Genomic DNA, 53,752 nt, shown 5'->3' with positions numbered 1-53,752 from the left:
CCAGTTCGCCCGCCAGATCCGCCCCTCGCCCCGGGGCGAGTTGGAGATCACGGACCTGAACCGGATCTATCTCGAGGAAGGCTCGCTCCAGGTCGAAAGACTGGGCCGGGGCTGCGCGTGGCTCGATGCCGGAATCCCCGAGGCCCTGCTCCAGGCCGGGATGTTCGTGCAGACCATCCAGTCCCGGCAGGGCATGCTGGTCGGCTCGCCGGCCGAGGTGGCCTTCCGCATGGGCTTCATCGACGCCGCCCAGCTGCGCGAGATCGCACGGAGCGTCCTCAAGACCGACCTCGGCCGCCACCTGCACGATGTGGCCGAGACGGCCCAGCCCTCGGCCCCCGTGCCGATCCCGGCATAGGCCCGCGACCGATGGACATCCTGCCCCCTTCCCCCGATGTCCATTCCTCCTGGCCCAGCAGCCGACCGGAGGCGGCGCCGTCCTGGCAGGCAGCACCCAACCCCGCGCGCCGCGCGCCACGGGTCGCGATCCTGCTCTCGACCTTCAACGGCGCCCCCTGGCTCCCGGCCCAGCTGGATTCGATCCTGGCGCAGGACTGGATGCAATGGATCATCCTGTGGCGCGACGACGGATCGACGGACGGCTCCCCGGCCATCATGCACGCATTCCAGAGCGGCCCGGGTGCCGGTCGCTGCCGTGAAATCGATCCGGGCGGCCGGCACCTGGGCATTACCGCCTCCTACCAGAGGCTCCTGCGCGCGGCCCCGCCGGCATCGACCATAGCCTTCGCCGAGCAGGACGATGTCTGGCTGCCCGACAAGCTCGCACGCGGCCTGGCCAGCCTGGCCGACACGGGTACCGACGGCCCCGCGCTCTATTGCAGCCGGCAGATCCTGGTGGATTCGTCCCTGCGCCCCCTCGGCCTGTCCCCGGCCCAGGCCGAACGGCCCAGCCTGCTGGCAGCCCTCACGCAGAACACGGCCAACGGATGCACCGTGATGATGAACGACGCGGCCCGCGCCCTGGCCGCATCCCGCACCCCGCCGGCCGCGCCCGTCGCCCATGACTGGTGGGCCTGCCTGCTGGTCCTGGCCGCCGGCGGCACGGTGCGGGTCGACCCGCACCCGACGATCCTGCATCGCCGCCATCCCGGCACTGTCGAGGCCACGCTCCGCGGGCTGCATCGCGGCCCCGATCGCTTCATGAGGACCTTCCAGCAGAATGTCCGCCAGTTGCTGGCCCTTGACGGCGTCTTGTCCGCCACGGCCCGCAGCGACCTGGCCCGCATCGACGCGGCCCTGAACGGCCGCCGCCGCGACCGCCTGCGACTGCTCAGGACAATGAGCGGCCTCCAGCGCCACCGGCCGGCGGAAAACCTGCTCTTCCGCCTGCGGTTCGTGGCCGGCTAATCCCACCCCGCCTCAAGGAAAGGCTCACCCCAGAAATCTGATAACGAATGGGTTTCCAAAGGGCGTTGCCCTTTGGTGGGTCAAGGGCAACGCCCTTGGCAGACCTCCACCACACATCACCTTCCGGCAAACCGATATCCAAAGCGCCCTACGCCACCGGCCGATCCCGCATATCCGCGGGCCGGATCGACCCCCGCCAGCGGCGCGAGGCCTGCCGCGACACCCATGACCGAATGCGCTCCAGCAGCAGATAGACAACCGGCGTGGTGTACAGCGTCAGAAGCTGGCTCATCAGCAACCCCCCGACCACCGCAATGCCCAGCGGGCGGCGCAGCTCGATCCCGTACCCGCCGCTGAGGATCAGCGGTACCGCGCCGAAGGCAGCGGCCAGCGTCGTCATCAGGATCGGGCGGAAGCGCTTGGCGCAGGCCTCGCGGATCGCCTCCTCGGGCGACATGCTGCCGTCGCGTTCGGCATGCAGCGCGAAATCCACCATCAGGATCGCGTTCTTCTTCACGATGCCCACCAGCAGGATCACGCCGATCATCGCGATCAGCGAGAATTCCTCACCCGTGATCCACAGCGCCAGCACCGCCCCCACCGCCGCCGACGGCAGGGTGGAAAGAATGGTCAGCGGATGCACATAGCTTTCGTACAGGATGCCCAACGTGACATACATCGTCGCCAGCGCGGCCAGGAACACCAGCAATTCGTTGATCAGCGCCGTCTGGAACTGTTCCGCCTGCCCGGTAAAGCCGCCCTGGATCGAGCCCGGCACATGCACCCGCACCATCGCGGCCCGAATTTCCGCCGTGGCTTCGTCCAGCGACCGCCCCTTGGCCAGGTTGAAGGAAATGGCCCCCGAGACGAACCCGTCCCGATGCCCGACCGAAATCGAGGTCGGGCGCTCGGCAATCGCGGCCACCACCGGCAGCGGCACCATCGTCTCGACGCTGGACGACACGGCCGACCCGCTCGATGCCCCGGCACCGCCCGCCAGACGGTTGGCAATGGCATTGCGGAACGATTGCTGGCTCAGCGCCGTGGCCTGCGAGGCCCCGCCGGTATCGGGCGTGGGCACGCGCACGGTGTTGGAGGCCGTACCGCCCCCGGCGGTCCCGCCCGAGGTCGAAACCCGGAACGCCTCCATGATGTCGGGCGACTGCCGATAGGGCGGCGCGACTTCCATGACCACATGATAGGTGGCCAGCGGGGTGGAAATGTTCGAGGCACTGCGCTGGCCATAGGCATCGAACAGCGCCTGGCTGATCAGCTGCGGCGTCACCAGATAGCGCGCTGCGGTATCGCGGGCGATGTCGACATGCGTGGCGACCGCATGGTCGGTCAGGTTGGTGGTGATGTCGGTCATCACCTTGCTGCCCTTCAGGGCCTCGACGATACGCGGCGTCCATTCATAGATCAGCTCGGCATTGTCGCTGCGCAGCACATAGCGATAGGCCCCCTGCTGCTGGCGGCCGCCCCCACCATTGACATCCCCGGCCGAGAACAGCGACAGCCTGACCCCCGCCAGCCCCTTCAGCCGCTCGCGGACGCGGGCGATCATCTCGTCCGGCCCGTCGCCGCGCTCGTGCTTGCCGACCATCTGGGCAAAGGCCTGGCCCTCGACCCGCGTATCGCCCGAGAACGCGGCGACCGATTCCGTATCCTTGTCCGCCATCATCGCGGCACTGACGGCGCGGATCTTCTGGTCCATCTTCTGGAACGACCCGGATTCGTCGCCCCGGAAATAGCCGACGATCAGCGCGACATCCTCCTTGGGGATGATGTTCTTGGGCATCACGACGATAATGCCCACCGTCGCCACCAGGCTCAGCGGCAGGGTGGCCAGGATCAGCCACCGGTGACGCAGCGCCCGATCCAGCGAGCGGACATAGGCGTTCAGGACCCCTTCGAACACCGCCTCGATCCCGTCCGACAGCCGCCGCAGCCCCCGCCGTGCCGCCGAGGCACCGGGGGGCAGCGGCGCACCGTGCGCCACGTCCAGCAGCAGCCCGCACATCATCGGCGTCAGCGTCACCGACAGGAACAGCGAAACCGTGACGGCGGTGGCCAGCGTCATGGCGAATTCGAAGAAGATCTTGCCCGGCGTCCCCGGCATCAGCAGCAACGGCAGAAATACCGCGACCAGGGCGATGGTGATCGACAGCACGGTAAAGGCAATCTCGCCCGAGCCCAGCAGGGCGGCCTCGCGGCGCGACATCCCGTCTTCCATGTGGCGGGCGATGTTCTCCACCACCACGATCGCGTCATCGACCACGAACCCGGTCGCGATCGTCAGCGCCATCAGCGACAGCGTATCCAGCGAAAAGCCCAGCAGGTACATCACCGACAGCGTCCCGGCCAGCGAGATCGGCACCGTCACCGCCGGGATCAGGGTCGAGCGCGGCGCCCGCAGGAATACCAGCACCACCCCCACCACCAGCAGCACCGAAATCAGCAGCGTAAGCTGCGTATCGGCCAGCGAGGCGCGGATGGTAATCGACCGGTCCATGCCCGGCGTCAGCGTCACGCCAGAGGGCAGGGCCGCCTGCATGCTCGGGATCCGGGCCCGGATCTCATCCATCACATGGATGACATTGGCGCCGGGCTGCGGCCGGACCACGGCCATGACCGCCCGATGCCCGCTGAAATAGCCCGTCTGCCGCTCATCCTCCACCCCGTCGACGACCGAGGCGACATCGGCCAGCCGCACCGGCCGCCCCGACCGGTAGCCCACGATCAGGTCGCGATATTCCGCCGCATGCCGCGCCTGGTCGTTGGTCGCGATCGTGTAGCGCTGCGGCCCGACATCGACATAGCCCTTGGGCGTGTTGGCATTGGCCGAAGCCAGGGCCGAGCGGATATCCTCGAAGCCGATCCCGTATTTGAACAGCGGATAGGGGTTCATCTCCACCCGCACGGCGGGCGCCGAACTGCCGGCGATCTCGATCCAGCCCACGCCCTTGATCTGCGACAGCATGGGCTGCAGATGCGTCTTCATCACGTCGTACAGCTCGGCCATCGGCCGGCTGTCCGACGTCAGCGCCATGATCATGATCGGATTGTCGGCCGGATTGGCCTTCCAGTATTGCGGCACCATCTGCAGGGTGGTGGGCATGTCCTGCGTCGCCGCACGCAGCGCCGCCTGCACGTCATTGGCCGCACCGTCGATGTTGCGGCTGTCGTCGAAGGTCAGCAGGATGAAGGCGGTGCTGTCGGTCGAATCCGATTCGATCGAGCTGATGCCGGAAATCTGGCCCAGCCGCCGCTCCAGCGGCGTGGTGACCGAGGTCGCCATCTGCTGCGGCGAAGCCCCGGGCTGGGTGGCCACGACATAGATGACCGGGACCGAAATGTTCGGCAGGTCCCCGACCGGCAGCGCGCGGTAGGCGAACAGGCCCGCAAGCACCAGCGCGATCGCAATCAGCGTCGTCGTCACCGGGCGCAGAATAAAAGGACGGCAAGGGTTCATACGGGAATGCGCATAGCGGATGACAGCGGCCGGTGCATCAGCTTTCCATCCCGCGCGGGCGCGCCCCACCCCGGCCGTACCACAGCGCCGCGACGAAGAATCCGACATAATAGCCGATATCCGCGCCCCCCAGCCATCGGGCGACGGGTCCGGTATAGATCTGGCTGGTCGAGAAGAGCAAAATGGTCACCACCGAAACGATCATGAAGATCGTCGCCCCCCGCGTCCAGCCCGAAGGGACCGGATGCACCGTCCGGTCGCCGAAATACCAGTCCGCCAGCACGATGCCGATCCACGGCGCGATCCAGTACATCGTCACCACCAGATAGTCCGTGTACAGCGCCGCGTACCGCCCGGCGCCGGCCACCGCCAGCCCATAGCCCAGCAGCGCGGTCACGATCGCGGCCAGCACGCGGGGAATATGCACGCCGGCCGAAATCAGGCTGTAGCTGGCGGTATTGTCGTTGAAGGCATTGCCGGTGATCGACGACAGGGCAATGACGGCCAGCACCATCGGCCCCAGCGGCCCCGCCGCATGCTGCAGGCTCGCGATCACCGCCGTCGGCGACGGCTCGGCAATGCTGGCAGCCGTCAGCAGGCCCAGGATCTGGAACGGCACGGCCGACCCCAGCAGCCCGGCCAGAGCCAGCCACACCACCCGCCCCGGCGCGGTATCGGCCGGCAGGTAGCGCGTATAATCCGAGGAATAGGACGCCCAGGACAGGTTGAAACTGGCCAGGATCGCCACCGCCAGCAGCATGGTCGCCACCGAGGGCGCGTGCGCCACATGCGGCAGCGCCACCCCGTGCCGGACCGATTGCAGCCCGATGACCGCAAAGGCCGCCAGCAGCGCGGCACCCAGATATTTCTGCAATGCCTGCACCATGTCGTGGCCATAGATGCTGGCCACCATCTGCGCCGCGGCCAGCACCCCCAGCGCCAGCCAGAAGGGCGGCGCTCCCCCGGCGACGATCGACAGGAACGCGATCAGCGCGGTGGCGGCGGGCACGTTGTTCACCGCATCCCAGCCGACGCAATAGATCCAGTTGAGAAAGGCCGGCGGCCGCACACCCAGCCGCCCCAGCGCCCGACGCGAGGCCTCCATCTGCGTCAGCCCCGTGGGCGGCCCGATCGCGGCGGCCAGCGCCACCGGCAGCGCCCCCACCACATTGCCGATCACGATCGCCAGCAGCCCGAAGCGAAAATCCAGCCCCAGCGAGACCAGCAGCGCCCCCGTCACCCAGCCGCCGGGCCCCAGGTTGGGCGAAAAATGGCTCCAGAACACGCGGTCGATGGCCATGGTCTTGCGCTCGGCGGCAACCGGGCGCGACACGGCGGCGGCGCCAAGCTCCTCCATGGCAGGCGGACGCAGAAAGGACATCGGCAACAGCCCGGACCCCTGATCATGATGAAGCCGAAGCGATCGTGGCGTGAACCCACCCCGCTGGCAAGCCGTCCCGCAAGGGCCGTTTCAGGACGACATGCCGCCTGTCTCGGGCATCGATCCGGCACGGCCGGCCGGCTGCCGGTCGTAGTAGAGTTCGGCCCAGCGCGGGGGCAGCAGGTCCATCAGCCGCGACCCCGCCACCAGCCACCACGGAAAGACGATCCGCCGCCGCCCGGCCGCGACTCCGCGCAGGATCGCGGCGGCGGCGGCATCGACCTCGGTCAGCCCGGGCATGGGAAAATTATTGGCCGCCACCATCGGCGTGCGGACAAAGCCGCAGCAGACGCTGGACAGCAGAATGCCGTCCCGCGCCGTATTGCCCCCCGTCGCGACCATGAACCGGTCCACCGCCGCCTTCGACGCGCAATAGGACGGCGTGCCGGGAAACGCGACCAGCCCGGCGACCGAGGCAATGGCGCAGATCCGCCCCCGCACCCCCCGCCCGTCCCGCGCCTGCCCGCCCATCACGTCCAGAGCAGGCAGCACGGTGTTGACCACGCCCCCCAGGTTCACATCCAGCACCCGCCGCACCTGCCCCGCATCCTCCCGCGGCGCCCCGGCCTCACGGCACGCGGTCGAGGCCGTGATCCCGGCGCAGGCAAACACCAGGTCCAGCGGACCGGCCCCCCCGACCCAGGCCGCCATGCCTTCCGCGTCCCGCACGTCCTGGCGCCGGGTCGACACCCGCGCCCCCCGCGCGACACACGCTTGCGCCGAAGCCTCCAGCCGCGCCGGATCCCGGCCTCCCAGATGCAGTACGACCCCGGGGGCCGCCAGATGCAGGGCGATTGCCCGCCCGATGCCCGACGAAGCGCCGGTGATCAGAATCATGTCCCGTTTCATATTCGCCAGAATAGAGACTGCCTGATAAAAGACCGCAAATCCGTGCCGGGGCGGCGCGGAACGCTACGGGAACGGACCAGGATCGAGAGGGAAATGCCGACGATGACGCCCAGCAGGGAACGACATGGCCCGTCCGCCCGGCCGCAGGTGGCGCGACGCGGCGTCTGCCTGGTGATCTCGGCCCCCTCGGGCGCGGGAAAATCGACCATCGCCAACGCCCTGCGCGCGGCCGAGCCCCAGTTGCTGCACTCGGTATCGGTCACCACCCGCCAGCCCCGCCCGGGCGAGACCGACGGCGTGCATTACCATTTCCGCACCATGGAACAGTTCGAGCAGATGGCGGCGACCGGCGAGCTGCTGGAATGGGCCACCGTGTTCGGCCGGGGCTACGGCACCCCGCGCGGCCCGGTCGAGGCCGCCCTGGCCGAAGGGCGCGACATGGTCTTCGATATCGACTGGCAGGGCCATCGCCAGATCCGCACGGCGCTGCCCCACGACGTGATCAGCCTGTTCGTCCTCCCCCCCTCGCTGGCGGAACTGGAACGCCGCCTGCGCGGCCGCGCATCCGACCATGCCGAGGAAATCGCCCGCCGCATGACGGCGGCCCGCGACGAAATCGCCCACTGGCAGGAATTCGACCACGTCATCGTCAATTCCGACCTGGACCAGGCGATTGCCGAGGCCCGGTCGATTCTGGTGGCGGCCCGCCTCCAGACGGCCCGCCAGAAGGGCCTGCCCGGCTTCATCGCCGGATTCGACGCCTGATCCCGGCCGGACACGCGCACCGATCGCGATCCGGCGCGCGTTTCCAGCCCGGCCCTGCCATGCGTCGCGGGCATCACGGCACCGACTGGCCCCTGTGTCGTTGCCCCACGGTCTGCTAGGATGAGACGGTGAACCAGATCGATACACCCCAGGCCGATTCCCAGACCAGGGACGGCTCCCTGCTGGGCCTGACCCAGCGCCAGCCCCCCGCCAACATGCAGGCGGAACAGGCCCTGCTGGGCGCGCTGCTGACCAATAACCGCGCCTACGAACGGGTATCGGACTTCCTGACCGGCGCGCATTTCGCCGACGCGGTAAACGGCCGGATCTACGACGCCATCGCCCGGCGGATCGAGGCCGGGCAACTGGCCGACCCGGTCACCCTGCGCGGCGAGTTCGAACATTCCGGCGTGCTGGAGCCGGTCGGCGGCATGGCCTACCTGGCCCGCCTGCTCACGGCGATGGTCGGCATCATCAATGCCGGCGATTACGGCCGGGTGATCCACGATGCCTGGGTGCGCCGCCAGCTGATCGAAATCGGCGAGGACGTGGTCAACAACGCCTTCGGCGCCCGTCCGGAACTGGACGGCGTCGACCAGATCGCGGCGGGCGAAGAGGCCCTGTTCCGCCTGGCCACCGACAAGGGGCAGGATGGCGGCTTCACCAGCTTCGACCGCGCCCTGGCCGACGCGCTGGACGTGGCGGAGAAAGCCTTCCACCGCACCGGCGACGTGGTGGGCCTGACGACCGGCTTGCGCGACCTGGACAAGAAGACCGGCGGCCTCCACCCGTCCGACCTGCTGATCCTGGCCGGCCGCCCCGCCATGGGCAAGACGGCCCTGGCCACCAAGATCGCCTTCAGCGCCGCCCGCGCCCTGATGCGCGAGGCCCTGGACGCCCCCCCGGGTACCCAGGCCAAGGGGTCGGTGGCGATCTTCTCGCTGGAAATGTCGGCCGAGCAGCTGGCCACCCGTATCCTGTCGGAACAGGCCAGCGTGTCGGGCGAACGCATCCGCCGGGGCGAGATCGGGCAGAGGGAATTCGACCGCTTCGTCCAGGTCACGCGCGAACTGGCGCAGTTGCCGCTGCATATCGACGACACGCCCGCCATCTCGCTGTCGGCAATGCGCACGCGCTGCCGCCGGCTGGCCCGCACCAAGGGGCTGAGCCTGGTGGTGGTCGACTACCTGCAACTGATGCGCCCGTCGGTGGGCACGCGGCCCGAAAGCCGGGTGCTGGAAATTTCCATGATCACCCAGGGACTGAAGGCGATCGCCAAGGAACTGAGCGTGCCGGTCATCGCCCTGTCCCAGCTCTCGCGCCAAGTCGAAAGCCGCGAGGACAAGCGGCCGATGCTGTCGGACCTGCGAGAATCCGGCTCGATCGAACAGGACGCCGACGCGGTGATGTTCGTCTATCGCGACCAGTATTACCTGCAACAGCGCCAGCCCAAGGAAACCGCTTACGATTCGACCGAGAAATACCAGACGGCGCTGGAAGACTGGCAGCGCAAGATGGACCTCGCGCACAACCGGGCCGAACTGATCCTGGAAAAGCAGCGTCACGGCCCCACCGGCACCGTGCACCTGTTCTTCGAGGGCGAATTCACCCGCTTCGGCGACCTGGACCTGGTCCACGAGGGCGGATACCCGCCTTCGTAACCATCAGGTTCCACACCCCAATATTCGCAAGCCAAAACCCACCGGAACCCTCGTGCGAACCGTCACCATGCCCCTGGCATGGTTTTCGCTGCCGGTCGCGCTGACGGTTCCGTTCCGCCACATTCTCTCGCGCCCTGCCGTCATCGGCAGGCTCGACCGCCTGAGCGGCGGCATCTTCATGGGCTTCGGCCTCACGCTCGCCTTGGCCGACAGGCACTGAAGGCGCAAGAACCCCACTATTCCTTGCCGCCCCCGGGACGCATCACGGCCCCCAGAGCAGCGACAACGCCAGCCATCGTATAGGGTTTCGCAAGCACCGGCACATCTGGAAACGCCGAAATCGCCGACGATGCCGATCCATAGCCGGTGGCGAACAGGAATGGAATGCCGCGTCCGGACAGCGCCCGCGCGACGGGCAGGGAACTCTCTCCCGCGATATTGACGTCGAGGATGGCCACATCAACCGAGTGAGCCTCCAGAATATCGAACGCGGCCTGAAGCGTGGACGCGATATGGACGCGGGCGCCATGTTCCATGCCCAGCACGTCTTCAAGTTCCATCGCGATGATGAACTCGTCTTCCAGGACAAGGATGGTTCGGTCTTTCAAGATCGCGGGCCCCGCTTCTTCGTTCTGCTGCTCGGCAGAAGAAAGACCGTCGGCGTGCAGATGTTCCACGATGGCGGCGAACGGAAAGCAAATATCCAGCCTCATCCCATCCGGGTCGAAATGACGGGCGGCGGTTCCCTTGAGGTCATGAACAACGGCCCGGTCGATCAGCAGGCTGCCGAACCCCGATCGTCCGGGCGGCCGGACAGGCGGCCCGCCCCGTTCCTGCCAGCGGATCGCACAGGTGTCGGAAAACCGGTCATGCTGCCATGTCACGGCCACGCAACCGTCCGCAACCGACAGGGCACCGTATTTGACGGCATTGGTGGCAAGTTCGTGAAACAGGAGCGCCAGGAAGGTCAGCGCCCGCCCGCTCAACCGAATATCGGGACCGACGAGCGAAACCCGGTTCGTGCCCGTGCGATAGGGGGCGAGTTCGATGGCCAGCAGATCGTGCAGCAGGATTCCGGCCTTGCCGCTGACGGCAAGATCATGCGCATTGGCAAAGGCATGAATCCGCTTCCCGATCATGTCGCGATAGCTCGCTGCGGTGTCATGCGCATCCGGCGGGCGCGAGGTCAGGGAACGGATGACCGCCAGAATATTCCTGACACGATGGTTCAGTTCGTCGTTCAGCATGCGCTGCATGGCTTCCGCCTGCGTGCGTTCCAGCAACTTCTGCTGGCTGGCACGGGCGACGATTTCCATCAGCGCGGACCGGTACTGGCCCGCAAGTTCCAGGTCGTCCGTCGTCCACCGGGCAGAACGGCCGCGCACCTCTTCCGTCCCGATCTCCAGGCCGCCGCGTGCGGCCCCCCAGTGAATGGCCTGGACGCTCTCCCGACGAAACAGGATCAGGCAATCGTCATGCCCCGGCCACACGGGGATGATCAGCGCGCCGCACAGATCGGGCACCGACGGGACAAAGCCCGCACAGTCGCCGGTCAGGCAATCGGTAGACCAGATCTGCTGCGTCACGGTCGCCCCGGTATGGTCCAGCAGCAGCCGGACATCGGATTCCGGCAGGGCCAGCCCCGACGCGTGCCATTTCTGCTCCGTCCACAGCCCGCCGCCGTCACAGGACACAAGCTCCAGCAGTTCCGGCAGGCGGCCATGGATGTAATGGCCCAGTCCCGCGGTGCCCGAGGCATCCCTGATAACGCGCGAAAAGAACAGATGCGCATCGCGGGCAAGGCGCAGCCTGCGCGACCGGTTAAGACCCATGATCTGCAAGGCTATGAATTCACCAAGAATTTTCGCAGCAATCCGCTCCGCCATGAACAGAAGGCGCGGACTGTAATGATGGAACGCAATCAGCCCCCACAGGGCTCCATCGACGATCAGCGAAATGGACATGGAGGCACAGACCCCCATCCTGGCCAGATATTCGCCATGGAGAGGCGAGACGGCACGCAGATGCATGAACGACAGGTTCAGCGGCGCCAGCCCGGGCCCATCGATCAGCGGCACCCGCCGCGAGGGGGTCTCGCCGACGACACGGATCAGCAGGCGCCGATAGAGCGTCCGCGCCTGGACGGGAATGTGGCTGGGGGAGAAAAACTGCCCCAGCAGGCTCTCCAGCCCCTCCTTCCGGTCGTCGGCGACAATCTGCCCCGACCAGTCGGGCGCGAAGCGGTAGATCATGACGCGGTCATAGCCGAACGCCTGGCGAAGCGCCGAGGCCGCGCTCGCCAGCAGGGTTCCGGCATCCACGGGGTCGCGCAGCCATTCGAGGACCATGCGCTGCTGCGCGGCCAGATGCGCATGCAGCCGCGCCGGCGTCGGCGCTTCGAACTCGATGACGATTTCGTCTCCCGTGCGGTGCACGGTCACATCCCTGCGCAGTCCCCCGATCAGCGCGACATCGAAGCAGATGCCCGGCCGGCCGGCATGCTCGCGCAGAGGCAGGCCAAGAATCGTGGCCGCCGCCCCGCCGACGCACTCCCCGATGGGCATGCCGATCCGCAGCAGGGGCAGGTTCAGGCTGACGGCCGCGTTTTCAGAGAACCGGGTCAGGCAATGTCCAGGCTCCGAAAACGCCAGCAGACACCCGTTGGGCTGAATGCCGGCGGGAACAGGCACGGGCGCGCGATCACCCCGCGCCACGCCGCCGTCAACCGTTGCCATGAAACACGTACGACGTCCCCCCGGCAGATGGGCAGGACGGAATCGACGACCCGGGTCGCGGTTCGCCCTCCCCCCGCTCGGGCGCCCTGTCACCCTTCATATGGACACCGCCCTCCCCGTCGCCACCACCCCGGCACCCCCCTGATACCTCCCTCATGGCACCCCTTACAGACCCACGCCCATCCGCCCGGCAAACCACACGGTCAGCCCGTAGAGCAGCACCGTCACCCCGCATCCAAGGGCCAATGCACCATAGAAAGGGACACCGTGCCGCATCACCCACGGGATCAGCAGAAACATCGGCAAGGACGGGATGACATACCAGAAGGTGGCACCGACATGGGCTTCCATGCGCACCGGGTCCCGGGTCTCCTGCCAAAGCCAGAGCATGCCCAATATCGAAATCAGTGGAAGGGACGCGATCAGGGCACCGAAGCCCGGATAACGGCGCGCCACCGTGGAAACCACGGCAATGATGATGCCCGACAGCGCCGCCTTGAACACGAAGAACATGGGACCAGCCTCTTCCACAGCCTCACGCACGCCGCGCCCGTTTCAGGGCACAAGCCTGTCATGAGACCGGCAAGATCCACAAGCATCCATCCCTCGGAAACCGAGAGTCAGACATCCTGATTTTCTGGAAAAATGGCGCACCCGAAAGGACTCGAACCTCTAACCCCCAGATTCGTAGTCTGGTGCTCTATCCAATTGAGCTACGGGTGCGTCGTGGGGCGCTGTTTAACCGAGAGATCGGGAAACGACAACCCCCTTCAGGCGATTTTTTTCATCTCCATGACAACAGGCCGGCGTGCCAGAGTGACCCTCATCTCCGATGCCGGGGATTACGCAACGACGAGGGGGAAGCATGGCCGATCGGGTACGGAAAAACGGCATGCGCGCGGGCATAGGCATGGTCGGAGCGGCGTCGTTGCTGCTGGGGCTTCTGGCCCTGCCGCAGAAAGCCGGCGCATGGGGTGTCGAAGGCCATCAGGTGGTCGCGGCCCTGGCCTGGGATTACCTGACACCCGCCAGCCGGCACGCGCTCGATGCGATCCTGGCCAGCGACCATGACACGACCACAAGGCCGGACCTGATGTCCCGCGCGGTGTGGGCGGATGTCTGGCGCCGCACGCACCCCGAGACCGGGGAGTGGCATTTCGTCGATATCGAAATCGACCATCCCGACCTGCCATCGGCCTGCCATGGCTTTCCCGCCTCATCGGTGCCCGCCAGCGCGGGGCCGGCACAAGATTGCGTCATCGACCGCCTGGACGCCTTCGCGCATGAACTCGCCGACCCGGCGACCAGCCCGGACGAACGCGCGCTGGCGCTGAAATATGTCGTCCATTTCGTGGCGGACATGCACCAGCCGCTGCACGCCGCCGATCATCACGACAAAGGCGGCAACTGCGTGCGCCTGGCACTGGGCGGCCCGCGCACCGTCAACCTGCACAGCTACTGGGACACGGTGGCGGTATCCGAAGTCGATCCCGACGCACAACACCTGGCCACGCGGCTGTTCCATGAAATCACCGTCGACCAGAAACAGGAATGGGAACAGGGGGACCCGACGGCGTGGGTCCAGCAGAGTTTTGAACTGGCCCGCGCGGATGCGTACAGCATCGGCTCGCCCCCGGGATGCCGGCAGGATGCCGCGCCCATGGCCCTGCCCCCGGGATATGACGCAATGGCGCGCGGTGTGGTCACCGAACAGCTGAAAAAGGCGGGCGTCCGCCTGGCCCTGCTGCTCAATCGCGCACTGGACCCTTCCACGGTCCCTGTCGCCCATTAAAGCGGAAACGTGAGCCGCCCTTTCCCAGCCACACGATGCGTCACAGAAGGGCGCGCAGGGCCGCACCCATGGAATTTTCGCTGTCACGGGCCGGCGGGGTGCGATGATAGACGGCACTGGCCCGTGCGGCCGGAATGCCGTCTACCGTCACCAGCCCCTGCGTGAAAACCAGGCTGCGGGTGATGCGGAGCGTATCCGCCTGCAAATCGGCCCAGGCGCCCAATGCCACCGGCGCCATGAAATCCATCGTCAACGATACGGTGGGCAGGAAATCGTCGCGCAGATCTTCGCGATAGACGGCCGCCAGCGCCAGGAAGACATCGCACACGGTCGCCAGCTTGCCGCCATGGCAGAAACCCGCCCGATTGCAGCACGCGGCGGTCACGCGAAAACCGCCGATCAGCGCGCCCGCTTCCTGCGCGACGAGAAAGCCGCCGCTGGCAAGATTGAAACCGCTGACGAGGGATTCCGGCAGGGGAACGAAGCCGGGCGGAGGCGGCAGGGAAGCCATCGGACATTCTCCGTCGAAAAAGAGGGGATATGAGGTCGGGACATCGGCCGTCAGGGCGCCTGGAGGGCGCGGGCGGCTTCGGTCGCGACATCGTGACGCAGGCGCACGATGCTGTGACCGCCCGACGGATGCACCCTGTTGGTCAGGATCAGCACGAAACTGTCGCTGTCCTGGTCCATCCATAGCGAAGTGCCTGTAAAACCTGTGTGACCGAACGAGCCCACGGGAAATATATCGCCGCGAGGCGAGGAATAATGGGTGCGGATATCCCAGCCGAGCCCCCGCAGATCGTCCTTGCCCAGGGGCTGCTGGGGGGTGGTCATCAGGAGAAGGGTCTCGGGTTTCAGGGGAAAGGCGCTGGGGCGGCCGGCGCGGCGGTCCAGCAGGGCCTGGGCGTAGATCGTCATGTCGGCGGCGTTGGAAAACAGCCCGGCATGACCCGCCACGCCGCCCATGCGGCGGGCCGTGGGGTCATGGACGATACCGCGCAGCATCACCCCATGCTCGTCGAACTGGGTGGGGGCAATGGTGGGGTACCAGGAGGTGGGCGGGAGGAAGCGCGAGTGGTCCATGCCCAGCGGAGAGAGGATGTTGGTGTGCGCGTACTGGGCGAGGCTCTGGTGCGACAGGTGCTCGACCAGCAGCCCCAGCGTGATGAAATTGATGTCGCTGTAGACGAAGCGCTCGCCGGCCGGATGGTCGGGGCGGGTGTCCATGACGCGGCGCACCGCTTCCGGCTTGCCCTGCCACGGCGTGGACAGGTCCAGGTCGGGCGGCAGGCCCGAATAATGGGTCAGCAGGTGGCGGATGGTGATGGCTGCCTTGCCGGCATGCGCGAAATCCGGAAGGTAGCGGCAGACCGGATCGTCCAGCCTGAAGGCTCCGGCCTCGAAGAACTGCATGACGGCGACGCTGGTCACTACCGGCTTGGTCAGCGATGCCATGTCGAAGAGAGTCGCCTCGTCCAGCGGTTCGGCCTGCGGGACCAGGGCGCGTTGCCCATAGGCGCGATGATGCACGACCATTCCGCGATGGGCGACCACCACCACGGCGCCGGGGGTCTGGCCCGCCGCGATCGCGCGGTCCACCAGTCGGTCGACCGCGGCGAAGCGCCTGGGTGGCGGGCTGGCGCACCCCGCGGCCAGCCCTGCCCCGCCGGCGGCCAGCATGGTCCGCAGGATCGTCCGTCGTCCGGAATGTCTCATCGTCTCGGCATGCTCCCATCCGCCAGCAGGTTAGCGGGCCGGAGAGCGGTCGGGAACTCTCGGCCGTCATCGGGGTTTCTTGAGTAATATCAATCCGTGAAGGAGGCTTCCATGGACCAGGCACATTTTCCCGCATCCGGCGTGTCCCGCGCCGTGCTGCTGACCGTCGCGATGCTGGGCCTGTCGGCCGGACTGTCGGCCTGCAACACGGTGCGCGGCGCCGGGCAGGATGTCAGTTCGGTCGGGCATGACGTGTCACGGGGGGCCAATGCGTCGCAGAATGCCATCACCCGCTCGACCAACGCATCGCCGCGATAACCGGCCCGCACCTGTGGCCGGTGGGGTGCCTCTTGCATTCCCGCCGGCCCTTGCCCAATATTGCTGATATGCCGGCTGCTGTAGCCGGCTGAACTGACGTTCTCGGGGCGGGGTGAAAATCCCCACCGGCGGTAATTGCGCCCGGCCAGCGTGCCGGCCGCGCATAAGCCCGCGAGCGCCCACTTGGCCTTGTGTCGGGTGGGGTCAGCAGACCCGGTGTGATTCCGGGGCCGACGGTCATAGTCCGGATGAGAGAGAACGATGTCCGCAAGGCGCGCCATTTCGTGGCGCGTCGTCGGGCTGACGCGCCCCGGGTCCGTCCATTGGGATGGGACCATTGGTTTTGGCTATGTCTGCGGTCAATGCGGAATCCGGCGGAACGGGGCATGCCCCGACCAGTGGAACCGCGTCCGTGGCCCTTCCCTGGCCCCTGGTCGCGCGGGCCTTTCGCGCCGCCGTCGACGAGGCCGCGCGCTTCGTGGGGGCGACCGCCCCCAACCCCCCTGTCGGCTGCGCCATCCTGGACCGGCATGGCGACATCCTGACCGTTGCCGCCCATCATCGTGCCGGGACCGCGCATGCCGAGGCCCGGGCGCTGCGCCAATGCGCCGACCTGGGACTGATGGCGCGCGCCGCCGTCGCGGTCGTGACGCTGGAACCCTGCAACCATACCGGCCGCACCGGCCCGTGCTCGGAAGCCATCCTGGCCTCGCCGATCCGTACCGTGTGGGTGGGGGTGGCCGACCCCAATCCGCGCGTCGCCGGCGGCGGCATCGACCGCCTGCGCGCCGCGGGCTGTGCCGTGCATGTGCTGGGCCCGGATGGGGAAGCGGCCGCCGCGTGCCGGGCACTGATTACGCCGTTTGCCCACTGGTCGCGGACCGGACGGGCGTGGCTGACGGTCAAGCAGGCGGTGGATGGCGCCGGCTCCATGATCCCGCCCGCCGGGCGGACCACCTTTACCTCGGATGCCGCGCTGACGCTGGCGCACCGGCTGCGCCGGGCGACCGACGCGATCGTGACCGGCAGCGGCACGGTGCTGGCCGACCGGCCGGGGCTGGATGTGCGCCGGGTCGCCGATCATGCGGGCCGCGCGCCCCGGCTGCTGGCCGTCTGCGACCGCCGGGGCCGGGTGCCGGCGGACTGGCGCGCGGATGCGGTCGCACGCGGGTTCGACGTACGCACCTGCGACGATATTGCCCGCCTGCCCGCGCTGCTGGGCGCGGCCGGCGTGCTGTGGGCCCTGGTCGAGGCCGGGCCCGGCCTGCTGGCGGCGCTGCGCGCGGCGGGGCTGTGGGATGACTGGCTGACCATCGGGGTCGGCCCGGATGGGACCGAACGGCTGGATGTGGCCGTTCGCACGGGGACGGATACGCCGCTGCGCCTGTTCCCGGAACTGGGGGCGTCGCTGACGGCGCCTGAAGGGGAAGCATGTTTTCCGGCATCATAGAGCATCTGGGCACCGTCACGCAGGCCCGGCGCGGCGACCGCGCGCTGCATGTCGCGATTGCCACCGGTATCGGCGACCTGTCGATGGGCGAGAGCATCGCCGTCAACGGCGTGTGCCTGACCGTTACCGAATTCGACGCGGCGGGCAACGCGTCCTTCTTCATCAGCATCGAGACGCTGGACCGGACCAGCCTGGGCCGCTTGGCCGAAGGCGGACGGGTGAACCTGGAGCGCGCCGTGACCCCGGCCACCCGGCTGTCGGGCCATATCGTGCAGGGGCATGTGGACGGTACCGGGCGCCTGCTGGCGGTCGAACCGGCCGGCGAGGCGCGGCGGGTGGTCTTTGCCATTCCCGCCGCGCTGCGCCGCTACCTGGTCGAAAAGGGATCGATCACCCTGGACGGCATCAGCCTGACGCTGAACGAGATTGGCGCGCCCGGCACGGCGGGCGCCGGGCCGGACGAATTCCCCGTGGCCCTGATGATCATCCCGCACACCTGGACCCATACCAGCCTGGGCACGCTTGCCCCCGGCGACGCGGTGAATGTCGAGGTGGATGTGATTGCGAAATATGTGGAGACACTATGTCAGTACCGGTAATGGGCCCGCGCCTGCGGACCGCGATCGAGGCGATCCGCGCGGGCGGCATGGTGATCCTGGTCGATGACGAGGATCGGGAAAACGAGGGCGACCTGGTGATGGCCGCCGACCTGGTCACGCCCGCCGCGATCAATTTCATGGTCACGCATGCGCGCGGCCTGGTCTGCCTGCCGCTGGAGGCCGGACTGGTCGAACGGCTGGGTCTGCCGATGATGACGCGGGTGAATACCTGCCCGCGCGAGACTGCCTTCACGGTCTCGATCGAGGCGCGCGAGGGCGTGGATACCGGCATTTCCGCCGCCGACCGCGCCCGTACCATCCAGGTGGCGGTGGCGCCGGATGCCGGGCCGGCCGACCTGGTCTCGCCCGGCCATATCTTTCCGCTGCGCGCGGTGCCCGGCGGGGTGCTGGCCCGCAACGGCCACACCGAGGCCTCGATCGAGCTGGCACGCCTGGCGGGAAGGACACCCGCCGCCGTGATCTGCGAGATCATGAACGAAGACGGGTCGATGGCGCGGATGGCGGAGCTGCGCCCCTACGCCGAGCGCCACAAGCTGCCGATCCTGTCGATCGCGGAACTGGTGGCGTGGCTGCGGGACCGCGATGCCGTTGCCGCCGCCACGCCCGAGCCGCGGATCGAGAAGATCGCCCAGGCCGCGCTGCCCAGCATCTATGGCGGCGAGGATCTGGTGATCCATGCCTTTCGGGCCGCCGACGGGACCGAGCATGTCGCCCTGGTGAAGGGCGACCCCGCCCGGCAGGGCGCGGTGCCGCTGGTGCGGCTGCATTCGGAATGCGTTACCGGCGATGCGCTGGGGTCGATGCGCTGCGATTGCGGCGCCCAGCTTCAGGGCGCGCTGGCGCGGATCGGGGCGGCCGAGAGCGGGGTGCTGCTGTACCTGCGCGGGCATGAGGGACGGGGGATCGGACTGGCCAACAAGATCCGCGCCTATGCCTTGCAGGATCGCGGGCTGGACACGGTGGACGCCAACCATCGGCTGGGATTCGAGACCGACGCGCGCGACTGGACGGCGGCCGGGGCGATCCTGCGCTCGCTGGGCGTGCGGACGCTGGACCTGATGACCAACAATCCGGCCAAGGTCGCGGCGATGGAGCAGCATGGCTTTGCCGTGCGCGAGCGCGTGCCGCTGGAAATCGCGCCCAATCCCTTCAACCGCGCCTATCTGGATGCCAAGCGCACCCGCATGGGGCACCAGCTGTTTGCCGCGATCGACGCCGCGGCGGAGTGAAATACGGACCATGAGCACCAACAAGCCCTCGACCTCGCCCGACCTCAGCTTCGCCCGGCCGCCGCGCCTGGCGATCGTGGTCAGCCGCTTCAACGAGACCGTGACCCACGGCCTGCGCAACGGCGCCCTGGAATGGCTGGGCGAGCACGGCATCACCGTTGCGGACGAGGACCTGCTGTACGCCCCCGGCGCCTACGAACTGCCGCTGCTGGCCCAGACCCTGGCCCGTACCGGCCGCTACGAGGGCGTGATCTGCCTGGGCTGCGTGGTGAAGGGCGATACCGCCCATTTCGAATTCATCAGCCTGGGCGCGGCGGTGGGGCTGATGCAGGCGTCGCTGGCGACCGAGGTACCGGTGGCCTTCGGCGTGCTGACCACCTACACCGACGAGCAGGCTTTTCTGCGCTCGCGCGACGACGAACATAACAAGGGACGCGAGGCCGCGGCGGCCTGTGTGGAAAGTCTGGCCTTGATACGCAAAATCAAGGGCTGATACGCTGCCCCCGCATGCCGGCGAATGCCGGCGCTGGGTCTGGCTGGGCCGGAACGCGGGGGCATGGAATGAAGCTGGTGACTTTGGCCGCCGGATTGTTCGGCATGGCGCTCACGCTCTGGTTGCTGTCCCGCTTCGGCGTGCATGCCATTCTGCATCTGGTCATGGTCGGGGGCTGGGGAATCCTGGCCGCGATCCTGTTCCATGCCATCCAGGTCCTGCTTTCCGCCCGGTCGTGGCAGATCATCGCCGGACGCGCCGAACCGGAACTGAAGCTGCGGGACTATGTGTCACTGCGCTGCGTGCGCGAGGGCGTGAACAACCTGCTGCCGGTGGCCCAGGTGGGGGGCGAAGTGATCTCGGCCCGGTTGCTGGCCCGGCGCGGGCCCGGCCTGCGGCGGGCGGCGGCGGCGACGATCTGCGACCTGACGATCGAGTTGCTGAGCCAGGTGATCTTTACCCTGCTGGGGCTGGCGCTGCTGCTGTGCCTGGTCAAGCGGTCGTCGGTGACCGACGAGCTGGTGGAAAGCGCGGGCCTGGCGCTGCTGCTGGGGGCGGTGTTCCTGGGCAGCCAGTGCCTGGGCGCGGTCTCGGTCGTCGAGCGGCTGCTGGTGCGCATCGCCGCCCATCTGGGCTGGACGGGGGTGGAGAGCATCCGTGGCCTGCATGGCGAGATCATGGGGCTGTACACCGCGCCGGGCCATGCGCTGCGGGCGGGGTTCTGCCAGCTGCTCGCCTGGTCGCTGGGGGCGGTCGAGGTGTGCCTGATCCTGCATTTCATGGGCCATGACCGGTCGCTTGCCCATGGTTTCGTGATCGAAAGCGTGGGACAGGCGGCCAAGTCGGTCGGGTTTGCCGTACCGGGCGCGCTGGGTGTGTCCGAAGGAGGGTTCATCCTGATCGGCAGCCTGTGCGGCCTGCCGCCGGCGGTTTCCATCGGGTTGTCGCTGATCAAGCGGCTGCGCGAGATCGCCTGGGGACTGCCGGCACTGGCCGGCTGGCAGTGGATGGAAACGCACTGGCAAGGGCCCAGCCGCAAGCTGGATCACGGTGTCGGCCTGCCGGGCCATTGATGGGTCCATGGGATATGTCCCTGGAATGTGCTCCTGACGGGGACGGCGGGCCATATTGCGGCTTAACCTGCTGTTTTTCTTCTGCCCGGCGGCCCTGGCGTATCGCGCAACGATGTCTGCCACGTTGACAGGCAAGGCAGCATGCCGAACATGCGCCTTGCATCCGGTTATCATCATGGGTCAAACGATCCCCCATCGCGTGGCATCGCCTTCGTTGCAGCCGCGCCGTCCGTACCTCAAGGGCTGAATTACGAATCATGCCGTCCATTCCGATCGGTCGCCTTGTGGCGGTCTGTGCCCGCCATGCCGTGCTCACACTGGTGCTGTTTGCGCTGTTGGTCGGAGGGGCCGTCTTTTCCAGCATGGAACGGCTGGGGGTCACGACCGACACCGGGACGATGTTCTCGTCCACCCTGCCGTGGAAGCAGCGGTCGGACGAGCTGGCGCGCCTGTTCCCGCAGAACCAGGATCAGATGGTGGCCGTCATCGATGCCGACCTGCCCGAAGAGGCCCTGGTCACGGCGCGCGAGCTGGCCGAGCGGCTGCGCCATGACACCACCCATTTCCTGTCGGTGACCATTCCGCAGGACGACCCATACCTGGTGCATAACGGGCTGCTGTTCCTGGACCAGAAGAGCCTGGCGTCGGTGCTGGATACGACCGTGACGGCGCAGCCCTTCCTGGGCGGGCTGGCGGCCGACCCGTCGGGGCGCGGCCTGTTCGACGCGCTGTCGCTGATCGCGCTGGGCGTGTCGCAGGGGCAGGCGGACCTGAAGACTTTCCAGCCGGCGTTGAATGCCTTTGCCAACACGCTGGAACAGGCGGCCGACGGCACCCCCCAGCCTTTGTCGTGGGAGCGGATGTTGGCCGGCAGCCTGGCCGACCTGGCCGGCAAATATGTCTTCGTCGTGACCCGGCCGCGCCTGGATTACGGGTCGTTCCAGCCGGGGGGCGAGGCCAGCGACGCGATGCACAAGGCGATCGCCGGGCTGGAATTCGTGCGCTCGGGCCATGCGCGGGTCAACCTGACCGGCGACGTGCAGATCAGCGACGAGGAATTCGCCACCGTTGCCCAGGGCATGGTGGCGGGGCTGGTGGGATCGCTGGTGCTGGTCACGCTGTGGCTGTTCCTGGCGGTGCGCAGCTGGCGGATCATCGTGCCCATCGTCGTGACGCTGGTGGTGGGGCTGGTGCTGACGACGGGGTTCGCCGCCCTGGCGGTCGGGACGCTGAACCTGATTTCGGTCGCCTTCGCCGTGCTGTTCGTGGGGATCGCGGTCGATTTCGCGATCCAGTTCTCGGTGCGCTTTCGCGCCCAGCGCCTGCCCTCGGGGCAGATTCCGCCGATCCGGACGGCGCTGGAGCATACGGGTGAGGAAACCGGCCACCAGATCCTGGTTGCGGCCATGGCGACGATGGCCGGCTTCCTGGCCTTTACGCCCACCGCCTTTGTCGGCGTGGCGCAATTGGGGCTGATCGCCGGCTTCGGCATGCTGATCGCCTTTATCTGCACCGTCACGCTGCTGCCGGCATTGCTGCTGCTGTTTCATCCGCCGCTCGACCAGCAGGTGGCGGGCTTTGCCTTCGCCCGGCCGGCGGACCGCGCGGTGCGCGTCTATCGCACCCAGATCCTGAGCGTCTTCACCTTTCTGGCGGTGCTGGGGGCGGCGCTGATTCCGGTGCTGACCTTCGATGCCGATCCGCTGCATACCAAGGACCCGCATTCGGAAGGGATGCGCACGCTGAAGCTGCTGATGAAGGACCCGCAATCCTCGCCCTATGGCGCGGAGATTCTGGTCCCCGACCTGAAGCAGGCGCAGGACCTGGCCGACCGCCTGTCGCACCTGCCGATGGTGGACGATGCGATGTGGCTGGGCACGCTGGTGCCCGCAGACCAGACGCCCAAGCTGGCGATGATCCAGGATGCGGCATCGATCCTGCTGTCGACGCTGGTGGTGCCCAACCCGCGCCCGGCGCCGGATGCCGCCGCGCTGCGTGCCTCGGCCGCCAAGTCGGCGCATGATCTGGGCGCCGTGCTGGACCGGCTGGACCCGCACGACCCGCTGCGCCGGATCCAGGCCGCGCTGGACCGGCTGTCGCACGCGCCGGACGAGCGGCTGATGGCGGCGAATACCGCGCTGGTGCGCTTCCTGCCCGGGCAGCTGGACCAGTTGCGCCAGATGCTGGGGGCGCATGCCGTGACCCAGGATGACGTGCCGCCGTCGATCCGGCGCGATTATCTGCTGCCCGATGGCCGTGCCATCGTCTCGGTCCATCCCAAGGCAGGGATGGACAGCAATGCCGAGCTGCGCCGCTACGTCACCGAGATTACCAGCGTGGCGCCCGATGCCGGCGGGCCGGCGATCGAGGTGGTGGAAAGTGCGGCCACCATGGTCCGCGCCTTCGTCTTCGCCGCGCTGTCGGCCATCGGCATGATTGCGGTGATCCTGCTGGTGGCACTGCGCCGCGTGCTGGACATGGCCCTGGTGCTGGCGCCGCTGCTGCTTTCGGCGCTGATGACGGTGATCCTGATCATCATGGTGCCGGAACAGCTGAACTTCGCGAACATCATCGCCCTGCCGCTGCTGCTGGGCGTGGGGGTGTCGTTCAACATCTATTTCGTCATGAACTGGCGGGCGGGGGTGCGGGCGCCGCTGTCCAGCCCCACGGCGCGGGCGGTGCTGTTCTCGGCCCTGACGACGAGCACCGCCTTCGGCTCGCTGGCGGCATCGCACCATCCCGGGACCGCCAGCATGGGCCGGCTGCTGCTGCTGTCGCTGGCCTGCACCCTGCTGGCCACGCTGATCTTCGTGCCCGCGCTGCTGCCCAAGCGGGCGATCGACGAGCGGTAAAAGGCGGCCCCTGCGGGGCCCGGCTGGCCCGGGGAAAACGCGCGCCGGATCACCACCGGCGCGCGTTTTTCGTCAGGCTCAGGCGCCCTGGACGGGCTTGTGCGGCAGGTGCACGTCGCGGCCGGTCAGCATCATGTTCCAGTAAAGCTGCGGGAACACCTTGGTCTTGAGGATCCAGGCGAAGCGGCTGGGCTTGCGCTGGTCGTAATGGAAGCTGGGGGCCGGCACGCCGCCATAGAGGAATTCGGCCAGCACCACCCGCCCGTAGGACACGGTCAGCGGACAGGCGCCATAGCCGTCATACGCGCCGGCCAGGGGACGGCCGTCGAGCGATGCCAGCAGGTTTTCGACCACCACCGGCGCCTGCGCGCGGGCGGCGGCGGCCGTCTTGGCATTGCTGGTGCCGATGACGTCGCCCAGGCCGAACACGGTGTCGAAGCGCACATGGCGCAGGGTCGTGGCATCGACATCCAGCCAGCCGGCGGCGTTGACCAGCGGACTGGACTTGATGAAATCGGGCGCGCTCTGGGGCGGGGTGACATGCAGCATGTCGAAGCCGCGCGTGACCATGCTGCTGCTGCCGTCGGGCGCGGTGACGGCGAAGGTGGCCTGGCGCTTCGGCCCGTCGACCGCGACCAGATTATGCTTGAGATGCAGGTCGATGCCGTAATAATCGATCGCGTCCTGAAGCGGGGGCACGAAATATTTCACGCCGAACAGCGCATCGCCCGCCACGTCGAATTCGACCTTCATGCGGCTGAGCACGCCCTCGCGCCGCCAGTGATCGGAGGCGAGATAGGCGATCTTCTGCGGGGCGCCGGCGCATTTGATGGGCATCGGCGGCTGGGTGAACAGCGCCGTGCCGCCCTTGAGCGACTGGATGCAGGCCCAGGTATATTCGACCGTGTCGCGCGAATAATTGCTGCATACGCCGTTGCGGCCCAGCGTGTCCGCCAGGCCGTCGATCTTGCCCCAGTCCAGTTGCAGACCGGGGCAGACCACGAGGCGGCGATAGGAGATGCGCCGGCCGTCGGCCAGGGTGACGGCATTTTCTTCCGGCGTGAAGGACGCGACAGCGGCGCGCAGCCAGCGCACGCCCTTGGGGATCAGCCCGCCTTCCTGCCGCAGCGTGTCCTTGAGGGCCATGACGCCGGCCCCCACCAGCGTCCACCCCGGCTGGTAGGCATGGGTGGTGGCGGGGTCGATGACCGCGATCGACAGGTTGGGCCGCGCGCGCCGCAGGCGTGCGGCGACCGTCAGGCCCGCCGCCCCGCCGCCGACAATGACGACGGTGAAGCGGTCACTGTCGGGAATATCCGTCTGGGTCGGGGCCATGGGTGTCTCCTTACGCTTGTATCCGTACGGAGGCCGATCCTAGTCCCCTGACTGCGAAATTCGTAGGCGAATTTCGGAGGTCTGCCGGGCGGTGGGGGTTACTCGGCGTCCTTGAACCAGACCTCGACCGGGCCCTGGAGCTTGATCGTCATCGGGTTGCCGCGCCGGTCCGTCGTCCGGCCAACGGCCAGCCGCACCCAGCCCTCGCTGATGCAATATTCCTCGACATTCGTCTTCTCGACGCCCTTGAAGCGCACGCCGATCCCGCGTTCCAGCAGGGCGGCATTGTGGAACGGGCTTTCGGCGTTGGCGCACAGGCGATCGGGGGGCGTGTCACTCATCGGATGGACCTTTGCTGGGACGTTCAGGAAGCGCTGAGACAGCGGGTGGTGACATAGCGGGTCCCGGCCGCCAATCCAACTGCCCGGCATGGCGGACAGGAGGGCGCCCCCGGTGCGGCCACCGAAGCCGCGCCCTCCTGCCCCGCGCAGTCCGATCGTTCATAAAACAAAATCTCTGATGTGAAAAAATTAAATGTTAATATTTTTAATTCATCAAGTATATATTATTTAAAACTGGACTGTTTCAATTAAAGAATAGGACAATTACCGTGTTTTCACTACGCGATCGCGTCTTCATGCGCGTCCCGCCTCTTTCATCGTCGTGGTGAGATTCAGCACATGCGCCTTCATGGTGGAAATGAGATGGCCCGATATCGCAGGGCCTGGGCTTCTTCGGACATGCTGCTCTGGAGAACCACATGCTATGCCGCTGTGCTGGTGCTTGCGGCCGGCGAGGCACGCGGGGCCGACGCGCCCCACCATGGCAGCCGCACGCCGCGGCACGCGGCGGCCGCCCGGCCGGCGGCGGCGCAGGCACCCGCACGCAAGACGGGAGCCGCCCCCCGCCATGCGCCCGCAGGTGTGCAGGCACGCCCGCAGGATGGAGAGAGCCTTTCGGTGCAAGGCCTGTCGCGCAATGCGCGGCGCGCGGCGGAATTGCAGAAGACCCCGGCCTCGGCCAGCCTGCTGACGGCGGAGCGCCTGGAACGGCTGGGGGTGCAGAACACCCGACAGATCGGGCGGCTGACGCCGAACCTGTATATCCCCAACAACATGCCCGGCTATGCGGTGACGAATTACTTCATTCGCGGGATCGGCGAGATCGATCCGCAGGGCGAGCCTTCGGTCGGCACCTATATCGATGGCGTGTACCTGCCGCGCAACATGGGCAACATGCAGGAACTGATGGATATTTCGGACATGGAGATCGATCGGGGGCCGGTCGTCTTCTCGGGCCACCAGTCCGAAGGCGGGGCGGTGCGCATCAATACCGTCGTGCCGACGAACCAGCGGCGTTTCGTGGCGCAGACCGGCTACGGCACCTACAACGAATATCAGCTGGGCCTTGCGGCCAGCGGCGCGCTGGTGCGCGACAAGGTCTATGCCAGCCTGGCCTTCGGCCGCCATGCCAGAGGCGGGATCGACCATAATTATACGGTCGGCAAGGACACGAACAACATCGACTACACTCAGGCCCGGGGCAAGCTGCGCTTTACCCCGACCGACGACCTGGACATTTCGCTGGCGTTCGACGGGACCGTGGACGGCAGCACCAACAAGGGCGTGGGCAACCTGCTCAACCCCTATATCTATGGCAACTACAACCGGCTTTACCCCAAGAACAATTACAGCGAGGCCGGTTTTACCGGAAATATCCGCTATACCCTGTCGCCGCACCTGACCCTGCTTTCGATCAGCGGCATTCGCGGTTACGACGACAAGGGAGTGTACGATAACAGCGGCGATTATTATTCCCGCACATCGCAGCCGCTCTATTACAAGGAACGCATGTACTCGCAGGAGATTCGCCTGCATGGCGATTACGGGCGGGTGGACTTCAATGTCGGAGCATATTTTCTGTACGAGGACTGGTTTACGCAGCGCTGGGCCAATAACAGCGCGGGCACCGCGACGAACAACCCCGCGCTGATCCGGACGATGCCTGTCTTTGCCGTCATCGACCAGTTGAACCGCAACTGGGCGGTCTATGGCGACGCATCGTATCACATCACGCCCAAGCTGGTGTTTACCGCCGGGCTGCGCTTCAACTGGGAGAACCATTCGAACGCCGAATCCCTCTCCTACCTCGCCCCTGGGCCGTCGCATCTGTCGACCCCCGCGAACAACCTGCAATATATTCTCTGGGGTGCGCCGACCGACTTGGCCTGGCAGGTTTCGGCCCGCCAGAGCTGGGTGCAGCTTCTGCCCAAGGGGTCACTGAGCTGGCAGGCGCTGCCGAACCTGATGGGGTATGTGAGTGTCTCGCAGGGCGGCAAATCGGCCGGCTACGATTTCCGCGCCCAGACCCCGACCGCGAGCGGCAGCCAGCAGGCCTCGATCGCCTACAACCCCGAGATCGTGACGACGTACGAGATCGGGGTGAAGAGCGACCCGTTGCCGGGACGCGTCCACTTCAACGGCGCGCTGTTCTGGAACCAGTTCGACGATATCCAGCTGACCACCACCGATCCGACCAACGGCCTTTCTCACCGGTTCAATGCCGGTCGGGGGCATTCGGTGGGGGCGGAGATCGAGACTTCCGCCAAGCTGACGCGGGATCTCGACCTTCATTACACCGCGTCCTATCTCTATGCGGTGCTCGACAAATTCTCGGGAACCGTCAGCCGCACGGTGCTGGCCAGCGGGCAGGTGTACAACAACACGCCCTATGTCGGCGCGCCCCTGTCCTATGCCCCCCGTTTCCAGACCATGGGATCGCTGACCTATCGTGTGCCCGTGCGCGTGCCGGGGTCGTTCCAGGTCGGGGTGGATGTGTCGTTCCAGTCGACGCTTTATACCAGTTCGGCCGCCAATCCGCAGACGCGGCTGCCGCCCCAGACCTATGTCAACGCGATGGCGAGCTGGACCAGCCCGGACCGGCGCGTGGTGGTGCAGGCGACGGCGCGGAACCTGCTGGATCGCCGCTACCTGCAAAGCGAGACCTTTGTGCAGGGCGGCGGGGTCCCGATCTATGAATCGGCCCAGTTCGCGGACCCCCGTACCATTTTCGTCTCCGCGAAATTCACGCTCTGACCGGCAAGGGGGCACGGGCGGTCGCGGGGCAGCCATGTGCCCCCGCGACGCCACGCCTGCCGAATGCAATGGACATGCGACGCGGAAACCGTGACATACGATGCCCCCTGTCATTCGGGTTCACGGCGCGATTCCATGTCGTCTTCCAGTTCCACCTCCACGCTCGCCTATCGTCATCGCATTCCCGTGGGTTCGCTGCCCGCGTGGCTGGTGATTCTGCTGGGGCTGGTGACGGCGATCGGGCCGCTGGCGACCGACATGTACCTGCCGGCCTTTCCGGCGGTGGACCGCGAGCTGGGCGGCGGGCCCGGATCGGCGCAGATCACGCTGGCCGCATGGTTTGCCGGACTGGCGATCGGGCAGTTCTCGCAGGGGCCGCTGTCGGACCGGCTGGGGCGGCGGGTGCCGCTGCTGGGCGGGCTGTCGCTGTTCAGCATCGCCTCGGCCGGCTGCGCGCTGTCGGCCGATTATCACATGTTCTGCGTCTGGCGCTTTCTGGCGGCGCTGGGCGGGTCGGCCAGCGTCGTGGTGCCGCGCGCCATCGTGCGCGATATCGCGACCGGCGCCCAGGGGGCGCGGATCATGGCGCAGCTGACCCTGGTGTTCGGCCTGATGCCGATCCTGGCCCCCAGCCTGGGCAGCCTGGTCCTGTCGGTGGGGCATTGGCGCTGGATCTTCTGGTTTGCCACGCTCTACGGCGTGCTGGGGGTGGTGGCGATTGCCTGGACCCTGCCGGACACGCTGCCGCGCGAGCGGCGCATCGCGCTGTCGGTCTCTACCGTGCTGTGGCGCTATGTCGGCATCGCACGGGAGCCGATGTTCCTGTCCGCGGCCCTGCTGCTGGGATTTTCGGCCTTTGTGATGTTCGCGTATCTGGGCAGTGCGCCGACCCTGTTCGAGCAGATCCTGTCCTTTACGCCGCAGCAGTTCGGGCTGTTCTTCGGCATGAATGCCGCGCTGTTCATCGCCGGGGCGCAGATCAACGGCCGGCTGGTCCATCGGATCGCGCCGCATGTGCTGATGCAGCGCGGGGTGGTGGCGATCACGCTGTCGGCCGGGCTGTTCCTGATCCTGTCCACCGCCGGCATTGCCGGGCCGGCCCACCCGCTGCTGGTCTGCGCCATGATCGGTCTGATCACCGGGTCGCTGGGCTTCGTCAACCCGAATGCCACCGTGCTGGCCTTTACCCGGCACGGACACCATGCCGGCAGTGCCTCGGCCCTGCTGGGAACCCTGCAATTCACCATCGGATCGCTCAGCGGCGTGCTGCTGGGCTATCTGCCGCTGGAGAGCGCCGTACCGGTGGCGGCCACGATGGCGGGCGGGATCGCCGGCATGCTGGCCTGCATGCTGTGGCACCGGCGGCATGCCGCCGCCGAGTGACCGGCTGGTTCGAAGCCGGCGAGGGCTGTTGCCACGGGGCCGGCAAGGTAGTGGATTGCGACGATATATTGCATCGCACAATTTCCTTGACTCGGGCCGCCCTCACGATCATGAGATAGAGTCGAAGCAGCACCGATACGCGCTTCATGGACGTTTCCTCCCTAAACTACGGCGGCGCGCTTCGGTGCGCCGTTTTTTTTGGCGCCCCCTGCCTTTCCCTTCCTTTGACGCGCCGGCCATGCCGCGCTACGGCAGAAGGCATGATGGATCGATCCGCCGATATTGTCCGGCCACGCAGCCGGTTGCGCCACGCGTGAACGCCGTGCTCGATTTCATCGCCGCGCTGGGGCGCGCCGCCTTGAATCTGGTCCGGACCGCCGGCGCCCTGACCATGTTCGCCCTGACCGCCCTGTCGCATCTGGTGCGGCCGCCCTTCTACTGGCGGATCTTCTTCGGCGCGCTGATCGAGATCGGCTTCTTCTCGCTGCCGGTGGTGGCGCTGACGGCCCTGTTCTCGGGCGGGGTGATCGCGCTGCAATCCTATACCGGCTTTGCCCAGTATCATGCCCAGGGAGCGATTGCCGGCATCGTGGTGCTGGCCGTGACCCGTGAACTGGGGCCGGTGCTGGCCGGGCTGATGGTGGCCGGGCGGGTGGGGGCCGCGATGGCCGCCGAAATCGGCACCATGCGCGTGACCGACCAGATCGACGCCCTGACCACCCTGTCGACCAACCCGATGAAATATCTGGTCACGCCCCGCCTGCTGGCCGGCACGATCGCCCTGCCCTGCCTAGTGCTGGTGGCCGACATCCTGGGCGTGCTGGGCGGTTTTGTGGTGTCGGTCGTGAAGCTCGATTTCTCGGCGCCGGCCTATATCGCCGCGACCTTTTCGGCGGTGAAGACGATCGACGTGACCGTCGGGCTGGCCAAGGCGGCGGTGTTCGGCTTCCTGATCACGCTCATGGGCTGCTACCATGGCTATACCAGCCGTGGGGGCGCCCAGGGCGTGGGATCGGCCACCACGGCGGCCGTGGTGGCGGCGTCGATCCTGCTGCTGGCGTCCGATTATCTCCTGACCGATGTGTTCTTCTCGCAATGACCCAGACCGTGCCCAAGATCCGCATTCGCGGCCTGTGCAAGGCGTTCGGGCCCAAGGTCGTGCTGGACGGGATCGACCTCGACGTGATGCCCGGGACCTCGATGGTCATCATCGGCGGGTCGGGCAGCGGCAAGTCTGTCCTGCTGCGCTGCATCCTGGGGCTGATCCCGGCCGATGCCGGCACGATCGAGATCGATGGTGTCGATGTGCTGTCGCTGCCCACGCGGCGGCGGGAGGAAGTGATCGAGACGATCGGCATGCTGTTCCAGAACGGGGCGCTGTTCGACAGTCTCAGCGTCTGGGAAAATGTCGCCTTCGGCCTGCTGGCCGCCGGGCGGCGGCGCGGCAAGCGCCCCAGCCGGGCCGAGGCCCGCGCCACGGCCGGCCGGGTGCTGGAGCAGGTGGGGCTGGACCCGTCGGTCGGCGCGCTGTCGCCATCGGAACTGTCGGGCGGCATGCAGAAGCGCGTGGGACTGGCCCGGGCCATTGCCGGCCAGCCCGATATCCTGTTCTTCGACGAGCCCACCACCGGGCTGGACCCGATCATGGGGGCGGTGATCGACGGGCTGATCGTCGATTGCGTGCGCAAGCTGGGATCGACCGCGATCGCGATCACGCACGACATGGCCTCTGCCCAGCGCATCGGCGACCAGGCGGCCATGCTGTACAAGGGCAAGCTGATCTGGCAGGGGGCGGCATCGTCGCTGCTGGATAGCGGTAACCCCATGGTCGACCAGTTTACGCATGGGCGGCGCGAGGGGCCGATCAGCATGGAGTTGCGGCGGTGAAGGGTTCTTCTTTTTCTGAAGAAAAAGAAGCAAAAAGACTTTTATTCGTTTTGGGTCCTCGCATATCCCCAGCATAAGGCTCCTGAACGAATCAGGGTTTTTTGGTTCTTTTTTTGCAAAAAAGAACAACTGCCTTCCTTTCCGGAGTCTCCCCTCGTGGCCCGCCGTCCCTCCGCCCATTATGTCTGCCAGTCCTGCGGCGCCGTCTTTCCCAAATGGGCCGGGCGGTGCGAAAGCTGCGGCGCGTGGAACAGCATTGTCGAGGAAGCGGTGGAGCCCACCGCCACCGGAGGCGCCGCGCCGCGCCGCGCCCGGGGGGCCAAAGTCGCGTTCGTCAGCCTGGCGGGCACGGCCGAGCCGCCGCCGCGCATCGGCACGCGGATGGCCGAGCTGGACCGCGTGCTGGGCGGGGGGCTGGTGCCGGCGTCGGTGGTGCTGGTAGGCGGTGATCCGGGCATCGGCAAATCGACCCTGCTGTTGCAGGCCGCCTGCGCGCTGGCGGCTGCCGGGCGGCGGGTGAAATATATCTCGGGCGAAGAGGCGGTGGACCAGATCCGCCTGCGCGCGCGCCGGCTGGGGCTGGATGCGCCGGGGCTGGAGATTGCCGCCGCGATCAACGTGACCGACATTGCCGGCACGCTGGAGAACGAGCCCGATGTGGCGCTGGTCGTCATCGACTCGATCCAGACCATGTGGCTGGAATCTGTGGAAAGCGCGCCCGGTACCGTCAGCCAGGTGCGCGCGACCGCCTTCGAACTGATCCGGCTGGCCAAGCAGCGGGGGTTCAGTCTGATCCTGGTCGGGCATGTGACCAAGGAAGGCGCACTGGCCGGTCCGCGCGTGCTGGAGCACATGGTCGACGCCGTGATGTATTTCGAGGGGGATCGCGGGCATCAGTTCCGCATCCTGCGGGCCGCCAAGAACCGGTTCGGCGCGACCGACGAAATCGGTGTCTTTGCCATGACCGACCAAGGGCTGGTCGAGGTGCCGAACCCCTCCGCGCTGTTCCTGGCCGAGCGGCGGGGGAATATCGCCGGCTCGGCGGTGTTTGCGGGGATCGAGGGCACGCGGCCGGTGCTGCTGGAGGTGCAGGCGCTGCTGTCGCCCAAATCGGGCGATTCCGCGCCGCGCCGGGCCGTGGTGGGCTGGGACACGTCGCGCCTGAACATGCTGCTGGCGGTGCTGGAAGCACGGTGCGGGCTGAAGCTGCACGGCATGGACGTGCACCTGAACATCGCGGGTGGGCTGCGCGTGCTGGAGCCGGCGGCGGACCTGGCGGTGGCCGCGGCGCTGGTTTCGGCCGCCACCGGCAAGCCGACCCATGCCGGTGCCGTCTATTTCGGCGAGATCGGCCTGTCCGGCGAGATCCGGCAGGTGGCGCAGGTCGATGCCCGGTTGAAGGAGGCCCAGAAACTGGGTTTCGATGCCGCCTTCCTGCCCCGGCGCATTGCGCGCGGCACCACCAGACTGGTGGCGCCCGAGGGGCTACACCTGAATGAGATCGGCCATCTGGGCGACCTGGTAGCGTTGTTCGGCGGTACGGACGGCGAGGAAGCATGAGCGCCGACGGCCTGGTGATGCTGGCCGAACCCGCCCGACTGGAACGGGACGTGCGCAAGAGCGTGTTCCTGGCGCAGGCCGCGCCGGTGACGACGCCGGCCGAAGCCCTGGCCTTTGTCCGCGCCGTGTCGGACCTGGATGCCACCCATAATTGCTGGGCCTATCGCATCGGGCAGGATTATCGCAGCGACGATGACGGCGAGCCCGGCGGCACGGCCGGCCGGCCGATCCTGCAGGTGATCGACGGGCAGGGTTTCGACAATATCGTGGTGGTGGTCACCCGCTGGTTCGGCGGCATCAAGCTGGGTGCGGGCGGGCTGGTGCGTGCCTATGGCGGCACGGCGGCGGAATGCCTGCGCCTGGCGCCGCGCGTGCCGATCGTGCGCCGGACGCGCCTGGTCTTTCATTGCGGTTTCAGTGATCTCGCCCTTTTGCAGGCGCGCCTGCCGTCGCTGGATGCGGTGGTGGAGGATGAGGCGTTCGACGCGGCGGGGGCGCGGCTGGTGATTGCGGTGCCCGAAGGCGATGTGGATGACGTGGTGGGGCGGATTGCCGATTTGACGCGGGGGCAGTCGGTGCCGCGCTTGGTAGAGTGAAGGGCTCTTCTTTTTCTGAAGAAAAAGAAGCAAAAAGACTTTTGTTCGTTCAGGGACATCGCATGTCCCCGGCACAAAGCTTCTGAACGAATCAGGGTTTTTTGGTTCTTTTTTGCAAAAAAGGACGAATGCTGTCCCACCGGGCAAAGGTGACGAGATTGCCCAGCAGCACCAGCCCGACCCCCAGCGTCATGCCCGACGTCCACTGCGTGCCCTCGAACAGGATCGAGATCAGCAAAGCCACGACCGGGGACAGGATGGTGGTATAGGCCGCGCGGTCGGCACCGATGCGGTGCACCAGATGCAGATAGGCCAGGAAGGCGACCACCGATCCGGGCAATGCGAGATAGAGCAGGGCGGCAATCCAGGCCGGGTCGGCCGAGCCCGCCAGCGATTGGCCGTGGGCCGTCTGCCAGACCCCCAGCACCGCGCAGCCCCACAGCATGCCGCGAAAGACCGCGTTGGGCAGGTCCACCCCCGCCATCGCCACCCGGCGCGACAGGATATTGCCGCAGGAGAACAGGAAAGTGCCCGTCAGCGCCAGGGCCACGCCGATATGCGAAATGCCGCCCACGCCGCCCAGCCCGGTCAGGCATGCCACGCCTCCGATGGCGATACAGCCGCCGGCGATGCTGCGCATGCTGGGGCGCAGGCGGAAGAACAGCCACTGGTTGAGCGTGTTGAACAGGGTCGCCACGCTGAAGATCACCGAGACGGTGCCGCTGGCCAGCGTGGCCTCGGACCCGTAGATCGCCAGGAAATTGCACGAGAACATGCATGCCCCCATCGGGGCCAGCCACAGATGCGTCCGCCACGCGACCGGGCGCAGCCGGCGGGACAGGCAGAGCCATGCGCCCATCGCCGCCGACGCGATCATGAACCGCCAGAAGATCGCCGTGCCCGGCACGGTAATGCCGACCTGCACGTGGATGGCGAACCATGTGGTGCCCCAGATCAGCACGACACACAAAAACAGCAGGCCCAGCATGCGGTTCCCTCTCCGAAAGACCGCCATCCTATCGGGCCACCACCATTGCCGCGCGGGGGCGGCTGTCAGAATCCTGCGCTTTCCTGCATCGCGGCGTGGCGCGCGGCCCTCGGTCGCGGTCTATAGTCGGGAGGGCGGCCTTGGCCGTCCGATTCACGCCCCCTTCGCCACCTGCCCTGCCCGATCCATCATGACCGCCCTGGCCGACCTGACGATTGTCCGCACCCTGCACGCGACCGGCGCCACCCTGCGTTCGGCGGCCGATGTCGGCCAGGGACTGGCCGTGGCGGTATGGGATCGCGACGAGATCGCCCAGACCCGATACGACACGCCCAACCACCATACGCTGAGCCTGTATCTGGAACATGGCGAAGGGTTTCGCAAACGTCTGGGCAATAGCTGGAAATGCAGCAACGGCGCGGGCGATCTGTGCCTGATGCCCGCCCGGTCGACCAGCGACTGGGATGTGTCCGGACCGATCCGGATGTTCCATCTCTATATCGCCCCGCAGGCCTTCGATCGTGCGACGGTCGAGCTGTTCGGCATGGACCCCGCCCGCCTCACGCTGCGGGAGGACGCCTATTTCCGCGATCCCCGGATCGAGGCGCGGGTGCGCGCCACGATCCTGCCGCGACACTGGACCCAGCCGGCCGACAGGGTGGCCGTCACGGAGGCCGGGGCGGAGCTGATGGCCTATCTGCTGGCGCACATGACCGATCGCAGGCCCGACATGCCCCGCCGGGGCGGGTTGTCGCAGGCGGCGTCCCGCCGGGTCCGGGCCCTGATCGATGCGCATATGGACCTGCCGCTGTGCCTGGACGATCTGGCAGGCGCGGCGGGGCTCAGCAGCTTTCACTTCGCGCGGGCTTTCCGCCAGACGCATGGGGAAACGCCGCACCATTTCCTGACCCGCCTGCGTATCGAACGCGCCCGGCAATTGCTGCGCCAGGGCACACCGCCGGCGCGGCTTGCCGCCTTGTGCGGATTCAGCAGCCACAGCCACCTGACATCCCGTTTCCGCGCGCTGACCGGGCTGACGCCCAGCGATTACCTGCGCCATTGCGGGCTGCGGCCGGAACCCGCCGGAGATTCCGCGGGGTGAGCGTGCGGGAGCGCGCCGGGAAAGGCGCGCGGCGGGCAATCAGTGCAGTGGGCCGGGTGGCTTGGGCTGGTTGAATTTTTCGAGGAACGGCCCGATGTCCTCGGCCGGACAGGGGCGGCTGATCAGGAAACCCTGGATTTCAGAACAATTGACGCCCTTGAGGTAATCGAACTGTTCCTGTGTCTCCACGCCCTCGGCAGTGGCGACGACATTCAGGCTGCCGCACAGGCTGGTGATCGCCCGGACGATCGCAGCCCCGTCGCCGTCGCCTGCATGCAGGTCGTTGACGAAGCTGCGGTCGATCTTGATCCGCGTAAACGGCAGGCTGTGCAGGAAGCTGAGTGACGAATAGCCGGTTCCGAAATCGTCGAGCGCGATCTGTACCCCCTGCGCGCGCAGGCGCTTGAGGACGCAGGCAGCCCGCGGCACATCGTCGATCATCGCGGTTTCGGTGATTTCCAGTTCCAGGCGCGTGGGTGGGCAGCCCGCGCGTTGCAGGGCCGTTTCCACATTGTCGACCAGCCCGTCGTGACGGAACTGCGCCGCCGAGACATTGACCGAAACCATGATGGTGTCCGGCCAGTCCATCGCCTGCCGGCACGCCGTCTCCAGCGTCCAGGCGCCGATTTCGTGCATCAGGCCCATCCGTTCGGCCACCGGTATGAATTCGCCGGGGGGGATCAGGCCCTGCTGCGGATGCCGCCAGCGGATCAGGGCTTCGACACCCACGATGCGGCCGCTGCTGACATTCAGGAACGGCTGGTAGAACAGGGTGAATTCTTCCCTGGCCAGCGCATGATGCAGGTCGCGTTCCAGGTCCATGCGCCGCTGGCGCAGGGTGTCGAGTTCGGGGTCGTAGAAGCAGATCCCGTCATCGCTGCCGCCCTTGGCGCAGTGGAGCGCGACGTCGGCTTTTGCCATCAGCGTGTCGCGATCGTCGCCATCGGTCGTGAAGCGTACGACCCCGATTGCGACGCCCACCGTCACTTCATGCTTGAGGACCGACATCGGCCGGGACAGGACGCCACGCAGCATCCGCGCAAACCGGCGGATCGCCTGGTCCCCCTGTTCCGAACGCAGGATCAGCGCGAACTTGTTGCCCCGGATATGGGCGGCGATATCCCCCATCCCGACCGCACGCCGCACCCGCAACGCGGCGATCCGCAGCAATTCGTCACCCGCCGCGTGGCCCATCGAATCATTGACCCGCTTGAAGCCGAACAGGTCGAAATAGAGCATCGCAAACGGCTCCGATGTCCGTTCGCACAGGGTGCCCAGTTGCAGGCGCAGCCCCTGGAGATTGGCCAGGCCGGTCAGATCGTCATGCTGTTCGAGAAAGCGCGCGCGATTTTCCAGGCGCCGCAGGTCGGTGATATCGCGGCACAGCAGCAGGAACCGGCCGTCTTCCAGGCCGATCCAGGAGAGGGCCAGCGTGCGACCCAACCGCAGGATTTCGCTCGACCAGCCATCGGGCACGACGAGCCGCGCAGCCTCCCCCATGGTCCATTCCCCGCGGGTCAGCGCGGCCAGAATCGTTCGGGCGGCCCCGCCCTGCTTCAGGATATCGTCTGCCAGGCCGGCCAACGCGTCGAAGCGCGCATTCTGATGCAACAGGCCCTGGTCGGCGTCGAACAGGGCGATCCCGTCCGGCAGCGAATCCAGTGCCCCGCGCAATTCCGGCCCCACCTGCGTTACCGCATCCGGCTCGTCCCGCGAGATCGCGACCGTCACGGGCATATCGGCATTGGTCCCTGTGCCGGACAGGGCATGGCGGCGGACGCGCACACACAGATGCAGGCCGTCCTGACGGACAAACACGCCCGCATGCCCGCCGGGCGCATGCAGGCCCGCGACCGCAGCGGGGGGGGAAACAAGGAACAGATCGGCGAAGGGGCTGCCGATCACGTCGTTGGCGGCACGACCGGTCAGCTGCTCGGCCTCCCGGCTCCAGGCCGTGACGCGTTCTGCCGGGTCGAGAAGGCACATGAAATGGTCAGACACGCGGGCGCACCCCTAGGCCTGGGGCCGCGCGGTCACCGCGGCTCACCCGATTCAGATCTCTGTCGAAAAACAATTATAAAACCCAGATCTTATGTGCATGTCCCAATGCCTTCCGCACTCTGCCACGGCAATCGAACCCCGGAAACAACACCAAAAAAGTATTAACAAAACATACCCGTCACCCCGCGACCCGTGGTGGAAACACGATCAATCCCCAAAGACGACCGTCTTGTTGCCATTCAGGATCACCCGGTCGTCGAGGTGGCAGCGCACGGCGCGGGAGAGGACGCGCCGTTCGATATCCCGCCCCTTGCGCACGAGGTCATCGGGGGTGTCGCTGTGGCTGACACGTTCCACATCCTGCTCGATGATCGGACCTTCATCGAGGTCCGCCGTGACATAATGCGCGGTCGCCCCGATCAGTTTCACCCCCCGCGCATGGGCCTGATGATAGGGGCGTGCGCCCTTGAAGCCCGGCAGGAAGGAATGGTGGATATTGATGCATTGCCCCGACAGCCGCGCGGACAGCGAATCCGACAGCACCTGCATGTAGCGGGCCAGCACGACCAGTTCCGAATTGGTCTGCTGCACCAGGCCCCATAATTGCTCTTCCTGTTCCGCCTTGTTGTCGCGCGTGACCGGCAGATAGTGGAAGGGAATATCCCCCATGTCGATATGGGCGTAGGTCTCGCGCGGGTGGTTCGCGACGATCGCGGTCGGATTCATCGGCAGTTCGCCGATCCGCCAGCGATAGAGCAGGTCGACAAGGCAATGATCGAATTTCGAGACCATCAGCAGGACCCGGCGGCGGACGGCGCGGTCATGCAGCGTCCAGTTCATGCGGAATCGCGATGCCACCGCATCGAGCCGGGCCCGCAGCCATTCGGTGCGTTCGGCATCGGCGCGGCCGGTGAAGACGACACGCATGAAGAACACGCCGCTTTCGGTATCGTCGAACTGCTGGGCCTCGATGATATTGCCGTCGGCCTCGTACAATGTGGTGGCGATCGCCGCCACGATGCCCGGACGGTTGGGGCAGGACAGGGTCAATGTCCAGGTTGCCGGGCCCCGTTCCCCATGATCCGTCATGCCCGACAATCCACGAACAACCGCTCCGAAAACCCTTGCGGCGGATACAATAGGCGCCGCCTGTGGGAACTCAAGCCCCCCGGCTGGGGTCCGCCGGAGGGCGCACCGCCTTCCATGCGGCTTCGAGCGCGTCGACCATCGTGTCGAAGGGCGGGCTCCATCGCCCGGCCGGGCAGTCCGCGGCGCCCGCATCGCCGATCGCAGCCCGCCAGCGGGGGGTGCCCGGGGCGCCGGCCACGCGCTCGAGGCGCACGATCCGGTCCTCGGGAATGCGCGCCAGCAGGCGGGCCAGGCGCCGTTCCGGCGTCATGGGCGTTGCGTAATTATGCGACATCGGCCTTTTCTCCTGTCATGAAGGCTTGCCCGTCCCGAAGCCCGGGGCAAGCGGTTTCGGTTGCATCCGGCACCCTGACCGGTTTCAACACGCATGATTCCCGACCATCCGTACCGCAGCAGAACAAGGAGCGTCCGTGTCCCCCTTCCCCGGTATCCTGCCCGACGAACCGATCGACAGTGTCGCCCATCTGATCCAGACCGCGCTGACGCCGATCTTCATGCTGTCGGGGATCGGAACGCTGCTGAACCTGTTCAATACCCGGCTGGCCCGGGTGTCGGACCATATCGAAAAGGCCAACGAGGCGCTGGAGGGGACGAAGGCGCCGACCGGGCGCCGCCATCTGCGCCAGCATATCCGGCATCTGCACCGGCGCACCCTGCTTCTGGATGCATCGATCCTGCTGGGGGCCGTCGGCGGTGCCGCGACCTGCGGCGCTGCCTTCGTGCTGTTTCTGGGCAGCCTGCGGGATTCCTCGGTGGCATCGTGGCTGGTGGTGATGTTCGGCATGGCGCTTGTCTGTACCGTCGGGGCGCTGGCTTCCTTCCTGTGCGACAGCCTGCTGGCGTGGCATGGCCTGCGCATGACCACATCCTGGGCACGATCGGTCCGTCCCAAGGACTAAGCGAGGGGACCGAAAGCGCCCTGTTCCCTCATTAAAAATACGATAGGCTACAAAATGGGCAATATGCCTATTTTGTAGCCCTATTGGTCGGGCGCTACAACCGCCGCGCTGTGCTCAGCACAAAATTTCACCAAAATGACCCACTTCGGTTTTCTGGCGCCCTGAAATAAACAGTGCGCTGTTTACGGAGTGAACAGAATATTAATGCCGCAGTTACTATGCGTTTTTTGACCATCTGGTCTCATGTTCTTTTGTATTGCGAGAGACCGAATTTAGGTGTTGGTTCCGCTCCCAACACCAACCCATAGGATTTCGGATAATGTTTATTCAGGAAATTGGTAACCTTGTTGCCAGCTCGATGGACGTCGCGTCGTTCCTTCCGCTCGTCGCGTTTCTGCCCGTCGTTGCCACGCTGATGGTTGCCACCGCCGTCGCCGACCGCATCGCTTGATGCGGCGGCCACGCGGCCGGTCCTTGCGACCTGCATCGTGGCCCGCATGCCTGCCTGATGGCGGGCATATGATCCGGCCTGCGTCGGATCAGGATGGTCGTCTGTCCATCCTGCGCCCCTCTTGGGCGCCGAACCACGCCCAGCCCTGGATGACCGGCCCGGACTAACCGGCTGGCTCTGTCCTTGGGGCGGGCCGTTCCCTGACATGAGAATCTCCGCGCACCCTCCGGATTTACCCAGCCGGCGTTGCTATGGCGTGCTGTCGGTCGGGCCGACGGCGTAGGTGGACAGGTCCAGCGTGCGATGCACCACGCCCTGGGCCCGCAGGAAATCCATGAAATTCCGATAGCGCCGGCTATCGAGCAACGCCGGCTGCTTGCAGACGCGCGGAAGTGTCGCCGTCCACGCGGCGCGGTTCAGGGGGGTGTCCAGTTCCGGGTGGTCGTGCACCGCCTGCGCCAGGATCGCGTCCGGGTGGTTCAGCAGGGTGTTGGTGCCTTCCTCCAGCGCCTGCATGAACCGGATGATCTTGGCGTCATGGGCATGGTCTCGGGGCGCCAGGAAAATCAGCTCGTCATTCAGCGGAACGCCGTGTTCCTCGGGGTAGAAGGCGACCGGGTCGAAGCCCTTCTGTTGCAGGTCGATCAGTTCGTAGGTGCGGGTAGCGCCGATCACCGCGTCGACCGAATGCGACATCAGGGCCTGTTCAAGCTGAAAATTGACGTTGACCTGATGGACGTCGGACAGCGACAGGCCGGCCGAGCCCAGCATCGCCGCCAGCACCGCGTCATCGACCCCCGCCATCGAGATCCCGATCGTCTTGCCCTTCAGGTCCTTCAGCGATTTCAAGCCCGGGGCCGCGATCAGCGTGTCCAGCGGCGTGTCGATCAGCGTGCCGACCCGCACCAACGGGATGCCCTGGTCGGCCAGCATGCCGAGCTGGGTTTCGTAGGACACTGCGAGGTCAGCCTGCCCCGCCGCCACCAGCCGCGCCGGGGAACCCGGGTCGGACGGTGCAATCAGGTGCACCTGCAACCCGTGCCGGCGGAAGGCGCCGCTGTAATCGGCCGCCAGTAGTGCGGCATGATCGGCATTGAGGAACCAGTCGAGGATCACCGTTACCGTTTCGGGCGCGTCGGCCCGGGCTGTCGGCAGGCTGAGGAACAGAAAGGGCAGCATCATCAGCAGGCGCGGCAGCGTGATCATGGTGGGTGGTCCTTTTGTAGGGTCGTTTTCTCTTTCTTCTTTTTTCAAAAAAGAACAGAAACACTCCCTCACGGGGGCGTCGGGCCGAACAGGCCGATATCCAGATGCTTTCCGGTCGAATAATTCAACCCGGAAACCCGGCCGAATTCGATCACATCCAGACCATCGGCGTGAAGCCGGTCGCGGAATGCCGGTTCATCCTTCCGGTCCACCAGCGCCAGGCCGCAGGCGCGGTTGTCGCGCAGCACATCGGCTGCCTCTCTCGGGCCGACCAGGACGGTATTCTGGCCCACGAGGAAGACCAGGCTGGGTTCGGAGAAGGAAGGCGAGACGACCAGCGTATCGGGGCATGGCCGGTAATCGTCGACCAGATCGGCCAGGCGCGGGCTGAGCCAGATCGTCTTCAGGGCGGGAATCACGGTCAGGAACAAACCGACATGAATGATGATGGCTGCCGCCACCACCGACATCGCCGCCTGCAAGACCCGGCGATGGAACAGAAACCAGCCGGCGATCGCCAGCAGCGGCAGGGCACCGAGAGGCACCAGCAGCGCGGCCGGGACGATGGTATGTTCCAGCCGCCAGAGCAGCACCGGTCCGGCGAGGGACAGGGCGACGCCGACTGCCAGCCACAGCGCGCCATATAGTACCAGTCCCGCGCGGCCGAGGCGCGACGCGGGCCAGCGCCAGCGGTCGGGCGTGGTCATGATCGCTGCCGCCGTCAGCAGGGCGATCGCCGGGTAGGTCGGCAGGACGTAATGCGGTAGCTTTGTTGCAATGGCCTCGAACACCAGCCAGTGCGGCACGATCCAGCACAGCAGGAACCGTACCGGAGGGCTGTGGCGGCGGGCCCAGACGAAGGGGAGCGCCATCACCGCGAAGAGCGAGCCGGGCCAGAAGGCCAGCCCGAAGACCGCCAGATGATAGCCCGGCGGCAGGCCGTGGGCCTGTTGCCCGCTGGCGACCTTGCCGAGGAAATTGGTGCCGACGGCGCGAGAGAAGAAATCGCCATGGCTGACGACGCCGATCGCGATGCACCAGGGCAGGACGATCGCCAGCGTCACCAGCCACCCCCAGGCGGGCCGCAGCCGGTGCCACCAGTCGATGCGCCGTTCCACCAGCGCCAGAGCCAGAGGTGTGCCGAATCCGGGGATCAGGACCACGGGGCCCTTCAGCATCAGGCCCGCGCCCAGGGCTGCCCAGTAGAGGAGGGCGGCTGAAACGGGAGTTTGGCGGTCCTTTTCGCGGTCCAGATAGGCGCGGAGGAGGGCGGTTTCGGCCAGGAAGATCGTGAGCAGGAGGGTGCTGTCGATGGTGGCCATGCGGCCTTCGGCCGTCATCAGCACCGAGACTGCCAGCAGGGAGGCTGCCAGCAGGCCGCTGGCGGGGCCGAACAGGGTGGCGCCGATCCAGGCCGTCAGCACCACCGAAGCCGTGGCTGCCAGGAGGGTGGGGATGCGGTAGGCCCACACCGCGCGGCGGTCCAGCGTGCCGGTGGCGGCGACCGCGGCGGCCTCGAGCCAATAGATTCCAGCGGGTTGCAGGTAGCGGGGCTTGTCCTGGAAGCGGACGTCGATGAAATCGCCGCTGCGCAGCATCTGCGCGCTGGCTTCCATGTAGCGGGGTTCGTCGCGGTCCAGGGGGGGCAGGCTGGCCCGGCCGGGAAGCAGGAGCATGAAGGTGCCCAGCGCGAGCAGAAGATAATGGCGCACGGTCAGCCGTGTCATCCGGCACGTCTCCTCGGGAAGGATCGGGACGCCCGCTGGTGGGTGGAAGCGGGGTGTCCGGGAGGCTTTCCGGGGATCGAGGCGCGGAAAGCCGGGGTCGGACCGCTACCGGCGGGGGGTGGAAACAGCGCTTACCGTTCGGTGACCCGGCGCGGCAACCGTGTGCGGTTGATCAGCCACATCACGCCGAGCAGATCCCGGATTCCGACCAGCGCGCGATTGAGGTTGGTGTATTTGGACGCGCCGTGCAGCCGGTTTCGGTGGCGGACCGGCTGGCAGAGCAGCGGCGTGCCGTAATGGCCGAACAGCGCCGGCAGGAAGCGGTGCACGCCCTCGAATTGCGGCAGGCGCATGAAATCGGCGCGGCGGAAGAGTTTCAGCGGTGCACCGGTGTCGGGGCAGCCGTCGCGCAGCAGGCGGCGGCGCAGACCGTTGGCGAAGCGGGTTGCCAGGCGGCGGGACAGCGTGTCCTGCCGGCGGAGGCGGACGCCGACGACCAGCGGGGCCGGCCCCTGGGCCTGGAGCGCCAGGTCCAGCATCCGGACGATTTCCATGGGGTCGTCCTGGCCGTCGCCATCGAGGGTGGCGACCCATTGGCCGCGCGCGGCCTCGACCCCCGTGCGGACCGCCGCGGACTTGCCGAGGCGGCGGTCGTGGCTGAGGATACGCAGTTCGGGCAGGATTCCTTCAGCGCGGGCGGCGAGCAGGGCGTCGACCGTGCCGTCGGTGCTGCCGTCATCGACGAAGATGATTTCGCAGGGGGGCAGCGCGCGCGCCGCCTCGGCCAGTTCCACGCAGACCGGGCGGACATTGTCCACCTCGTTCAGAACCGCCGCCACGATGGACAGGAGCGGTTCGGAACGATCGGGATTGGCGGGGCTGGCCAGTAAACCTGTCCCGCTCAGGCGGCGCGATGCGACAGGGCCGACGGCAGGTCGGCGATCGAGCGGTCGACGATCTGCTGCCCCGTCTCGGCGGGGAGGGCCAGGGCCAGGGCGTCGCGCGTGGCCTGGACCGCCACGTCGATCGCGACCTGGCGGACCTCGCGCACCGCGCTGCGCTCGGAGGCTGCGATGCGGTCGCGGGCCATCTGCTCGCGCCGGGCGGCGACGGCTTCGGCCTCGCGCTTCGCGTCTTCGGCGATCCGGCTGGCTTCGGCCAGCGAATGCTCGACCAGGGCGCGGGCCTCGGCCAGGGCCGTCTCACGCTCACGCGTGGCGTCCTCGAGCATCTGCTCGGCTTCGCGGCGCAGGCGCGCGGCCTCGTCGAGGTCGGCGCGGATGCGCTCGGCCCGCGCATCGAGGGCCGTGGCCAGCGGTGCCCAGATCTTCCTGCCGAACAGGATGAAGAAGAGGAAGAAGGCGACGGCCGTCCAGAAACGGGGTTCGTGCAGCATGGTGTTGAACCTGTTCCTTACTGTGTCGCGATCAGAGGCCGCGCGCCGTGGCGGCGTGATCGACCGTCCGGGCCACCACATCGGCGGGCACCGAGGTACCGGTGATCTGGCGCACCAGAACCTGCGCCGTGTCGTCCGCGATCTGGCGCAGGGACCCGAGGGCGGCCGAGCGGGCGGACGCGACGCGGGCTTCCGCCTCGTGAATCTCGGTAGCCAGGCGGGCGTTCATTTCCTGCGTCTGCCGCAGGGCGGCGAGGCGCGCGTCCTCGATCACCTTGTCGACATTCGCCTGGGCCTCGGCCATCGCGGTGCGACGGGCCTGGTGCAGCTCGTCCACCGCGCTGTCGGCCTCGGCCTTGGCGTGACGGGCGATGTCCAGGTCGTTGTCGATGGTCTGGCGGCGGCTGGTCAGCACCGCTTCGACCTTCGGCAGGGCCGACCGGCTGAGCAGCAGGTACAGCACCAGGAAGATCACCGCGCCCCAGACCACCTGACCGATGACGAGGGGGTTGGCGAAATCCAGCTGCGGCATGCCCACGGCCCGCGCGCCCGGCGCAGCCATCACCATCACGGGCAAGGCCAGCGCAAGCGGCGTCGCGAGAGACGCCACCCGGCGGATGCTTGAGGCCGCGGAACGTGCCACGTTGGTCTCCGGTCTCAGACGAACAGGATCAGGAAGGCGATCAGCAGGGCATACAGGGCCACGGCTTCCGTCAGGGCGAAGCCCAGCATGCCCAGGCCGAACACGTGCGGACGCGCGGCGGGGTTGCGGGCGATGCTGCTGACCAGCGTGGAGAAGATGTTACCCAGGCCGATGCCGACGCCGGCGAGGGCGATAACGGCGATACCGGCACCAATTTCCCGGGCTGCTGCGATGTCCATAGCGAGGCTTTCCTTGTTTGGTTCAGGCGTTCAAGAGGGCTGGGGCGGCGTCGCGGTCAGTGCGCGACCGCCTCCCGCAGATAGATGCAGGTGAGGATCGCGAAGACATAGGCTTGCAACGCACCCACCAGCAATTCGAGCGCCATCAGCGCGACATTGATGACCACGGGACCGACGGCGAGCGCATCGCCGATCAGTCCGAGCCCGGCCAGCATGATCGTGAAGGCGGCGAACATTTCCAGCATCACGTGACCGGCCACCATGTTGGCGAACAGACGGATCGACAGGCTCACGGGACGGGACAGGAACGAAAGGATTTCGATCGGCACCAGCAGCGGCGCCAGCGCGACCGGCGCGCCGGCGGGCATGAAATGCGCGAAGAATTTCGCGCCCTGCGCCTTCAGCGAGACGATCACCGACAGCACGAACACCATCAGCGCCAGCGCGACGGTGACGGCGACATGGCTGGTGAAGGCGAAGGAAAAGGGCAGCAGGCCCAGATAGTTGCCGGCCAGGATGAAGAAGAACAGCGTGAAGACGAACGGGAAGAACGCGCGCCCTTCCGGACCGATCGTGTCCACGGCCATGTTGTGGATGAAATCGTAGCAGATTTCGGCGGCCGCCTGCAGGCGGCCCGGCACGACGGCCCTGGGGCGCATGCCGATATAGAGGAACGCCAGCACCGCGACCGACGCCACGATCATCATGAGGGGCGACTGACTGAAACGCAGCGCCTCGCCCAGGCCACCCAGAACGGGATGGAGCTCGAACTGACCCAATGCGTCGATGGTGGATCCGGCCGCCAACTTCGTCTTCCCTCTACCGCTCCGGCCCCGCGCTTGGGTCCGGCTTGTCTTCCAGGGCGTCCTGCGGCCTGACCAGACGCCAGACATTCAGTACGCCCGCGGCCCCGCCCATCAGTGAAAACAGGATCAGGAAGACCGGGCGACTGCCCAGCCACCGGTCGAGCCCCCATCCCATCGCGACCCCGACCACCAGGCCCGCCACCATTTCGGTGCCGGCCCGCAGAACGGTGCCCACGGTGGTGATATCGCTGCCTTGCGCGGAGGCCTGGGCTGCCCGGTCCGGATTGTTCCGATCCATGGCCTGCTTCAGGCGCCTGTCGAAGGCGTGACGGGAGCTGTCCGTTTCCTTACCCAATTTTTACACCTCCAGGCGGGTGCAGGCGCTAGCTAACGACGCGGCAGAAACCTGTCAAGCAAACGCTTTTGTTTCGGGACACGGAAAAGAGCCGCCCCTGCCCTGTCACGCGCGGAATGGCCGACAGTTCCCGGCACGGCCGCCCCGAAGCACCCGGATGGTACCGCACATATGCGATATCAGAATGCCTGTCATGACTTTATTGCATAAAAACGGGTATGGGCGGCTGCCTGTTACGGATGCGTGCTGCCGCCCGGGATTTCGTCATAGGCCGCGCTGCCCGGGAAGGGGCCGGCCAGCGGCGCGGCTGCCGGGGCGACATGGACCGTCTGGCCCATCGACGGGCCGATCTCGCGGGCGTCGATCGCGGTGCCCAGCGCACCGGTGCTGCCATTGCCGACCGCGTGCAGGGTCTGGCCCGATTTGAGCCACGCCGCCAGGCGCGTGGCCTCCGCCGGGGCGAGGTGGATCACGCTGTAATCCTGCATCACCGCGCCCACCAGCCGGCCGTGCAGACTGTAGAGCGGCGCGCGGACGGTGCCGTCGACCACGATGTCGGGGCCGGAGGTCGTGACCGGCAGGCGGGCCGAGATCGTCTCGGCATCCTCGACGGCGCGGCCGCGCTGGTCCTCGATTTCATAGGCGCGAACGATGGGCAGGTCGCGGCCGCGCAGGCCGCGGGCCGAGATCCGCTCGCCCGGCTTGACCAGGCCGGCCACCGCCAGCCCCAGCTCGTGCGAGCACAGGATTTCGGTGCCGTCGGTGAGGATCAGCCCGTCGATATCGCCGCCCGGGGTCGGCAGGTAATGCGCCACCGTGCCGGTCGTGACCGGGAGGGGCGAAAAATCGTAGGCCGAGGACGGCTGGCTGGCCGCCATCGCCGGTCCGGCGATCAGGGCTGACAGGCCGGCCACCGCCGGAAGAAGGTGGGAATGCCGCAAACTCGCCATGCCTGCTCTCGTCATCTGCCTGATCGTCTTTATCAATCGTCCCGGAACGGGTTTGCCGGGCGAGATAGTGAAAGCGATCCCGCCCGGCGCGACAATCCCCCCGGGAAGAGGATCAGTGCCGGAAGTGGCGCATACCTGTGAACACCATGGCGATGCCGGCGCGGTCGGCGGCGGCGATCACCTCGTCATCGCGGATCGAGCCGCCGGGCTGGATCACCGCCGTGGCGCCGGCCGCGATCGCGGCCTCCAGCCCGTCGGCGAACGGGAAGAACGCATCGGACGCCACCACGCTGCCGGCCGTCAGCGGCTTGTCCAGCCCCGCCGCGTGCGAGGCTTCCGCCCCCTTGATCGCGGCGATGCGCGCGGAGTCCACGCGGCTCATCTGCCCCGCGCCGATCCCGACCGTGGCCTGGCCCTTGGCGTAGATGATGGCGTTGGACTTGACGTGCTTGCAGACGCGGAAGGCGAAGATGAGGTCCGCCATCTCGGCCTCGGTCGGCTTGCGCTGCGTCACCACCTTGAGGTCGGCCGGGACGATGCGGCCGTTATCACGCGTCTGGGCCAGGAAGCCCCCGGCGACCGAGCGGATGACGACCCCGCCCTGGGCCGGGTCGGGCAGCGCGCCGGTCAGCAGCAGGCGGAGGTTCTTCTTGCGGGCCAGGATCTCGCGCGCTTCTTCCGTGGCGTCGGGCGCCACGATCACCTCGGTGAAGATCGCGGCGATGCGGGCCGCTGCCTCGGCGTCCAGCGTCCGGTTGAGGGCGACGATGCCGCCGAAGGCCGAGACCGGGTCGCAGCGCAGCGCCAGGTCCCATGCCGCCGACAGGCTGTCGGCCGTCGCGATGCCGCACGGATTGGCGTGCTTGACGATGACCACCGCCGGTGCGTCGAATTCCGCCACCGCCTCGAACGCCGCGTCGGTGTCGTTGAGATTATTGTAGGACAGGGACTTGCCCTGGATCTGCCGCGCGGTGGCGACGCCCGGGCGCTGGCTGCCGTCGGCATAGAAGGCCGCCTGCTGGTGCGGGTTTTCGCCGTAGCGCAGGCTCTCGCGACGCTGGCCGGCCACCGTCAGGCGCTCGGGCAGGACGTCGCCGCGCTGGCCCGCGAACCAGGCAGCGATCGCGGCGTCATAGGCGGCGGTGCGGGCATAGGCCGCGCCGGCCAGCGCGCGCCGGGCCTCCAGCGTGGTGCCGCCTTCCGCCAGCGCCGCGATGATGGCGCCGTATTGCGCCGGGTCGGTCAGCACCACGACATGGTCGTGGTTCTTGGACGCCGCGCGGATCAGGGCCGGGCCGCCGATATCGATATTCTCGATGCAGTCCTCGGCGCCGGCGCCGGAGGCCACCGTGGCCTCGAACGGGTAGAGGTTCACCGCCACCAGGTCGATCGGCGCGATGCCGTGCTGTTCCATCTGCGCGACATGCGCCGGCAGGTCGCGCCGGCCCAGGATGCCGCCATGGATCTGCGGCACCAGCGTCTTGACCCGGCCGTCGAGGATTTCCGGGAAGCCGGTATGGTCCGACACTTCCGTCACCGCGATCCCGGCCTCACGCAGGGTACGGGCCGACCCGCCGGTCGAGAGGATCTCGGCCCCATGCGCCGCCAGGGCGCGGGCGAGGTCGAGCAACCCCGTCTTGTCGGAAACGGAAATCAGGGCGCGGCGGACCGGCACTGGCGTCTGGGTCATCGCGGGGGCGACCTTTCACGATTGGGCGGGCAGGAAAGCTCGGCTCCTTAGTCCAACCTGGGGTGGGGGGGCAACAGATGTGTGGGGCCGGGTGTCGGGTCGCCGGGGGAGCTCTTCTGTTCTTTTTTGAAAAAAAGAACCAAAAAACTTTTGATTTTTTAAGGGAAAGCCTGCGGGCGTCGTCGGGATGCCAGACGAGTGAAAGTCTTTTTGCTTCTTTTTCTTCAGAAAAAGAAGACGCACTCCCGCACCGCGGCGACCCTGTCCAGCGCCATGGCCAAGGGCGCATCCTCCAGGCCGACCACCGGCCGCACCGACAGGCTGTTGACCAGGATCATGCCGCCGGACAGGTCGGCTGGGGTCAGGGGGGCTTCTTCCACCATCCCCGCCGCCAGCAGGACGGCGCGGGCGATGCCGGGCAGCGCGCCGTCGCTGACCGGAGGGGTCAGCAGCCGCCCTTCGCGCACGGCCAGTACCGTGCTGGCGGTGCTTTCGGCCACCCGGCCGGCGCCGTTCAGCAGCAGGGCGTCATCGGCGCCGCGCTGCTCGGCCTCCAGCCTCGCCAGGATATTGGGCAGGTAATTCAGGCTCTTGATCCGCGACAGGGGGGAATCCGCGTCGCGCCGGATGCGGGTGCTGATGACCAGTCTTGCGGGGCCCGGCGCGGGGGCGGCCGGAAAGGGTGCGACCAGAAGGGTGGGGTGCGGGCGGTGGGGCGGGAGCAGGCCGCGCGGGCCCGTGCCACGTGTCAGCGTCAGGCGCAGCGCGCCTTCCGCCAGCGCGTTGCGGCGGATCACCTGGTCCAGCGCGCCCTCGATCACGTCCAGGTCGGGCGGGGGAAACAGCAGGGTGTCGGCGCCGCATCGCAGCCGGTCGAGATGGCGCGGCAGGTGGGCGACGCGGCCGCCCGCGACGCGCATGGTCTCGAACAGCCCGTCGCCCAGGGTGAAGCCGCGATCGGTGGGATCGATCCTTGCCTGTTCCCTGGGGACCAGCCTGTCGTCCAGCCACAGGATATTCATGGCGCCGCCCCGGCCGGTCGGTCGCCGAACAGGGCCAGCAGGGGGGCGATCTTGAGGCACATTTCCGCGTATTCCCGCTGGGGATCCGACAGGATCGTGATCCCGCCGCCTGCCGCCGCCACGATCGTATCGGGGGTCGTGGCCAGGGCGCGGATGATGACTGAACTGTCCATGGCACCGTCGGTTCCGATCCGGAACACGATCCCGCAATAGGGGCCGCGCGCCGAGGCCTCCAGATCGTCGATCAGGCGCATGGCCTGGTGTTTCGGTGCGCCTGTCACCGATCCGGGCGGCAGGGAGGCGCGCAGCAGGTCGATCGCGTCCTGCCCCGGGGCCAGCGTGGCCGCGACCTCGGACACCAGGTGATGGAGGTGGGCGAAGGTTTCGACCGACAGCAGCTCGGGCACGCCGACGCTGCCGATCCGCGCCACGCGGCCCAGATCGTTGCGCATCAGGTCCACGATCATCAGGTTTTCCGCCCGTTCCTTGTCGTCGGCGGCCAGTTCCGCGCGCTGGATCGCATCCTGTTCCGGCGTGGCGCCCCGGGGGCGGGTGCCCTTGATCGGCCGGGTGCGGGCCACCCGGTCGCGGCCCAGATGCACGAACCGCTCGGGCGAGGCCGATAGCAGGCTGAAGGTGCCCCCGCAGGCCAGCCAGGCACCGAACGGCGCCGGGGAGGCCCGGCGCAGCGCCCGGTAGAGGTCGATATCGGCCAGGCCTGCCGGGCGGCGGGCGACATGGCGGCCGGTGATGTTGACCTGGAAGATCTCGCCGTCCGCGATGCGGGCCACCGCCGCCGCCACGGCGGCGGCATAGTCGCCCGGCGTGCGGTCGGGCACGAACGCCGCGCGCGGCAGCGCCGCCGGCGGGGGGGCATGCGGGAGGGTGGCCCATTCGGCGTGGAAGGCGGCGAACAGCGGGTCCGCGTCCGGACGTATCGTGGCCAGGTGGACCTGCCGGCGCGTGCGGTCGAACAGGAGCGCGTGGTCGTAGAGCGCCGCCGACAGGTCGGGCCGGGTGGGGTCGGCCGGATGGCGGGTTGGAATGGCCTCGGCCCACTGGCCCACGCCGTAGCCTGCGAAGCCGATGACCCCGCCGGCGAAGGGCCATGGCCCGGCATCGGCGGTCGGGGCCAGGGCCAGCAGGGCGCGCAGGGCCGCCAGCGGATCGGTGCCGGGGATGGGTGCGCCGTCTTGCCGGCAGGTACCGCCGCGCCAGTCCAGCACATGGGCGGGGCGGCGGCACAGGATGGTCCAGCGCGCGCGGGGGCCGGGGGGGCCGCCGCTGTCCAGGCAGGCCAGCCAGGGTTCGTCGCGCCATGCCCACAGCAGGTCGTCCGGGTCCCGCCACGGCAGGCCCATGGTCCGGACTGTGCCGGCTGGCCGGTCCATCGCTCCTCAGCTCCCGGTGGCGAAATCGTCGATCAGGCTGGTCACTTCGGCCACGTCCGAGGCTTCCATCACCCGGTGGGCCAGACGTCGGCAATCCTCGAAGGACAGGGCGCGCACCACCTTCTTGACCCGGGGCACGGCCGAGGCGGTCATGGAGAAGGAGCGCAGGCCCAGCCCGACCAGCAGGGGTACCACGCGCGGGTCGCCCGCGATTTCGCCGCAGAGGGAGATGGGGCGGTACTGGCGCAGCGCGGCCTCGGTCACCGCCTGGATCAGGCGCAGCACGGCCGGGTGGAGCGGATGGTAGAGCGATGCCACGTCGGCGGAGGCCCGGTCGACCGCCAGGGTGTACATCGTCAGGTCGTTGGTGCCGATGGCCAGGAATTCGGCCTCCTGCGCCAGGGCGTCGCCCATGAGGGCGGCGGCCGGGGTTTCGACCATGATGCCCAGCGGGGGCAGGCTGTCGCCCAGCGGCAGCCCCTTGCGGCGCAGCCTGCGGGCGACGCGGTGATAGATCTCTCGCGCCTCGCGCAGTTCGTGCACCACCGTGACCATCGGCAGCATGACCCGCACCGGGCCGGCGACAGAGGCCTTGAGGATGGCGGCGAACTGGGTTTCCAGCACTGCCGGATAGCGCAGCAGCAGGCGCAAGCCGCGCATGCCCAGCGCCGGATTGATGGTGTCGCCTTCCTGGTGCAGGCCGGCGCGCTCCAGGGCCTCGCTATGCTTTTCGCCGCCCCAGTCCACGACGCGGATCGTGGTGGTGTCGCCCGCCATGGTGCCGATGATTTCGGCATAGATTGCCGCCTGCCGGTCTTCGTCCGGCATGGTTTCGGCGTTCATGAACAGGAATTCGGTGCGCAGCAGGCCGATGCCCGAGGCCCCGGACTGGGCGACCAGCGGCAGTTCGGCCGGGAGTTCGAGATTGGCCTGCAATTGCAGCTTCTCGCCGCTGGTCAGGCGGGCGGGCAGGCGGCGCAGGCGGCCCAGGGCCTGGCGTTCGCGCGCATGTTCGGCCACGCCGCGTCGGGCGATGGCCAGTGTCTCCTCGCCCGGGTCGATCACGACCTGGCCGGTCGTGCCGTCCACCACCATGGTCGCGCCGTCGCGCGCGCGGGCGGTCAGACCGTGGGCGGCCAGCACCGTGGGAATGCCCAGCGCGCGGAGCATGATGGCGGTATGGTCGGTCGAGCCGCCTTCCTCGGTCGCGACCGCGACGATGCGCGACGGGTCGATCAGTGCCGCATCGGCCGGGCGGAGTTGTTCGGCCACCAGCACCGTGCCCGGGGGCACCGCGCTGAAGGAACGGAAGGGGGTGCGGCCCAGATTGCGCACCAGGCGCTGGCCGATTTCGCGGAATTCGCCGGCGCGGCGCTGGGCGGCGGCCGCGTCCTCGCCACCCGATGCGGCGCCGTCGCTGAGCAGGGCCTGGGCCAGGCTCTCGGTTTCCTCGCGCACCGCCAGTTCGGCCGTGCGGCCGTCGCGGACGATGCGGTCGTGAATGCCGCGTTGCAGGCGGGAGGGGCCGAGCATGCGGCGATAGACTTCGAGCAGCGAGCCGATTTCGATCTGCCCGTCTTCGGGCAGGATGGCCAGCCGGTCGCGCAGCCGTTCGATCTGCCGCACCGAGCGTTCGATCGCCTCGGCCAGGCGCGCCAGTTCGTGATCGGGGTCGTCGGTGCGGGCCGTGGCGTCGATATCCGGGGCCGGGCTTTCCAGCACCAGCATTGCCGGGCCGATGGCGACGCCCCGGACCGTGGCATCGCCGGCCAGGCGGATTTCGGCCGGGGCCGCTGCCGCGGCCGTGGCGCGCGGGCGGCGCCGGCGGCGGGGGGGAGCCTGGTCGGGGCTGTCAGTCGTCTTCATGGAAGCCGGCCTCGATCAGGGCCACCAGGGCCTCGATCGCCGCATGGGCATCCCACCCGGTGGCCATCAGGGTGACGGATTCACCGCGACCGGCCCCCAGCATCATCAGCCCCATGATCGAGCGCGCCGAGACCGTCTGGTCGCCGCGCCGGACCTCGACATTCGCATCGAACTGTTCGGC

Annotated in this window: 49 protein-coding genes, 1 tRNA gene and 1 riboswitch (1 of these 51 only partly in view); of the genes, 22 read left to right on the top strand and 28 right to left on the bottom strand. The window is 67.6% G+C overall.

What is annotated here, in order from left to right; translation table 11 throughout:
• Together HLH27_RS04400 and HLH27_RS04395 are read left to right on the top strand one after the other, a co-directional pair.
• Positions 1-358: sugar phosphate nucleotidyltransferase (locus HLH27_RS04400; protein WP_246375426.1), on the top strand; the 358-nt coding region annotated here is incomplete at its 5' end.
• A gap of 11 nt (positions 359-369) precedes the next feature.
• Positions 370-1,368, top strand: a complete 999-nt coding sequence (locus HLH27_RS04395) for a glycosyltransferase (RefSeq protein WP_182948091.1) — start codon at positions 370-372, stop codon at positions 1,366-1,368.
• Positions 1,369-1,516: 148 nt separating this feature from the next.
• Here HLH27_RS04395 and HLH27_RS04390 read toward each other — a convergent pair whose 3' ends face one another.
• From HLH27_RS04390 to HLH27_RS04380, 3 genes are all read right to left on the bottom strand, one after another.
• Positions 1,517-4,840 carry an efflux RND transporter permease subunit gene (locus HLH27_RS04390; protein WP_182948089.1) on the bottom strand — a complete coding sequence of 1,108 codons (3,324 nt, stop codon included), beginning with the start codon at positions 4,838-4,840 and terminating at the stop codon, positions 1,517-1,519.
• Between the two features lie 37 nt (positions 4,841-4,877).
• Complete coding sequence (locus HLH27_RS04385; protein ID WP_246375424.1) at positions 4,878-6,221, bottom strand: purine-cytosine permease family protein; 1,344 nt, start codon at positions 6,219-6,221, stop codon at positions 4,878-4,880.
• Positions 6,222-6,311: 90 nt separating this feature from the next.
• The gene (locus HLH27_RS04380) at positions 6,312-7,130 is read right to left on the bottom strand and encodes an SDR family NAD(P)-dependent oxidoreductase (protein ID WP_182948087.1); all 819 of its coding nucleotides are present in this window, start codon (positions 7,128-7,130) and stop codon (positions 6,312-6,314) included.
• Between the two features lie 102 nt (positions 7,131-7,232).
• On the opposite strand from HLH27_RS04380, the gene gmk reads away from it, so the two are divergent.
• The 3 genes from gmk (at position 7,233) to HLH27_RS04365 (ending at position 9,776) form a co-directional block, all read left to right on the top strand.
• A complete protein-coding gene (gmk, locus tag HLH27_RS04375) occupies positions 7,233-7,895 on the top strand; it encodes a guanylate kinase (protein ID WP_182948085.1) in 663 nt (220 codons plus the stop codon).
• 137 nt (positions 7,896-8,032) lie between these two features.
• Complete coding sequence (locus HLH27_RS04370; RefSeq protein ID WP_408870786.1) at positions 8,033-9,556, top strand: replicative DNA helicase; 1,524 nt, start codon at positions 8,033-8,035, stop codon at positions 9,554-9,556.
• Positions 9,557-9,608: 52 nt separating this feature from the next.
• Positions 9,609-9,776 (top strand): hypothetical protein, encoded by a 168-nt coding sequence (locus tag HLH27_RS04365; RefSeq protein ID WP_182948082.1) that lies wholly within the window; start codon positions 9,609-9,611, stop codon positions 9,774-9,776.
• Between the two features lie 16 nt (positions 9,777-9,792).
• On the opposite strand, the gene HLH27_RS04360 is transcribed toward HLH27_RS04365, so the two are convergent.
• The 3 genes from HLH27_RS04360 to HLH27_RS04350 form a co-directional block, all read right to left on the bottom strand.
• The gene (locus HLH27_RS04360; RefSeq protein ID WP_182948080.1) at positions 9,793-12,291 is read right to left on the bottom strand and encodes an HWE histidine kinase domain-containing protein; all 2,499 of its coding nucleotides are present in this window, start codon (positions 12,289-12,291) and stop codon (positions 9,793-9,795) included.
• Between the two features lie 165 nt (positions 12,292-12,456).
• Positions 12,457-12,804, bottom strand: a complete 348-nt coding sequence (locus HLH27_RS04355; RefSeq protein WP_182948078.1) for a DUF3147 family protein — start codon at positions 12,802-12,804, stop codon at positions 12,457-12,459.
• 133 nt (positions 12,805-12,937) lie between these two features.
• A tRNA-Arg gene (locus tag HLH27_RS04350) sits at positions 12,938-13,014 on the bottom strand.
• Between the two features lie 169 nt (positions 13,015-13,183).
• Between HLH27_RS04350 and HLH27_RS04345 the strand changes: the two genes are divergently transcribed.
• Positions 13,184-14,083: a S1/P1 nuclease gene (locus tag HLH27_RS04345; protein WP_182948076.1), complete on the top strand. Its 900-nt coding sequence runs from the start codon at positions 13,184-13,186 to the stop codon at positions 14,081-14,083.
• Positions 14,084-14,123: 40 nt separating this feature from the next.
• On the opposite strand, the gene HLH27_RS04340 is transcribed toward HLH27_RS04345, so the two are convergent.
• Complete coding sequence (locus HLH27_RS04340; RefSeq protein WP_182948074.1) at positions 14,124-14,594, bottom strand: PaaI family thioesterase; 471 nt, start codon at positions 14,592-14,594, stop codon at positions 14,124-14,126.
• A 50-nt stretch (positions 14,595-14,644) separates the two neighbouring features.
• Positions 14,645-15,799, bottom strand: a complete 1,155-nt coding sequence (locus HLH27_RS04335) for a serine hydrolase domain-containing protein (RefSeq protein ID WP_182948072.1) — start codon at positions 15,797-15,799, stop codon at positions 14,645-14,647.
• 111 nt (positions 15,800-15,910) lie between these two features.
• On the opposite strand from HLH27_RS04335, the gene HLH27_RS04330 reads away from it, so the two are divergent.
• The 7 genes from HLH27_RS04330 (at position 15,911) to HLH27_RS04300 (ending at position 23,834) form a co-directional block, all read left to right on the top strand.
• Entirely contained in the window at positions 15,911-16,117 is a 207-nt protein-coding gene (locus tag HLH27_RS04330) for an entericidin A/B family lipoprotein (RefSeq protein ID WP_182948071.1), read from the top strand.
• Between the two features lie 94 nt (positions 16,118-16,211).
• Positions 16,212-16,381: riboswitch (FMN riboswitch) on the top strand.
• 148 nt (positions 16,382-16,529) lie between these two features.
• Positions 16,530-17,567, top strand: a complete 1,038-nt coding sequence (gene ribD / locus HLH27_RS04325) for a bifunctional diaminohydroxyphosphoribosylaminopyrimidine deaminase/5-amino-6-(5-phosphoribosylamino)uracil reductase RibD (RefSeq protein WP_338029838.1) — start codon at positions 16,530-16,532, stop codon at positions 17,565-17,567.
• Positions 17,549-18,166, top strand: coding sequence for a riboflavin synthase (locus HLH27_RS04320; RefSeq protein ID WP_182948069.1), 618 nt, complete (start codon positions 17,549-17,551; stop codon positions 18,164-18,166). Before ribD ends, HLH27_RS04320 begins: the two co-directional genes overlap by 19 nt.
• A complete protein-coding gene (gene ribB / locus HLH27_RS04315; protein ID WP_408870785.1) occupies positions 18,166-19,416 on the top strand; it encodes a 3,4-dihydroxy-2-butanone-4-phosphate synthase in 1,251 nt (416 codons plus the stop codon). The genes HLH27_RS04320 and ribB overlap by 1 nt, the downstream gene beginning before the upstream one ends.
• Before the next feature lie 10 nt (positions 19,417-19,426).
• Positions 19,427-19,909, top strand: coding sequence for a 6,7-dimethyl-8-ribityllumazine synthase (gene ribH, locus HLH27_RS04310; RefSeq protein WP_182948067.1), 483 nt, complete (start codon positions 19,427-19,429; stop codon positions 19,907-19,909).
• A 68-nt stretch (positions 19,910-19,977) separates the two neighbouring features.
• The gene (locus HLH27_RS04305; RefSeq protein WP_182948066.1) at positions 19,978-20,982 is read left to right on the top strand and encodes a lysylphosphatidylglycerol synthase domain-containing protein; all 1,005 of its coding nucleotides are present in this window, start codon (positions 19,978-19,980) and stop codon (positions 20,980-20,982) included.
• A 257-nt stretch (positions 20,983-21,239) separates the two neighbouring features.
• Complete coding sequence (locus HLH27_RS04300; RefSeq protein ID WP_182948065.1) at positions 21,240-23,834, top strand: MMPL family transporter; 2,595 nt, start codon at positions 21,240-21,242, stop codon at positions 23,832-23,834.
• A 78-nt stretch (positions 23,835-23,912) separates the two neighbouring features.
• Here the strand turns inward: HLH27_RS04300 and HLH27_RS04295 are convergent, their stop codons facing one another.
• Complete coding sequence (locus HLH27_RS04295; RefSeq protein WP_182948063.1) at positions 23,913-25,169, bottom strand: NAD(P)/FAD-dependent oxidoreductase; 1,257 nt, start codon at positions 25,167-25,169, stop codon at positions 23,913-23,915.
• A 98-nt stretch (positions 25,170-25,267) separates the two neighbouring features.
• Complete coding sequence (locus HLH27_RS04290; protein ID WP_114725014.1) at positions 25,268-25,510, bottom strand: DUF3297 family protein; 243 nt, start codon at positions 25,508-25,510, stop codon at positions 25,268-25,270.
• Between the two features lie 399 nt (positions 25,511-25,909).
• Here HLH27_RS04290 and HLH27_RS04285 point away from each other — a divergent pair, with 399 nt between their 5' ends.
• From HLH27_RS04285 to HLH27_RS04260, 6 genes are all read left to right on the top strand, one after another.
• Complete coding sequence (locus HLH27_RS04285) at positions 25,910-28,264, top strand: TonB-dependent receptor (RefSeq protein WP_182948062.1); 2,355 nt, start codon at positions 25,910-25,912, stop codon at positions 28,262-28,264.
• 135 nt (positions 28,265-28,399) lie between these two features.
• A complete protein-coding gene (locus HLH27_RS04280; RefSeq protein WP_182948061.1) occupies positions 28,400-29,647 on the top strand; it encodes a multidrug effflux MFS transporter in 1,248 nt (415 codons plus the stop codon).
• Positions 29,648-29,960: 313 nt separating this feature from the next.
• Positions 29,961-30,746, top strand: coding sequence for an MlaE family lipid ABC transporter permease subunit (locus HLH27_RS04275; protein WP_182948060.1), 786 nt, complete (start codon positions 29,961-29,963; stop codon positions 30,744-30,746).
• A complete protein-coding gene (locus HLH27_RS04270) occupies positions 30,743-31,534 on the top strand; it encodes an ABC transporter ATP-binding protein (protein ID WP_182948059.1) in 792 nt (263 codons plus the stop codon). The genes HLH27_RS04275 and HLH27_RS04270 overlap by 4 nt, the downstream gene beginning before the upstream one ends.
• A gap of 156 nt (positions 31,535-31,690) precedes the next feature.
• Positions 31,691-33,094: a DNA repair protein RadA gene (gene radA / locus HLH27_RS04265; RefSeq protein WP_182948058.1), complete on the top strand. Its 1,404-nt coding sequence runs from the start codon at positions 31,691-31,693 to the stop codon at positions 33,092-33,094.
• Entirely contained in the window at positions 33,091-33,690 is a 600-nt protein-coding gene (locus tag HLH27_RS04260) for an IMPACT family protein (RefSeq protein ID WP_246375422.1), read from the top strand. Before radA ends, HLH27_RS04260 begins: the two co-directional genes overlap by 4 nt.
• Positions 33,691-33,781: 91 nt before the next feature.
• Here HLH27_RS04260 and HLH27_RS04255 read toward each other — a convergent pair whose 3' ends face one another.
• Positions 33,782-34,678 carry a DMT family transporter gene (locus HLH27_RS04255; RefSeq protein ID WP_182948057.1) on the bottom strand — a complete coding sequence of 299 codons (897 nt, stop codon included), beginning with the start codon at positions 34,676-34,678 and terminating at the stop codon, positions 33,782-33,784.
• Between the two features lie 190 nt (positions 34,679-34,868).
• Here HLH27_RS04255 and HLH27_RS04250 point away from each other — a divergent pair, with 190 nt between their 5' ends.
• Entirely contained in the window at positions 34,869-35,780 is a 912-nt protein-coding gene (locus tag HLH27_RS04250) for a helix-turn-helix domain-containing protein (protein WP_182948056.1), read from the top strand.
• A gap of 39 nt (positions 35,781-35,819) precedes the next feature.
• Here HLH27_RS04250 and HLH27_RS04245 read toward each other — a convergent pair whose 3' ends face one another.
• From HLH27_RS04245 to HLH27_RS04235, 3 genes are all read right to left on the bottom strand, one after another.
• Positions 35,820-37,781: a sensor domain-containing protein gene (locus HLH27_RS04245; protein ID WP_338029837.1), complete on the bottom strand. Its 1,962-nt coding sequence runs from the start codon at positions 37,779-37,781 to the stop codon at positions 35,820-35,822.
• A gap of 207 nt (positions 37,782-37,988) precedes the next feature.
• Complete coding sequence (gene purU, locus HLH27_RS04240) at positions 37,989-38,870, bottom strand: formyltetrahydrofolate deformylase (protein WP_182948055.1); 882 nt, start codon at positions 38,868-38,870, stop codon at positions 37,989-37,991.
• A gap of 70 nt (positions 38,871-38,940) precedes the next feature.
• The gene (locus HLH27_RS04235; RefSeq protein WP_182948054.1) at positions 38,941-39,204 is read right to left on the bottom strand and encodes a hypothetical protein; all 264 of its coding nucleotides are present in this window, start codon (positions 39,202-39,204) and stop codon (positions 38,941-38,943) included.
• Between the two features lie 136 nt (positions 39,205-39,340).
• On the opposite strand from HLH27_RS04235, the gene HLH27_RS04230 reads away from it, so the two are divergent.
• Both HLH27_RS04230 and HLH27_RS17190 read left to right on the top strand, forming a co-directional pair.
• Positions 39,341-39,829 carry a DUF2721 domain-containing protein gene (locus HLH27_RS04230; protein ID WP_182948052.1) on the top strand — a complete coding sequence of 163 codons (489 nt, stop codon included), beginning with the start codon at positions 39,341-39,343 and terminating at the stop codon, positions 39,827-39,829.
• A 319-nt stretch (positions 39,830-40,148) separates the two neighbouring features.
• A complete protein-coding gene (locus HLH27_RS17190) occupies positions 40,149-40,280 on the top strand; it encodes a hypothetical protein (RefSeq protein WP_275943886.1) in 132 nt (43 codons plus the stop codon).
• A gap of 249 nt (positions 40,281-40,529) precedes the next feature.
• On the opposite strand, the gene HLH27_RS04225 is transcribed toward HLH27_RS17190, so the two are convergent.
• The 14 genes from HLH27_RS04225 to HLH27_RS04160 form a co-directional block, all read right to left on the bottom strand.
• Positions 40,530-41,486, bottom strand: a complete 957-nt coding sequence (locus HLH27_RS04225) for an ABC transporter substrate-binding protein (RefSeq protein ID WP_182948050.1) — start codon at positions 41,484-41,486, stop codon at positions 40,530-40,532.
• A 68-nt stretch (positions 41,487-41,554) separates the two neighbouring features.
• Positions 41,555-43,213 (bottom strand): ArnT family glycosyltransferase, encoded by a 1,659-nt coding sequence (locus tag HLH27_RS04220; protein WP_182948049.1) that lies wholly within the window; start codon positions 43,211-43,213, stop codon positions 41,555-41,557.
• 131 nt (positions 43,214-43,344) lie between these two features.
• The gene (locus HLH27_RS04215) at positions 43,345-44,052 is read right to left on the bottom strand and encodes a glycosyltransferase family 2 protein (RefSeq protein ID WP_338029836.1); all 708 of its coding nucleotides are present in this window, start codon (positions 44,050-44,052) and stop codon (positions 43,345-43,347) included.
• 62 nt (positions 44,053-44,114) lie between these two features.
• A complete protein-coding gene (locus tag HLH27_RS04210) occupies positions 44,115-44,609 on the bottom strand; it encodes a F0F1 ATP synthase subunit B family protein (protein ID WP_182948047.1) in 495 nt (164 codons plus the stop codon).
• A 31-nt stretch (positions 44,610-44,640) separates the two neighbouring features.
• Complete coding sequence (locus HLH27_RS04205) at positions 44,641-45,252, bottom strand: F0F1 ATP synthase subunit B family protein (protein WP_182948045.1); 612 nt, start codon at positions 45,250-45,252, stop codon at positions 44,641-44,643.
• 14 nt (positions 45,253-45,266) lie between these two features.
• Positions 45,267-45,491 carry an ATP synthase subunit C family protein gene (locus HLH27_RS04200; RefSeq protein ID WP_012224283.1) on the bottom strand — a complete coding sequence of 75 codons (225 nt, stop codon included), beginning with the start codon at positions 45,489-45,491 and terminating at the stop codon, positions 45,267-45,269.
• A gap of 56 nt (positions 45,492-45,547) precedes the next feature.
• Entirely contained in the window at positions 45,548-46,297 is a 750-nt protein-coding gene (locus tag HLH27_RS04195; RefSeq protein ID WP_182948043.1) for a F0F1 ATP synthase subunit A, read from the bottom strand.
• A 13-nt stretch (positions 46,298-46,310) separates the two neighbouring features.
• The gene (locus HLH27_RS04190; protein WP_246375420.1) at positions 46,311-46,652 is read right to left on the bottom strand and encodes an AtpZ/AtpI family protein; all 342 of its coding nucleotides are present in this window, start codon (positions 46,650-46,652) and stop codon (positions 46,311-46,313) included.
• A gap of 233 nt (positions 46,653-46,885) precedes the next feature.
• A complete protein-coding gene (locus HLH27_RS04185) occupies positions 46,886-47,602 on the bottom strand; it encodes a hypothetical protein (RefSeq protein ID WP_182948042.1) in 717 nt (238 codons plus the stop codon).
• Positions 47,603-47,714: 112 nt separating this feature from the next.
• Positions 47,715-49,292: a bifunctional phosphoribosylaminoimidazolecarboxamide formyltransferase/IMP cyclohydrolase gene (purH, locus tag HLH27_RS04180; protein ID WP_182948040.1), complete on the bottom strand. Its 1,578-nt coding sequence runs from the start codon at positions 49,290-49,292 to the stop codon at positions 47,715-47,717.
• A 224-nt stretch (positions 49,293-49,516) separates the two neighbouring features.
• On the bottom strand, positions 49,517-50,314 hold the full coding sequence (locus HLH27_RS04175) for an aminotransferase class IV (RefSeq protein ID WP_182948038.1): 798 nt from the start codon (positions 50,312-50,314) through the stop codon (positions 49,517-49,519).
• A complete protein-coding gene (locus HLH27_RS04170; protein ID WP_182948036.1) occupies positions 50,311-51,705 on the bottom strand; it encodes an anthranilate synthase component I family protein in 1,395 nt (464 codons plus the stop codon). Before HLH27_RS04170 ends, HLH27_RS04175 begins: the two co-directional genes overlap by 4 nt.
• 6 nt (positions 51,706-51,711) lie before the next feature.
• On the bottom strand, positions 51,712-53,571 hold the full coding sequence (gene ptsP / locus HLH27_RS04165; RefSeq protein ID WP_182948034.1) for a phosphoenolpyruvate--protein phosphotransferase: 1,860 nt from the start codon (positions 53,569-53,571) through the stop codon (positions 51,712-51,714).
• Positions 53,558-53,752, bottom strand: the 3' portion of a protein-coding gene (locus HLH27_RS04160) for an HPr family phosphocarrier protein (RefSeq protein WP_182948031.1). It continues 123 nt past the right edge of the window; 195 of the gene's 318 nt are visible here — the last part of the coding sequence; its start codon lies beyond the right edge, outside the window; it ends in the stop codon at positions 53,558-53,560. The genes ptsP and HLH27_RS04160 overlap by 14 nt, the downstream gene beginning before the upstream one ends.

Source organism: Gluconacetobacter takamatsuzukensis, from assembly GCF_014174275.1.
Lineage (GTDB): Bacteria > Pseudomonadota > Alphaproteobacteria > Acetobacterales > Acetobacteraceae > Gluconacetobacter > Gluconacetobacter takamatsuzukensis.
The sequence above is the reverse complement of the archived record's forward strand: the minus strand, read 5'-3'. Positions and strand labels throughout refer to the sequence as shown.

Bases quoted from the DNA above. Each gene is read 5' to 3' on its own strand.
- HLH27_RS04395 (WP_182948091.1), top strand. From the start codon at position 370: ATGGACATCCTGCCCCCTTCCCCCGATGTCCATTCCTCCTGGCCCAGC.
- HLH27_RS04390 (WP_182948089.1), bottom strand. From the start codon at position 4,840: ATGAACCCTTGCCGTCCTTTTATTCTGCGCCCGGTGACGACGACGCTG.
- HLH27_RS04385 (WP_246375424.1), bottom strand. From the start codon at position 6,221: ATGTCCTTTCTGCGTCCGCCTGCCATGGAGGAGCTTGGCGCCGCCGCC.
- HLH27_RS04380 (WP_182948087.1), bottom strand. From the start codon at position 7,130: ATGAAACGGGACATGATTCTGATCACCGGCGCTTCGTCGGGCATCGGG.
- gmk (WP_182948085.1), top strand. From the start codon at position 7,233: ATGACGCCCAGCAGGGAACGACATGGCCCGTCCGCCCGGCCGCAGGTG.
- HLH27_RS04360 (WP_182948080.1), bottom strand. From the start codon at position 12,291: ATGGCAACGGTTGACGGCGGCGTGGCGCGGGGTGATCGCGCGCCCGTG.
- HLH27_RS04355 (WP_182948078.1), bottom strand. From the start codon at position 12,804: ATGTTCTTCGTGTTCAAGGCGGCGCTGTCGGGCATCATCATTGCCGTG.
- HLH27_RS04345 (WP_182948076.1), top strand. From the start codon at position 13,184: ATGCGCGCGGGCATAGGCATGGTCGGAGCGGCGTCGTTGCTGCTGGGG.
- HLH27_RS04340 (WP_182948074.1), bottom strand. From the start codon at position 14,594: ATGGCTTCCCTGCCGCCTCCGCCCGGCTTCGTTCCCCTGCCGGAATCC.
- HLH27_RS04335 (WP_182948072.1), bottom strand. From the start codon at position 15,799: ATGAGACATTCCGGACGACGGACGATCCTGCGGACCATGCTGGCCGCC.
- HLH27_RS04330 (WP_182948071.1), top strand. From the start codon at position 15,911: ATGGACCAGGCACATTTTCCCGCATCCGGCGTGTCCCGCGCCGTGCTG.
- HLH27_RS04320 (WP_182948069.1), top strand. From the start codon at position 17,549: ATGTTTTCCGGCATCATAGAGCATCTGGGCACCGTCACGCAGGCCCGG.
- ribB (WP_408870785.1), top strand. From the start codon at position 18,166: ATGGGCCCGCGCCTGCGGACCGCGATCGAGGCGATCCGCGCGGGCGGC.
- ribH (WP_182948067.1), top strand. From the start codon at position 19,427: ATGAGCACCAACAAGCCCTCGACCTCGCCCGACCTCAGCTTCGCCCGG.
- HLH27_RS04305 (WP_182948066.1), top strand. From the start codon at position 19,978: ATGAAGCTGGTGACTTTGGCCGCCGGATTGTTCGGCATGGCGCTCACG.
- HLH27_RS04300 (WP_182948065.1), top strand. From the start codon at position 21,240: ATGCCGTCCATTCCGATCGGTCGCCTTGTGGCGGTCTGTGCCCGCCAT.
- HLH27_RS04295 (WP_182948063.1), bottom strand. From the start codon at position 25,169: ATGGCCCCGACCCAGACGGATATTCCCGACAGTGACCGCTTCACCGTC.
- HLH27_RS04290 (WP_114725014.1), bottom strand. From the start codon at position 25,510: ATGAGTGACACGCCCCCCGATCGCCTGTGCGCCAACGCCGAAAGCCCG.
- HLH27_RS04285 (WP_182948062.1), top strand. From the start codon at position 25,910: ATGCTGCTCTGGAGAACCACATGCTATGCCGCTGTGCTGGTGCTTGCG.
- HLH27_RS04280 (WP_182948061.1), top strand. From the start codon at position 28,400: ATGTCGTCTTCCAGTTCCACCTCCACGCTCGCCTATCGTCATCGCATT.
- HLH27_RS04270 (WP_182948059.1), top strand. From the start codon at position 30,743: ATGACCCAGACCGTGCCCAAGATCCGCATTCGCGGCCTGTGCAAGGCG.
- HLH27_RS04260 (WP_246375422.1), top strand. From the start codon at position 33,091: ATGAGCGCCGACGGCCTGGTGATGCTGGCCGAACCCGCCCGACTGGAA.
- HLH27_RS04255 (WP_182948057.1), bottom strand. From the start codon at position 34,678: ATGCTGGGCCTGCTGTTTTTGTGTGTCGTGCTGATCTGGGGCACCACA.
- HLH27_RS04250 (WP_182948056.1), top strand. From the start codon at position 34,869: ATGACCGCCCTGGCCGACCTGACGATTGTCCGCACCCTGCACGCGACC.
- purU (WP_182948055.1), bottom strand. From the start codon at position 38,870: ATGACGGATCATGGGGAACGGGGCCCGGCAACCTGGACATTGACCCTG.
- HLH27_RS04235 (WP_182948054.1), bottom strand. From the start codon at position 39,204: ATGTCGCATAATTACGCAACGCCCATGACGCCGGAACGGCGCCTGGCC.
- HLH27_RS17190 (WP_275943886.1), top strand. From the start codon at position 40,149: ATGTTTATTCAGGAAATTGGTAACCTTGTTGCCAGCTCGATGGACGTC.
- HLH27_RS04225 (WP_182948050.1), bottom strand. From the start codon at position 41,486: ATGATCACGCTGCCGCGCCTGCTGATGATGCTGCCCTTTCTGTTCCTC.
- HLH27_RS04220 (WP_182948049.1), bottom strand. From the start codon at position 43,213: ATGACACGGCTGACCGTGCGCCATTATCTTCTGCTCGCGCTGGGCACC.
- HLH27_RS04210 (WP_182948047.1), bottom strand. From the start codon at position 44,609: ATGCTGCACGAACCCCGTTTCTGGACGGCCGTCGCCTTCTTCCTCTTC.
- HLH27_RS04200 (WP_012224283.1), bottom strand. From the start codon at position 45,491: ATGGACATCGCAGCAGCCCGGGAAATTGGTGCCGGTATCGCCGTTATC.
- HLH27_RS04185 (WP_182948042.1), bottom strand. From the start codon at position 47,602: ATGGCGAGTTTGCGGCATTCCCACCTTCTTCCGGCGGTGGCCGGCCTG.
- purH (WP_182948040.1), bottom strand. From the start codon at position 49,292: ATGACCCAGACGCCAGTGCCGGTCCGCCGCGCCCTGATTTCCGTTTCC.
- HLH27_RS04175 (WP_182948038.1), bottom strand. From the start codon at position 50,314: ATGAATATCCTGTGGCTGGACGACAGGCTGGTCCCCAGGGAACAGGCA.
- HLH27_RS04170 (WP_182948036.1), bottom strand. From the start codon at position 51,705: ATGGACCGGCCAGCCGGCACAGTCCGGACCATGGGCCTGCCGTGGCGG.
- ptsP (WP_182948034.1), bottom strand. From the start codon at position 53,571: ATGAAGACGACTGACAGCCCCGACCAGGCTCCCCCCCGCCGCCGGCGC.